Source organism: Saccharopolyspora phatthalungensis (assembly GCF_014203395.1).
GTDB classification, from domain to species: domain Bacteria; phylum Actinomycetota; class Actinomycetes; order Mycobacteriales; family Pseudonocardiaceae; genus Saccharopolyspora; species Saccharopolyspora phatthalungensis.
Genome location: NZ_JACHIW010000001.1, coordinates 115,344 through 173,014, shown reverse-complemented (window position 1 = coordinate 173,014; position 57,671 = coordinate 115,344). Strand labels below are relative to the sequence as shown.

Sequence of the window (57,671 nt, the reverse complement as noted above, 5' to 3'; positions counted from 1 at the left end):
CGTGGGCACGCGGTTTCAAGGGAAATCGATGTCCCGGTTCCTTTGAAATCGCCCTGATCACCACCCGTCACCCTGCCGGTGGATGACCGGTGGCTCAGCCTCTGAGCCATGGCGAGAAGTCGCCCAAAACCACCCGACAGCGCAAGGTTTTCCGGGCCGGGTGATACCACACCGGCGTCGTGTTGCACAATGGTCCAGCAGCGCTTGTCCGACCGCTGCGTTCTTCAGCCGATACCACCATTCTCGGGGTGAGGATTGTGCCCAGTCACGCCACGTCCGGCAATGACGTCGCGCTTCATCAACCGGTCGAGGGCGGTCGCGCTTGTCCGGTTCCGAGCGATCTGATCGCCGTGCGCGGCCCGTGGGGCAACCGGCGCCCGAGGCGGCAGCTCGGCTCCACCGGCATCGTCTCCGCCGATGTCATCGTACGGGCCTGACCTGGGGCTCTCGCGTATCGCGCTTTCCCCGCACCCCCAACGTTTCGTCGATGCGGTCGTTGTGGCTCACGCCGGGTCGGGGAGGAGTGCGGGATCGGCCGGTTCTGTTTCCGGTTGCCGCGCCGCGGCTTGTTCGCCGCGGAAGGTGAAGTGCGCCTTGTCGTCGGCGCCTTCGCCGTCCCAGCCCTCGACGTCCACGATCACGATCTGACCCGGCTGGACCTCGCCGAACAGGATCTTCTCGGAGAGCTTGTCCTCGATCTCGCGCTGGATGGTCCGGCGCAGCGGCCGGGCGCCCAGCACCGGGTCGAACCCGCGCTTGGCCAGCAGCTTCTTGGCCGTGTCGGTCAGCTCCAGGGCCATGTCCTTGCCCTTGAGCGCCTTTTCCACCCGGCCCCCGAGCAGGTCGACCATCTGGATGATCTCGGCCTCGGTGAGCTGGTGGAACACGATCACATCGTCGATGCGGTTGAGGAACTCCGGCCGGAAATGCTTCTTCATCTCCTCGTTGACCTTGTTCTTCATCCGCTCGTAGTTGGACTCGGCGCCCTGACCACTGGAGAAGCCCAGCCCGACGGCCTTGGAGATGTCCTGGGTGCCCAGGTTGGAGGTGAAGATCAGCACCGTGTTCTTGAAGTCCACCGTGCGGCCCTGCCCGTCGGTGAGCCGGCCGTCCTCCAGCACCTGCAGCAGGGTGTTGTAGATCTCCTGGTGCGCCTTTTCGATCTCGTCGAAGAGCACCACCGAGAACGGCTTGCGGCGGACCTTCTCGGTGAGCTGACCGCCCTCCTCGTAGCCGACGTAGCCGGGCGGGGCGCCGAAGAGCCGCGAGGCGGTGTAGCGGTCGTGGAACTCGCCCATGTCGATCTGCACGAGCGCGTCGTCGTCGCCGAAGAGGAACTCCGCCAGCGCCTTGGACAGCTCGGTCTTCCCGACACCCGAGGGGCCGGCGAAGATGAACGAGCCGGACGGGCGCTTGGGGTCCTTGAGCCCGGCACGGGTGCGGCGGATGGCCTGCGAGACGGCCTTGACCGCGTCGTCCTGGCCGATGATCCGCTTGTGCAGCTCGTCTTCCATGCGCAGCAGCCGGGTGGTCTCCTCCTCGGTGAGCTTGAACACCGGAATGCCGGTCCAGTTCGCCAGCACCTCGGCGATCTGCTCGTCATCGACCTCGGCGACCACGTCGAGGTCGGGTTCGGTGGTGCGGCGGATGCGGATGCGGGCGCCGGCCTCGTCGATGAGGTCGATCGCCTTGTCCGGCAGGGAGCGGTCGTTGATGTAGCGGTCGGCCAGGCTCGCCGCGGCGACCAGCGCGGCGTCGGTGATGGACACCCGGTGGTGCGCCTCGTAGCGACTGCGCAGGCCCTTGAGGATCTCCACGGCCCGCGCCACCGACGGTTCCTCGACCTGGACCGGCTGGAAGCGGCGCTCCAGGGCCGGATCCTTCGCCAGGTGCTTCCGGTACTCCTCGTCGGTCGTGGCTCCGATGGTCTGCAGCTCGCCGCGGGCCAGCATCGGCTTGAGGATGCTCGCCGCGTCGATCGCACCCTCGGCGGCACCCGCGCCGACCAGGGTGTGGATCTCGTCGATGAACAGGATGATGTCGCCGCGGGTCTTGATCTCCTTGAGCACCTTCTTCAGGCGCTCCTCGAAATCACCGCGATACCGGGAACCGGCGACCAGCGATCCCAGGTCCAGGGTGTAGAGCTGCTTGTCCTTGAGCGTCTCGGGCACCTCGCCCTTGACCACCTTCTGGGCAAGCCCCTCCACGACCGCCGTCTTGCCGACGCCGGCCTCACCGATGAGCACCGGGTTGTTCTTGGTGCGCCGCGAGAGGACCTGCATGATCCGCTCGATTTCCTTCTCCCGGCCGATCACCGGGTCGAGCTTGCCCTCCCGGGCGCTCTGCGTCAGGCTGCGGCCGAACTGGTCCAGCATTGCCGATAGCGGCGCGGCTTGGTATTGCACGTCGGATACGGCGGGCTCCTGCTCGGTGCCCACGCCGGACAACGATTGGAGCACCCGCCGGCGCACGCGCTCCGGATCGGCACCGAGCCTGGCCAGCACCGGATTCGCATCACCCGCGCGGAGCAGGGCCAGGAGCAGGTGTTCGGAACCGACGAAATCGTGGCGGAGTCGCCGGGCTTCCTGGAGCGCGAGCTGGAGGACCTTCTTGGCCCGCTGGGTAAGCGCACGTTCGTTCGCGGGCTCCCGGTAGACGCGCTTGACGAGGGCCTTGACCCCACGACGGGCGTCTTTGAGGTTGATGCGGAACGAAATCAAGATCGCGGCGGCCAGACCGGAGCCCTCCCGGATCAGGCCCAGCAGGAGATGTTCGCTGTCCACGGCGAGATGATCGAGTTCGAGGGCCTCGTCCTGGGCCAGCGCGATCGCCCGTTGTGCGTGTTCGGTGAAGTGCTCGAACATGACCGGCCTCCTCCCGGAAGCCCGGCCGCGATCGGGTCGGCCGCGGACGGCGATTCCGTTGGCCTCTCGACGAATTCGGCCGCCGGGCCGTGCACTCAGAGTATCCTCCCCGGGGGCCGTTGCACTTCCGGCGATCGGTGGGTTTCAGCTCAGCGCCGCGCCTGTCGAACGACGCTCCGGCGTGTCCGGGCGGAGCGTCGTCTACCAGTCCACGACCACCGCCCGAGACGCAACGACCACGTCGTCGTTCCCCACGGCCCGCGCCGCCAGCTCAACGGCCCGATCCTGACCTGCCGTCTCCGCACGTTACGCACCGGATTGGCCTCCCCTTAGTCGGTTCCAGCACCAGAGTGCTCATTCGGAAGGCACCGCAAACGACGTCGAGCATGAACGGCAACGATTTTCAGGATTCTTGAACGAAACGCGGCGATTTCGCGCGAAATCGCCGCCAGGCCAAGCAAAACATGGGCGGCGGCGTTCCGGTTTCGCGCGTGGCTTGGGGCACCAGCTCCCGCGTGCACGCAGCGGCATCGCGCGTGGCTTGGAAATACCCGTTCTGCTTGGCTGTCATGCTTGCGCCTTTACTGCTGTTTGTGGCCGTTGCTGCCGTGTTCCGGGACGGCGTGTGACTCCGCGTGCAGGGCCCGGATGAAGGTGTTCACCGTCGCGACCAACGGCACCGCCAGCACCGCGCCGCCGACCCCGGCGAGAGTGAAACCGGCGGTCACGCTGAGCACGACCGCCAGCGGGTGCAGTCGCACGGCGCGTCCGAGCAGCATCGGCTGCAGCACGTGCCCTTCCAGTTGCATCACGCAAATGACGATGAGCATCAGGATCAGCGCGGTGACCACGCCGTTGGCGGCCAACGCGACCAGCACCGCCAGGCCGCCGGTGACGACCGCGCCGACGTAGGGCACGAAAGCGCCGAGGAAGATCAGCACCGCGAGCACGAAGGGCAGCGGCACGCCCAGCACGGTTGCCCCGATGCCGATCCCGGCGGCATCGAGAAACGCCACCGCCGCGGTCGCGCGAACATAGGCGACCAGCGTGCTGAACCCGTGCTGACCCGCGGCGTGCACCCGGAATCGAACCGACGCCGGCATCGTGACCCGCACGATGAAGGACCAGATCTTGGCACCGTCGCGGAGAAAGAAGAACAACGTGAACAGGCCGAGCAGCACGCCGCCGAGGAACCGCAGCAGGGTTCCGGTGGTCGCCAGCGCGGTTGTCGGCAGACCGCCCCGGTCGATCCGAAGTGTTTCCGACAGTTGCTGGAAGACCTGGTTGAGCTGCTGCTGGCTGAGGCTCAGCGGGCCCCGGATCAGCCAGTTGTGGATTTGTTCGAAGCTGGCCACCAATTGCTCGCTCAGCCCGACCAGCCCCGCCACCAGCGTATTGATCACCACGGCCAGCACGGCACCGAGCGCGGCCAGCCCGCCGACGAGTACCAGGACGGTCGCGAGGGTGCGGTGCAGTCCCTTGCGGACCAGCCAATTCACCGCAGGCGACATCAGCGCCGCCAACAGCGCCGCCACCGCCACCGACATCACTTCGCCGTAGAGCAGGTTGAAGCCCTGCCACAACACCCAGAGCACGGCGACCAGCACCAGGAGCCGCCACCCCACGGCGGCGGCGATGCCCAAGCCGCGGGGAACCGACCCCGCGGCTCCCCGGCCGGAGACGCCGGAATCGTCCACGCTCGGTGGTTGGCCCGCAGCGCTGATCATCAAACGTACCGGGCGTCCGGGTTTGCAGCCGCGAACAAGGATCAGGTGTAGGGGAGCACGAAGCGGGGTACGTCATGCTGGCTCTACTCTGGGCGACGGATGTGTCGGGGCACTGCCGCTGGCGAACGCGGGCGACCGAACGTTAGCTCGATGCGACCATTGTGGATAAACGGCCCGCCGGAGCGGTCGGGCTGGTGGCGGTGTGTGCTCACCCGCGACCCCCGCCACAATGCACGCGAGGAAGCGCGGCCCGCCTAGTCGTGACAGGTCCTGTTTTTCAAGCCTGCGAAGGAGTGTTCCGCGCTCGCCAATCCGCGAGTCGACGGTGGAGGTCGTGCAGCGCGGTGTGGGAGCTGCGATATGCCTCGTAGAGCGGCGTCAGGCGGTCCGCATCGAGAGAGGGGGTGAAGACGCGGTTCACCGCGACGGCCGTCGCCGCTGCGGTCTCGACATCGGGATAGACGCCGGCCCCGACAGCGCCCAGCAGTGCCGCGCCAAGCGCGGCACTGTCGTGCACGCGCAACCGCTCCATGGGCCGCTGCAACACGTCCGCGTGGATCTGCGTCCACAAGTCGCTTCGCGCCCCACCACCGGAAAAGGCCAGGGAGGGCAGCGAGAACCCGCACGCCCGCTCCACCGCGCCCAGCACGTGCCGGCCGGACATGGCCACGCCTTGCAGGACCGCGAGGGACATGTCGGCGGTCGAGGTTGCCGAGCTGAGCCCGAAGAAGCTGCCCCGCACGTCGGAGTCCCACAGCGGGGCCCGCTCGCCCATCAGGTGCGGTGTGAAGACCACTCCAGGCGACCCGGTCGCGGCCGAGGCGAGTGCTTCCTCGATGGTCATCCCCGACACCTGCCCCCACCAGCGCAGCGCGTCGCCCGCGGCCTGCGTCGGCCCCGCGTGCACGAAGAGCCCGTTGCGCGGCGGGAACGTGACTACTTCCCCGACCGGAATCGACTCGCGCGACGCTCCGGCGACCACGAGCGACGTTCCGCACGACACCATGCCGCGACCGGTCTCGGTCGTTCGAGTGCCGAAAACCGCGCCGAACGCGTCCATCGTGCCGACCGCGACCGCGGCGGAGCCGAGGGCGGGATGCGTGGCAGGCCCCGCCGGTGTCTCGGGATCGAGGATTTCCGGCAGTTTCCCGGGGAGCCCGTCGACCAGGTTCACGGCTTCCGGGAGGTAGCCGGCCGATCCGGCGACGCGCACCCCGGAGAGCCGATCCGTGGCCAGCCGGCCGGTGAGCTTCGCGACCACGAAGTCCTTCGGGCTCAGCACCCACCGCGTGCGGGCCCACTTCGCCGGTTCGGAGCGGGCGAACCACTCCGCGCGCGCCCCGACGAACGAGGCGTCGAGCACGATCGGCCCGCCCCAGATCCGGGTCTTGTGCTGCGGGGTGAACCGCGCGTCGAGTTCTCGGGCGATCTCGGCGCAGCGCTGGTCCTGCCAGATGATCGCCGGGGCCAGCGGTCGCAGTCGCTCGTCGACGAAGACGTGGGTGTTCACCTGGCTGACCACCCCGACGGACTTCACCGCGCTCGCCGGTAGTCCGGTGAGGACGCTGCGGATGCCGGTTTCGCAACCACGCCACCAGTCCAGCGGGTCCTGCTCGGCCCAACCGGGCCGCGGCCGGTCGATCGGGTGCCCCGTCGTGTGCGCGGCGACCGGATTGCCGTCCAGGGTGAAGGCGGCGACCTTGACGGCCGTCGTCCCGACGTCGATGCCCAGCATCAGCACTGGAGCGCTCATGAACAACACGTACCAGGAGTTGCCGTGCTTGCGGACACCGGCACTCGGGTCTCGCCGCTCTCGAACGATTGGACGATGACCATCGCGGAACCGGGAGCGAGTGGGACAAGTGGCTCATCCAGTTGTCCACCTGGGTATTGACTTTGTCCCATTTATCCCCGAAAGTGGCCTAGCCAATCAGCCACTGTGCCGCGCACCACATTCCGAGGTGCCGGCGGACCCGCACAGGCAAGGAGGCAATGGTGCCGCCCGAGTTGATATCGATCTTGGTGCTGGCCGCCGCGTTCGTCATCGCCACGACGCTGTCGGTCAACATGGGGGTCCTGGCGTTCGCCGCGGCATTCTTCGTCGCCACCCTGGTCGGCGGACTGTCCGAGGACGACATCTTCGCCGGCTTCCCCGGCGACCTGTTCGTCGTACTGGTCGGCGTCACCTACCTGTTCGCCATAGCTCGCGCCAACGGCACCACCGACTGGCTGGTCCGGCAGGCCGTCCGGCTGGTCGGCGGGCGGATCGCGCTCATTCCGTGGGTCATGTTCGGCATCGGCGCGGTGCTCACCGCCATCGGCGCCGTCAGCCCGGCCGCCGTCGCCATCGTCGCGCCGATCGCGCTGAACCTCGCCGCGCAGTACCGGATCAACCCGCTGCTCATGGGCGCGATGGTCGTGCACGGGACGCAGGCCGGGGGCTTCTCCCCGATCAGCATCTACGGGAGCATCGTCAACGGAGTGGTGGCCAGGAGCGGTCTGCCGGGCAGCCCGATTGCGCTGTTTCTGGGCAGTCTCGTGGTCAACGCGGTGATCGCGGGGATCGTGTTCGTGGTGCTCGGCGGTCTGCGCCTCAAGCGCGCGGTCCAGGCGAACCAGCCCGTCGCGGTGGGCGCCGGCTCCGGCGGAGCAACCGAGGACCCCGAGCCGGTCGAAAACCTCCGGCTGAACCGGGATCGGATGCTCACCCTGGTCGGCCTGGTGGTCCTCGTGGTCACCACGCTGGGCTTGGGCCTCGACGTCGGGCTCGTCGCGATGACCATCGCGGTGGTGTTGAGCGTGATCTCGCCCAAGGTGTGCAAGCAGGCGCCCGGCGAAGTCGCTTGGCCCACCGTGCTGCTGATCTGCGGGGTGCTCACCTATGTCGCGGTGCTGGAGAAGATGGGCACGATCGATTACGTCGGGCACTCCGTGGCGGGCATCGGCGTCCCGCTGCTCGCCGCGCTCCTGCTGTGCTACATCGGCGCGGTCGTGTCGGCCTTCGCATCCTCGGTGGGCCTCATGGGCGCTCTCATCCCGCTCGCCGTGCCCTTCCTGCTGGAGGGCAGCATCGGCGCGGTCGGCATGATCACCGCCCTTGCCGTCGCCGCCACGGTGGTCGATGTCAGCCCGTTCTCCACCAACGGCGCCATCGTGCTCGCCAACGCGAAAGGCGTCGACCGCGACCAGTTCTTCCGCCAACTCCTCCGCTACGGCGCAGCTATCGTCGCCGCCGTCCCGGCCGCGTTGTGGGTGGTCTTCGTTCTGCCTGGCTTGGGTTGATGACAGTCGCGGGGGAGCTCGGCCGACGCGCAGCCCCCAGAGCCCGACGCGCAGCCCCCAGAGTTGAGTCCCGCGGCTTCGCGACCACATCGATCGGCGTGCCCAAGGGGTCACGGATTCTCCCTGTGGTGCTTGGCTTCTGGGCATTGCTCGGGCGTGACCGCTTCGAGCCACAGGTGCAGGCGGTCGGTCTGCCGGGGAATGTCCTGGTAGACGCTGTTTCCGTGGCACAAGTCGTCCAGATTGCTGATGAGGGCCTGCTCGATGTGCTGCTCGTCGCCGATATGACCGACGCGTCCATCAGAGCCGATCAAGCGGATAGCGCGGCGGTGGATGTGTCTGCGGATCATGGTGGCTATCCAATTGGCCGCGTCCTCGGGTGCGAATAGCACAATGTCGGGTTTTCCCGCTAGCCGTTGTGCTCGGGTGGAGTAGTCGCCGGCGCTGCTCTCGTAGATTTCGACGTAGGCGTGCCAATGCACGTTTCGACTTCGCCAATGGTCGGGGTCCGGCATGCGTGAAACTCCTTGCTCTACAAAGTGATCCTCTCGTTATTTGCAGGCCGTGCGAGTGGTCGGCACCGGCTGCTGCTCCGATTTCCACGGCGGCGAGGTCGGGCTGCGCGGAGGTTGGTTGCGGGTAGCCATTGCAAGTGGGTTTCGCCAACGGTGCCGGAACCGATCATCCACCCACCTGGTTCCGGGGCACGTGTTGGGGTCGGTCGCCACCGGAACATGTCATTTTGCCGGTTGTTATTTCGCCTTTCGTGCCGATTTGTCGGGATGAGCGAGGTGGGCGTGGTGGCTGGTAGGACGATTTCCAGGGAAATCGACGTCAGAGGGTGGCGTCTAGGTCGCCGAGGCGTTGGGTCAGCCTGAGGTTTTCGCTGTAGTCAACCGGGCAGGCGATGACCGAGACGCCCGGATCGTCCAGCGCGGTACGCAGCGTGGGCAGCAGGTCTGCGGCGCGGGAGATCCGGTATCCCTTTGGCGCCGAAGCTTTCCGCGTAGCCGACGATGTCCGGGTTGGTGAAGGCGGTGGCGGCGTGCTCGCCGACTTCGAGGTCCATTTTCCACTCGATGAGCCCGTAGCCGTTGTCCTCCCAGATCAGCACGGTGAGCGGAATTCCTTCGCGGACGGCGGTTTCGATCTCCTGGGAGTGCATGAGAAACGAGCCGTCGCCGACCGCGGCCAGGACCTTGACGTCCGGTTTGGCCAGCGCCACCGCGAGCGCGCCGGGCAGCGCGAAGCCCATTGTGGACAGACCGTTGGAAATCAGGGGTTCGTCGCTCACCATTGCTCCCCCTCCGGCGCTCGGCTCCACCGTAGTTGCCCTAGGTGCCTGTGGCTGGTCGGCAGGTTACGATTCAGGGGATTCGCAGTGGGTTGGAATGTTCCCAATTATTAGGCAAAGCTGGGGAACCGAGCGTGATCACCCCCTGGCGGTTGACGGCGACAGTCCCGCACACGACGAGGTCAACGACGCGAAGTGCGCCATGCTCGGATTGTCCTGTCCTGGCCCGCTGCTCGCTCAGGTGGACTCGGGCGATCCGGTGAGCCGGAGCTTGCGTTGGGTGCGCTGGTAGAAGGTGGTGCGGCCGAGCCGCACGACCCGGGCGGCGGCCGGTTCGACCGTCATGTCGACGACCGTCCCCGCCGATCGGTGCGCGACGAGTTGGCCGTCGACCTCCACGCCCAGCTCGCTGCTCGCGGGCAGGATCCGTAGCGCGAGCTTCTCCCCGTGGGACAGGAAGAGGGCTCGGTTGAACGCCGAGTGCGGCGCCACCGGGGTGACCAGGAGCCCCTCCACCTTCGGCGAGACGATCGGCCCGCCCGCGGAGAAGCTGTAGGCGGTGGAACCGGTGGGGGTAGCGACGACGACGGCATCCGCGGTGTAGCTGACGAAGGGGTGCCCTTCGACCTGTACTTCGACCCTGGCCATGCCCTGTCCGGGCACCCGCAACAGCGCGATGTCGTTGAACGCGATCACCGAGCGGTCCGCGGTGGTGATGCGCAGCCCGGAACGCGTCTCGACGGTGAAACGATCGTCGTCGATGGCGCACAGCGACTCATCCAGATCGGGGATGTCGATCTCGGCAAGGAAGCCCAACCGCCCGAGGTTCACGCCGAGCACCGGGGTCTGGTGCGGGTAGGCGAGCCGGAGCGCTCGCAGCATCGTGCCGTCGCCGCCGAGGCTGACCAGCAGGTTGGCTCGCCGGGCCAGCTGCGTGGGCTGAAGGGCCGTGATCGGCCGGTCGTATGCGGCGATTTCCGCTGGCGTGCCGAGCACCTCGATGCCTCTTCGGCGCGCCCAGCCCAGGATCGTCTCGATCACGTCGGGATGGTGTCGCGCCGGGTGCAGCACCAGGCCGACAGCCTTGATCAATCCCATGGCCGGCCGCCTTTCGTTGCGGAGGTCGCGCAGCGGACCGCACGTGGCCCCGATGACGCCGAGGCTGTCGCCCACTGTAGAGATTGATCGCGCCGCCTTCAGGCCCGGAGCGCTGCTCGCGGCGTAGCCCTCGACCGGATCAGCTTTTGACTGTTCAGTCCTGCGCGTTGAACAGATGTTCCAGCACGTGGTGCGTGGTGACCGCGTCCAGTGGCGCTGGTGGCCCGTCGGCATTGCGGACATGTGCCAGCAGCCGCTCGTCGGGTGCCAGCCCGTGCTCATCCAGGAAGTAGCTGACGATGTCCGGCCAGATCCAGCTTCCGTCGGAACGGAAGGCCGTGGGCACCACGGCCCCTCGCGCGGGATCGACGACATCCTCCATTGTCGCGTCGGTGTGCAGGACGACTGTGGCGGCTCGAAGATAGTCCAGCACCCGTTCCCGCTCCGCCGCATCGAGCAGGCGCGGGTGGTCCTCGGTGAAAAACGGCTCTCCAGCGTCATCGACCCCGTCGAAGGCGCGTGCCAGCCGCACCTGGGCAGGTTCGGTCGCCGTCCACACCAGCGGCCCGTACGAACGCGCCGCCCGTTGATACATCGGCACCTCGGCACCGGGTGCGACGACTTCGACCCGCGGCACATCGGAATCCACTGTGGTAAGCGCCCGTTGCAGCCGGCCGGTAAGCCCAGCGGGATCGGCGGTGTCGGCCTCCACCACGTAGACCGGCAACGGCGGCCCCTGACCGCGAATCGGGATGCGCCACGCGCGCCACAACCCGCGAGCGCCGGTGGTATCGGACAGCACCGCGATCAACGCATCCACTGCGGCACTGTGCTCGAAAGGACGGGCTTCGACGGAAGGGCGGGGCTCGACGGTCGGGCTGGGTGCCTCGCCGGTGAACCGCCACGCCAGCACCGACTGCTCGTCGCGGATCCGAATACGGCCGAACGTCTCGGCGGCGGAGTGGTCCACGAGCCGGCTCAGCAAATCCGCCTGCCGGATGCCCAGTGTCACTGCCTGCCGCGCCAGTTCCTGGCACACCGCCTCGGCAACCTGGGTTATCGCACCGTCGGCGAGCTCTTGCCGGGCCAGCGCGACGAACTCATCGGGCACCCGGCCGGCCAGGCTGAGCAGCACCTCGTGCATCTGGACCGAGTACTCATCAGCGGACACCCTGCTCTCCTTCCCTCGCGACCAGTCCCAGTTCGGGGATCGCCTCACCCATCACGACCTGGGCACTGGCCGACTCTGGTGTCCCGCGTCGGGCCAGTGTATGTCGGCGGCTTCGGTCAACGCCTCGCCCAGGTCTGCCTTGCCGGTGGGTCGCCCGTGGGTGGACCCATGCCGGAACTCGATCCATCCCCCGGTGCCGGGCTGGAAGGTGACGACACCATTGCCATCGACGAAGCTGCGGCCGGTCATCAAACGCCCGTCCCCGGTCCGGTGCAGATCCCCGCTCGGCACCAGCACCCGGCTGCGGCCAGATTCGAGCACCTTGCCCGGAAGCTCCGGAGGAACGCCGCCATGGATCGCCAGCACTGTCCATTTGTCCCCGGAGAGCCCGACGCGGCGTTCAACGAGCATCCGGGCGAACCCGTCGAGCCCGAGAGTGCGGCCGTCCCAGAGCTGGATCGCCTGGTGATCCGGAGTCGCACTGGCCAGGATCAGGTTCGCGTTTTCGTAGAGCTGGTAGGAGTAGGCGGCCGCGACCGCGCTGGCCTTCGAGGTCCCGGGGGTGGGCAGCAGCATCGAGTCGTCGGGCAGGCCGACCGTTTGCGCGCTGTATTCGGGATCGTTGTCGCCCGTGTCCTGCCACGGCCGGGTCGCGGCGAAAAGCTGCACCAGCTGCGTCTGCGCGGCCGGGCCCAGCGGCAACAGCGTTAGGAAATCCAGCAGCTGCTCCAGTCTGGCGTCCTCGCCCAGTCCAGGATCCGCACGGCCCAGCAGATCCGGCTCGATCATTCGCTGCTCCAGCGCCCGGTAAATCGTGGGATCGGTGACAGCCAGCTCCATAGCCGCGCTCAACTCGGCACGCGCCTGCCACATCGCGGGTTTCAGGCTCCCCGCCCACAACCGGAACTCCGTGCGGCCGTGCCCATCCCGCTCGTCAAGATGGAACCTCACCGTGTCGCGCTTGTTCGAGTTCAGGAAAGCCACCGGGTCGTATGGATGCTGCGTTTTCTCGCCCTGACCCAAGGTGCCGAGGGCCACCGGAAGCGGCATAGGTCCTACCCCCTTGAGGTTACGGTGGGCCCCGCTGCCCTCGACGTTGCCCAACCGGTACAGCAGCGCCTCGAATGCCTTGACCAACTGCGCCAGACGCACGTAGTGCTCGGGCGTCAACGGCCAGTCGAGACTGACATTCACGCGCCCTGCGGACTCCCGTGCATCACCGCCAAACCCGCGTGCCGCCTCCAACACCCGGGCCACATCGGTCCAGGCACCGGCACGCAGGACCGGCGATACCACCGCCACCTGGTTATCGGCCGCCGTCCCGACCAAGGCCCACTTCCCGCCGGTTACCGCGGCGTTGGCCTCATCCGGGGTGAGCAGGCTCGATACCGCGTCTAGCCAGTCCACCAGCCCCTGGTCGCGCAGCCGCGTGCCCAGACTTTCCAGCCGTCCGTCGAAGAATTCCCTGTCAGGAAGCCTGAATTCGACCTCCAATCCGAAACGCACGTCGGCCCGGGAACTCACACCCCCCGGCACGCCTCCGGGGAAGAACATGACGGGATCACGTCCCAGGGCCATCGACTCCCGCGCCCGGTCATAGGCTTGCCGCACCATGCGGCGCCGAATGCTCCGCACCGACTGCTCCACCTGCCGCGACTGCGGCAAGCCGCTGCGGACGTTCTCCAACTGGGCCGGAGTCCAGTTCTGCCGCGCCGCCACCTGCCGCCTCGTGCGGTCGACCACCTGACGCACTTCCGGACGGAAATCCGGCGGCAACGTCGCCAGATGCCGCTGCATCCGCCCGGTTAGCTCGGCGAACTCAGCGACCATGTCCAATGCGGAACCGACGGCGTCCGATGCGGAACCAACGGCGTCCGATGCGGAACCAACGGCGTCCGATGCGGAACCAACGGCGTCCGATGCGGAACCGGCGGCAGTGGACGGGCCGGAGGCGACTTCGCGCGGTAGTCCGGAACCGGTGGGCAGCGGCCCCTCCGACGGCCCGGATGCCTGTTGCACACCCGGCCCCGGCAAATCCCCGGCGCCGCCGGAAACCAGCTCCGCCGTGCCGGCACGCGAGGCCCCTTGTCCCGAGGATTCCGCGGACTCGTCCGAGGACTGCGCCGAATCGTCCGAGGACGGCACCCTGCGCACGGCGGGCAGGGACACAACGCTGGCAGCCATCGCGGCGGCTTGCGCCCACGCGCCCGTCTCCAACTCGTCGCCGGAGAGCCGGAAGGCGATCCGTTGGGCCATTCGGTCCCATAGGTCCTGCATAGCCATTGCCGAGTGGGTGTCGCCCTGCCTGGGACGTGGCCACAAACTTTCGAGGATCGTCCTGGCTCGCGCCTGCAGGTCGGCCACCCAGTCGGCGGAAAGTGCGCTCAATGCGCGTTCGGCTTCCCGGAACTCCTCGCTCCACCGCCGGTGCAGGGTCGCGATGTCGGTTTCCGTGACCTCAGCGGGCTGGGCTGGGCGGGTGGCACCGGACAGGGCTGCCTCGCGTTGCCGGTCGACCGCCGCTACCGCGGACGCGGCTTCTCCGGCGCTGTCGTAACTCGGCGGTGAATCGCGCTGGTAGCGCGGCAGGATCTCCCGGGACGCGTCCGGGTCGCGGGCCTGGTCAGCCTGCCGCCAGTGCAGCTCGGGTGTCACGCTGCGCAGCCGGTCCAGCACCATATCGGTATCGTCGGCCTCGTGGTAGAAGCCGTCGTAGACGTACACGGGCCGCGGTGGCCCACCGACTCGGCGCAGACCTTCGACTAGTGCTCTGGCGTACCAATCCGGAAGTGACGAAGTACCCACCGAGTCAGGCACGATCACCACCGTTCGCGACTCGTGCTTAGCATCGGAGCGCAGGAACTGTGCGGAACGCTGGATGAGTACGCCCACTCCAAGAGGATCCGGTGACGCATGCTGCAAGCCTCCTTCGGTTCTGCGCACCACTATTTGTTCGTCGCGCACTTGCACAAGAACGAACAGCGGGTCCGGATCCAATTCCTCTATCGCGCGCCGCAGCATCGGCCCATACCCGGCGTAATCCAATGAGCCCCATTCTCGCCAGCGCTGCATGGTGCCGTTTCCCGCGGGGAAAGCCACGGCGTTGAAGGCCGATCGTTGGCTGACGCCGACACGCAAGGCGTGGGACTCGAAATCCACCTGCCGTGCGGGAGGCCCCGTTTGGCCTTGCGTCAGCAGTCGCAGGCCGGGCCCCACGGCACCACTGCCTGCCCGAATGGCGACCGCGAGCCTGTTTGCCCGGACGTTATGTTCCGCGATGTAGACGGGTCGGTCAGCATTCGGGGCGCCCAGCAGTTCGGAGGTAAAGCCGGCGAGGTCCCGCGTGCTGGCGTTGGGGGCGTCTGGCCCTCCTACCGGGAGGATCACGATCGGTCGCCGCCAGTCGCCGCGGGTCGTCTCCAGGTAGTCCGGATTTCGCCGCAGCTCGGCGGCCAACGTGGTATTGACTTCGTCTTCGTCTGGGTTGATGGACTGAAAGTACTTCCTACCTACGAGCAGGACGATCGGCTGGTGGGGGCTGCGGTACCCCAATTCGGTCAGCAGCCGGGAAAGCCCGTAGGAACGAAGTTGTGCACGGACCCTGGCGTCGCTCTCGTGCAAAGAAGAGATAAGCGTCGGCCGCTGCGCCTGGAGGGCACTGGCGGGGTGGGTGAGCGATGCCGACTGCGCCGATGGTGCCTCGATCAGGGCGTGCGACCGCCCGTTGGTGAACTCACCCATCGAAAGAAAGACGGGGCGTCGAATCCCGTCGCTGCGCAAGCCCGCGGCCAGCGATCGCGCGTCCTGCTCGGTCAATCCGGACGGCCAATTTTCCAGCACGACCACGACCGGGCGGGCCGGGTCGTCGCTGACGGACTGCTGGAACTCCGCGTTTCTGGTCACGATCGTGCCGAAGTCCGAAGGCCCGATCGCCATACTCCTCCCGGCCTGCGGATCGAGCACCAGGAAGCGTCCGCGCTGCGGCGATGCCACCACGACAAATGGCCGGCTGTGGCCGACCTCCGAGGCGATCCAGCCGGTGTCCAGGTCACGCAGCGGCCGCTGTCCTCCGTTGGGCGAATACGTCACCACTGGACCGAAGTCGTCGTCTGCGGGTCGGACCGGCCCGGCGACCGGGGACCAGTTCGGCAGCGGCACCAACCGCGGGGGCGACAGCATGCTAATGGGGAGAACAAGCCTGTCGTGCCCGTTGTTCCGCAGCCGGAAGTCTTGGTCGGTGACGAAGATCGTGCGATCTGGGTCGGTGCTGCGCACGCCGCGGGCGAACGCATGCGCGGCGTGTTCGCTGAGTCCGGTCTCGGCGCCCACGGTCGCCAACAGGACCGGGGCGTCTGGTAGCGCATTGATCTCGGTTCGGTACGGCGCGCTGTGCGCTAGCTGGCGACCGAATTCGAAGGCTGACAGGGTGCCCGATGGTGTGACGAATTCTTCGCCCGACAACCGCGAGAGTACAACCGTCGGTTTCAGTGACCCCAGCACGGATGCGGGGTCTTCCATCCAGAAACCGCGCGACGACCACCGGCGCCACCAGTCCACATCCGCCGAGGTCCCACCGGCCGCCAGCAAATGCCCCCGCGGATTGGCGGGAGAAGTGAGGCTGCGCACCGGCAGTTCGGTCTCGCGTGGACGTCCGCCGGCCAGAGCGACATCCTGAATCCTAAGACGGAGGCGGCCGGCGTCATTGCGTACCACAGCGGTAGCAACATAAACCGGCCCGTCGTGGCCGTATCGGTGTACTCCTCGCGCGAGGTTCTGGCGCGCCTGCTCGCCCATCGCAACCCCGAAATCCCGCTGCATGGCAAGCACGACGACGGTCTTGCCGGGATTCGAGGCCGCTAACTCGCCCAATTCTCCGGCCACGATGCGACCGAATTCGCCCTCGCTTACCTGCCTGGTATCCCGGGTTTCGGGGTCGGTGTAGGCGAAAGATGCAGGCTCCCGGCTCGCTAGCACGAGGATCGGTGATTCGTCACGTACCTGTGCCGACAGCCAGTCCAGGCTAGGCACCGATTCCGCCCAGCGTCTCCAGGCGGCTTCCTCATCACTGTTGTGCGGATACGCGATCGCGTCGATCGCGCGGGGGCCCGCCGGTATCGTAAGCCGCACTCGCGGCGACCACGGAACCACGGCAGTGCGGATGAGCCGGTTTCTCCCAGCGTCCCATTTCATCACGTGAACCGGCCCACGATGTCCTGCCTCGCGGAAACCCTCGGCCAGCTCCTGCCGGGCCCGTTCCGGCAGCGCGCCTCGCCCCCTGTCGTATGTGTCGACGACGAGTGCGCGGCGGTCGTCTGGGTGCGTGATCCCGTGGGAGCGGGCATCCTCGATCGCCCGGCGAGCGAACTCACGTGGGCTCACTTGCTGCGTTCGCCATGTGTTCCGATCGGCGACGACGAATCCGCCCAGATCTGTGATCCGTGCCAGCACGAAGATCGACGAGCTGCCAACGGTTCTAGCCGAATCCGGGCCGTACCTCCGCTGGAGCGTATCCCTGTCCGTGGCGTCAATGGGGTAGGCGATGGTGTTCTCTCGCGTGGAACCCTGCCGCAGCGCCAGTACGCTGGGCTGCACGCCCGAGGGCAGCACCAGCCCGGCGTGCTGCCGGGTGGTTGCCGGTGTCCCGATGCCGACCAGTCCGAGCCCGGCGGGATCGTGTGAGATGTAGCCCTCGGCAAGCAGGACCTGCCGGCTGCTGTCCCCGCCGGCGTTGAGTCCGTCGGCGAATCCCTGGGCGAGTCTGTCGCTGCTGAGGTGTGGGCCGAGTGCGGCGTTGCCGCCCGTGACCACCAGGACGACCGGGCCCTGCGGGTTGGTTGTGGCGATCCGCTGGTATTGCGCGGTTCCGGCCACGCGCTGACCCAGCTCCCGTGGGGTGTCCAGGCGCGCGGTCGAACCGCGGACCTCGTCGCTGATCAGGAACGACTTTTCGGCACCGGCCGTGCGTCTTCGGGCCTCGACCACGACGATGACCGGTTCGCGGTCTGCGGGGATTCTCATTTCCCGCCGGAGCTGGTCGAGGTCCACTCGGCCGCCGTGGAATTGTCGCCACCACCGTGATGAGGCCGTGCTGGCGGGGTAGGCGACGGTGTTGTCGGTGTGGGCGCCCATCCGCAGTGTCACGGCCTGGGTGGCTCCATGCCGCCATTGCGCGCGTAGTTCGGGCACGGTCGCCCGTCGCTGCTGGCCTTCCTGTTCCACTTGCCGCAGGACATCGGCCAGGTAGCGCAGTTCGTGCGGGCGAGGGTTCGTGGTGAACTCGGTCAGTTCCTGCATGACGTTGTGCAAGTCCGTGGCGGTGACCGTGGGTCCGGGCATCCGGCCGGTGTCCCGGATCCAGTCGGCTATCAGGCGAATGTCCCGCACGTCGGCGACGGTGGGTTGTCCGCCCAGTTCCTCGGTCAGCTCAAGAACGTGAACAAGCCTGCCCCGCAGCCGTTCCCCACCACGGCTTCCCGGCCGCCGATCCACGCCATCGCGGTAGCGCAGATCCACCGCATCGGCCAGCCTGCGCACGTCGTCATCGGACAACCTCCGCCCGGCGGACGACCCGCTATCCTCACGCGCGGCCCACCACCCGCTCAGCAGCTCACGGAGCGGCTGCCTGCTCTCCTCAAGCCGCCCCCCGGCCCATTCGCTGTCCTGTAAAAACCTCGCCCGCAACGCCTCTGCGGTGTAGGGCACGCCCTCCGCGCGGGCCCGCCGTGCCTCCGTTCGCGCCTCCTGCTCCTGGGCCAGTTGCTCCCTCATCTCGGCGAGCCGCGCAATACCCCATGTGGCGGGCCGTCCGAACCTCGCCGCCAACGCCTCCGCGGTGTAGGGCTCGCCCGCCTCATGGGCCCGCCGCGCCTCCGCCCGCGCCCGCTCCGCCTCCGCCCGCGCCAGCTCCGCCTCCGCCGTCGGGTCACCGAGCTCACCGACACGAGCGCCGAACTCGGCGGACTCGGCACCCTCGTTTTCCGACCACCTGATCACCGGCTCGGGACGGGCTTGTTCGGGGTAGCGCGGTGGGGTTGAGCCGGTCAGCGCGGCCCGCAGTTCCGGGCCACGATGCGAGAGCAGTTCCTGTCCGTCGGGGCCCAGTAGCGACCACTGGCCGGTTCCCTGGCCGTTGGTGAACACCGGCTGCATCCGCCCGTCGGCGGTGACCGTTGTCTCGGTGGCGTGGACCGCGCCATCGCTGGTCTGCCATACGGCGCCGGCGTTCGTTGTCCACACGTAGGAGCGCATGCTTGCGGCGAATCGTTGTGCGAAGGAAGTCTCGCCTGGTCGCGGTTGTTGTCCGGCGCCACATCCGAACAGCACTACCGGCAGTCCGGCGACGAATCGTCTGTCGCGCCATACGCGCGCGGCGGATTCTTCCGGTCCGGCTTGTCCGTCTGGCCATTGCGCATTCCCGGCCGGGGTGATGTGGATGCCCACGACCTGTACGCCGGGCAGGCCCGAGGCCAGCGCCTCGGCCTGGGCCGCCACGGCATCGTCGTCAGGTCCGAAGACCATCAACGGTGCCGGGCTGGCCAACCGGGTTAGCTCCGCTGGTGTTTCCACCGGCAGCGGTTCGCTCCCGTCGGCCCGGAAGAGTATCCATTGTGGACCTTCTGTGGTGTCGGTCCGCGCCAGCACATCGTCACCCGAGCGCCGTACCTCGGCGATCAATTCACCGGGCACGACCGCGTGATCGCTGCCCAGCACCACCAGCAACCGATCCCGGTCCGGCGTGTGTTGCGCGTATCCCGGTGATCTGGTCCATGCCGGGTAGGTGACCGGCTCGTCCGATCCCCGGACGGCCAGTACGACCGGCAGGGATGGAACGGTGGCGGCCATTGCTGCGGCGTCTGCCCACGCGCCGGTTTCCGACCGGCCGTCGTGGTACAAGCGGAACGCGACCCGTTGGGTCATCCGGTCCCACAAGCCCTGCATGGCCATCGCCGAGAGGGTGTCGCCCTGTCTGGGGCGTGGCCACACGTTTCCGAGGATTGTCCTAGCCCGTGCCTGTAGGTCGGCCACCCAGTTGGCCGGGAGCGTGCTCAGCGTGCGTTCGGCTTCGTGGAACTGCTCGTTCCAACGCAGGTGTACGGCGGCGATCTCGGCCTCGGTGGCCTCGGCGGGCTGGGTTGCGCGGGCGGCGCTGGACAGGGCTGCTTGGCGTTGTCTGTCGACCGCCGTGACTGCGGAGGCGACTTCTCCGGCGCTGTCGTAGCTCGGTGGCAAATCCCGCCGATAGCGCGGGACGATTTCCAGCGGATCGTCTGGGTCACGGACATCTCCAGGCCGCTGCCAGCTCAGTTCGGGTGTCACGTTCCGCAGGCGGTTCAGCACCGCGTCGGTGTCGAAAGCCTCGTGGTGGTAGCCGTCGTAGACGTAGACGGGTCGGGGTGGGCCACCGGTTCGGCGTAGTCCTTCGGCGAGTGCTCTGGCGTACCAGTCGGGAATTCGTGGACCGAAGGAGTCCGCCACGATCACCACGGTGCGGTCGATGTGGCCGCTGGCGTGCTGGAACTGCGAAGACCGCTGCATGCGAAGGCCCAGCGCAACAGGATCCGGTGAGTCAAGTGCGCCGGTTGCATTGCGGACTACTATTTGTCCGTCCCGTACGGGTACGAAGACGAACAGCGGGTCCGGGTCGAATTCGCTCATCGCGCGCCGAAGAGCGGGCCCGTACCAGGTGCGCTCCAGCGAGCCCCATCCGGTCCATTGTGGTGGGAGGTCTTGTCCTGGCGGGAAAGCCACGGCGTTGACGGCCGATTCCTGGTCGACGCCGACGCGCAGGGCGTGAGACACCATGTCGTCCCGGGGCGGGGGAGGCCGCATTCGGTCGGGTGTCAGCAGTCGCAGGCCGGGCTCCACGAGACGCTCGTCTTCCGGGCTGGCGAGCCGGTCTGCCCGGATGTTGTTTTCCGCGATGTAGACGGGCCGGTCGGCATCGGGGTTACCCAGTAGTTCCGTTGTGAAGTCGGTGAAGTCCCGGGTCCTCGCGTCGGGGTCGTTCGGTCCTCCGACTGGGACGATCACGACCGGTCGGCGCCAGTCGCCGCGAATCGCCTCAAGATAGTCCGGGTTTTCGGCCAGCACAGCGCCCATTCGTGCCGGGGGCACGTTCCCTGTCCCGCCCGGGGCGATGAAAAAGTCGCCCTGTCTGCTGGTGAGGACGACAATCGGTTGCTGGGTGCCGGGATACCCCAGCTGCGACAACAGCCGGGTAACCCCGACGGAGCGGAGGCGGGTGAGGCGTGTGTCATACCTGGCTAGCGAGGAGATGAGCAGGGGCCGCTGCGCATCGGCAGCGCTGGCCGGGTGGGTGCTCAGCGCGGATTGTGTTGATGGCGCCTCGATCAGTGCGTAGGGCCGTGGTCCCGTCTGGTGGTGGTGGATCGGGCCCAGCGAGAGAAAAACGGGCCGCTGGATGCCGTCGCCGCGCAGCCCTTCGGCCAGTACGCGCGCGTCTAGTTCGGTCAGGCCGGAGGGCCATTGGTTGAACACCACGACGACCGGGCGGGCCGGATCGTCGGTGAGGGCCTGCTGGAATTCCGTACTCCTGGCCACGCTTGTGCCGAAGTCCGATGGGCCGAGGACCCTTGTCTGATCCGTCGAGGGTTCCAGCACGTGGAAACGTCCGCGCACCGATCGGGCCATCACGACCAGTGGCCTGCGGTGGCCGGTTTCCGAGGCAAACCAGTCTCTGTCCACAGTAGGCGTTGGCTCCGGTCCTGTGGGCGAGGGATACACCAGCACCGCTGCGGTGTCGTCGGCGGGCCGACTCGGCTCGGCTACTGGGGACCAGTTCGGTGGTGGCACGAACCGCAGGAGGTCGGCTTCGAGGGGGAGTATGGCCAGGTCGTTTTCGCGTCGCAACCGGAAGTCCCGGTCGGTGACCAGGACCGTGCGATCCGGGTCGTTGCCGCGCACGCCTCGGGCGAATTCATGCGCGGCGTCCTCGCTGAGCCCGGTCTCGGCTCCCACCGTGGCCAGCAGCACCGGAGCGTCTGGACGCTGAGTGATCGAGGTCTGGTAGGGCACGCTGCCGGCTACCTGGCGGCCGAATTCGAACGCGGACAGGGTGCCCGACGGTGTGACGAACTCGCCGCCCCGCAACCGCGCGAGCACCACCGTCGTCGAATCCAGCCCGAGCCGTTCCGAGTCGCCGACCTGGACGCCATTCGCCGACCACCGGTTCCACCAGTCCGCATCCGCCTCGGTGCCACCAGCTGCCAGCACAGGACGTCCCGGATCGGAGGAATTCAGTTCCCGCACCGGTAGTTCAGGGTTTCGCGGATGTCCCCCGGCCAGGGCGATATTCTGAATCTCAAACCGGAAGTCGTCACCGTCATTGCTTTCTTCAACCTCAGCAACATAAATCGGCCCGTCGTGGCCATTGCGGCTTATTCCACTCGCGAGCGCACGGCGCTCCTCCTCGGTCAAGCCATTCCCGAGAGACAGCGGCTGCACAGCGAACACGACGACCGCCCTACTGGGATTCGAGGCCGTTTCCTCCGCCAATGCTTCAGCTACGGCCGCACCGAAGTCTTCAGGGTCCGTGCTCAGTGGGGCCCAGGTTTCGGGGTCGGCGAGGCGGAAACGTCCGCGCTGGTTCGCCAGCACGAGGATCGGTGATTCATCGCGCAGCTCGGCCAGCAGCCCGGCCAGGTCAGGCCCCGACTCCGCCCACCGCCGCCATACCGCCTCTTCATTGCGGTTGCGCGGGAAGGTCACCGCGTGGATCACATTGGGCCCCACCGGAATCGCCAGCCGCAAGCGGGACGGCCATGTGATCACCCTGTCGGGGGACTGAGTCGAGCGCGGATGGTCCGGTCGCGCGTGGCCGTCTGCTTCCGAGGACAGCACCAGCCCAGGCGCGCCCTGACGGGAACCGCGCCGAGACCCCGCGGCGATCAGCCCGAGCCCGGCGGGAGCGTGCGAGATATAGCCCTCCGCAAGAAGAACCTGCCGGACACTTTCCCCGCTCGTGGTCAGTCCCTCGGCGAATCGTTGAGCGAGGATGTCGTGACTCAGGTGGAGTCCGGCGGTGCCGCCCAGAACGATCAGCACGACCGGACTGTCTGGGTTGTTTCCGGCGACCCGCTGGTACTGCTCGGTGTCGGCCACCCGCTGACCCAGCTCGCCCGGCGTCTCCAGCTGCACGCTCGTACCGCGAACCTCATCACCGATCAGGAACGATCTGTCCCCGGTTCTGGTCAGCCGCCTGGCCTCCACCACGACCATGACCGGCTCCCGGTCACCGGCGATGCCTAGCTCACCCCGCACCTGACCCGGATCCACCCCGTCACCGCGGAAACTTCGCCACCATCGCGCCGAGATCTCATCAACCGGATACACCACGGTGTTCTCGACCGAACCCCCCATCGCCACGGTCACTATCCGGGTGGCCTGCCGCCGCCACTGCGCCCGCACCTCCTCCACCGTCGCCGGCCGCTGCTCACCCGCTTGTTCCAACCGCTGTTGCACCCGCCGCACCACATCGGCCAAGAACTGCACGTCCTGCCGACGAGCGTCCGTGGTGCCACCCGTCAGCTCCTGCACCACACGATGCACATCCGCGGCAAACACGGCCGGCCCCCGCATCGCACCGGTATCGCGGATCCAGTCGGCTACCAGCCGGACATCCCGCACATCCTCGACGACAGGCCGCCCGCCCACCCTCTCGGTCAGCATGAGCGCATGAACAAGCCTGCCCCGCAACCGATCCGCACTACGCGACCCCGGCTCACCTACGCCATCCCGGTAACGCAGGTCCACCGCATCAGCCAGCCTGCGCACATCCTCATCGGACAACACCCGCCCGGCAGCCGCCGCAGGATCGGCACTCGCGGCCCACCATCCCCGCAACATCTCACCCACCGGCCGCATCCCACCGGCGGCAGACTGTCCCACACGGGCATCGGCGCCCACCGACGCTCGCGTTACCCGCCGCGGCCCGGCCTCACCCGCTTCACGATCCGGCCGCAGCTGAGCCTGTTGCCGCGAGCCGGGTCCGGTCGCAGCACCCTCATTCCTGACCTCGGCAAGCAGCCTCACGGCCCAAGCTCTGCTGCGTCCGAACCTCTGCCCCAAAGTCGCAGCCGTGTATGGTCGGCCATCTAGCGCAGCCTGGCGCACCGCCTCCCGCGCCTGCTCCCGTTCCCCTGTCTCCGGCAAACGTCGCCGAGCTGGCCGCAGCTGAGCCTGTTGCCGCGGACCGGGTCCGGTCGCAGCATCCTCATCCCTGAGCCCGGCAAGCACCCTCAGACCCCACGCGCGGGACCGTCCGAACCGCCGTCCCAACTCCATAGAGGTGTAGGGCTCGCCCGCGTCCCGGGCCCGCCGCGCCTCCGCTCGCGCTTCCCCCGACATTCTCTCCGTTTCCGCTCGCGCCGCCTCCCGCGCCCGCTCCGTTTCCGCTCGCGCCTCGTCCCGCGCCCGCTGCGTCTGCCGTCCTCGCGGGTCGGGGTGGGGCGCGGCGTTTTCGTTTCTGATCTCGGCAAGCCGCACCCTGGCCCACCTTGTGCTCCGTCCGAACCTCTGCCCCAAAGCAGCAGCGGTGTAGGGCACGCCCGCGTCGAGGGCTCGCCGCGCCTCCGCTCGTGCCGCCTCCCGCTCCGCCTCCTGCTGCGGCTGCGGACCGGACCGCGGTGCAGCGGCCTCGGCACTGAACTCGGCAAGCCGCGCCTGACCCCATTCTCGGGATCGTCCGAACCGTTGCCCCAACGCTTCTGGGGTGTAGGGCTCGCCGGCCTCATCGGCCCGCAGCGCCTCCGCTTGCGCCTCCTCCGCCGTCGCCACGTCAGTGGGAATGAAACGGTGTCTCTCGGTGTCCCATGCCGTGACGCGAATCGGCCCGCGATGTCCTGCGTCCCGGAAGGCGTCGGCCAGCTGTTGCCGAGCCCCTTCCGGCATCGCGTGCTCACGTTCCCGGTCGTATGTGCGGACAATGTATGCGTGCTGGGTGTTCGGGCGAGTGATTCCGTGGGAGCGTGCGTCCTGGACTGCCCGGTGGGCGAACCCGCGCGGGCTGAGGTGCTGTGTTTCCCCCGTGTTCAGGTCAGTGACGATGAATTCGCCCTGCGCTGTGGCCTGTGCCAGCACGAAAATCGGCGCATCACCCCCCTGTGCCGGATCCGGGCCGATGTCCTGTGCCGAATAGTCCGAGCTGGTCGGTTGTTGTTGGAACGCATCCCTGTTCGCGTTATCGATGGGGTAGGCGATCGTGTTCTCGCGCGCGGAATCCCGCCGCAGCGTCAATACGCTGACGGGTATGCCTGAGGGCAGTACCAGCCCGGCGTTCTGACGGTTACCGGGTTGTAGTCCTGTGGGGACCACTCTGAATCCGGGGGGATTGAATGAGATGTTGCCCTCGGCGACTAGGACCTGCCGGTTGCCGCCTCCGCCCGCACTGAGTCCCTCGGCGAATCCGTGGGTGAGTTCGTGGAGGCTGAATTGTCCGCCGAAGGCGGTGCTGCCGGCCGTGACCACCAGGACGACCGGGCCGTCCTGGTTGTTTGCAGCGATCCGCTGGTATTGCGCGGTGCCGGCCACGCGCTCACCCAGCTCCCGTGGGGTGTCCAGATAGGAGGTTGTCCCGCGAACCTCATCACCGATCACGAAAACCCCTGCGGCCGTGCGTCTTCGGGCCTCCACCACGACGATGACCGGTTCGCGGTCTGCGGGGATTCCCATTTCCCGCCGAAGTTGACCGAGGTCCACCCCGCCGCCGTGGAATCGTCGCCACCACGGCAATGAGGCCGTGCCGACCGCGTAGACCACGGCGTTGTCGGTGCGGGCGCCCATCCGCAGCGTCACGGCCTGCGTGGCTCCATGCCGCCATTGCGCGCGCAGCTCGGGCACGGTCGCCCGTAGCTGCTGGTCTTCCTGTCCCGCACGCCGCAGGACATCGGCCAGGTAGCGCAGTTCGTGCGTGCTGGTGTTGGTGGCTTCGGTCAGTTCCTGCACCGCGTTGTCGACGTCGGCGGCGGTCACGGTGGGCCCCGGCATCCGGCCGGTGTCCCGGATCCAGTCGGCTATCAGGCGGATATCCCGCACGTCGGCTGTGGTGGGTTGTCCGCCCAGTTCCCGGGTCAGCTCAAGAACGTGGACAAGCCTGCCCCGCAACCGCTCTCCACTGCGCGTGCCCTGTCCACCCATGCCCTCGCGGTACCGCAATTCCGCCGCATCGGCCAACCTGTGCACATCCTCATCGGACAACTGCCGCCCAGCAGACGGCACACCATCCTCATGCGCGGCCCACCACTCACTCAGCAGCTCATCGAGTGGCTGCCTGCTCTCGGCAACCTCGTCGTCTGACCATTTGATCACGGGTTCGGGGCGGGTTTGGTCGGTGTAGCGCGGTGGGGTCGCGCCGGTCAGTGCGGCGCGTAGTTCCGGGCCGCGACGTGAGAGGACCTCGTGCCCGTCGGGGTCGAGCAGGGACCAGTGGCCGGTTCCCTGGCCGTCGGGGAACATCGGCAGCATCCGGCCATCGCCGGTGATGACGGTCTCGGTGGCGTGTACCGCGCCGTCGGTGGTCTGGAATACCTCGGTGTCGGTGACCCAGGCCCGCTCGCCCAGGGCGCGGGTGAACCGTTCGGCGAAGGACGGTGTGTCCGGGCGGGGGCGTTGGTAGGCGGCGCATCCCAGCAGGGCGATGTCCGGTCCCGGCACGAAACGCCGGTCTTGCTGGACGTGTGCGGCGAAGCCTTCGGGTTCGAGCAGGCTGCCGTCTGCCAGCACCGCGCGCCCGTCGCCGGTCACGTGGACGCCGACGATCTGGGTGTCAAGCAGGTGGGGCGCCAACCGTGCGGCGCGTTCGATGAGCTCGCCGGAATCGCGGGGGCCCTGGAACAGCAGTGGTTCGGGCCTGGGGCGGCGGGTCAGCTCGGCGGGCGGATCGACCGGGCGGGGCCGGTTTCCGTCGGCCCGGTAGAGCAGCCATCTCGGCCCGGTACCGAGGTCGGCTCGTGCCAGTACATCGGCCCCGGTGGCGTGTGCTCTGGCGCGGGCGTCTCCGGAGACCACCATGTCGTTGTGTCCGAGCACCAGCAGTGGCCGGGCGTGCTGTGGGGCGGTGGCGGCATGGTGGGGCGAGCGGGTCCAGGCGGTGTAGTGGGCGTGTTCTCCCGTTCCCTGCACCGAAAGGCTCACCGGCGCAGCGGGTAGCGCACCCTCGCCAGCCGGGCGCGGCCCCTGCTGTGTCCCGTGCCCGGCTCCCGTCGCATCACGCCGCTGGTCCCTCGCCGCCGAAGTCGCCGCGACAGCAGCCTCGGTACTGATCTCGGCAAGCGATTGGCGACCCCACGCGGTGTCCTGTCCGAACGTTCTCGCCGAGCTGGAGGCGGTGTGGGGCTCGGCGTCGTTGGCGCGGCGCGCTTGCGCTGCCGGGCTGGTCGGGACGGTGGTGGCGGAGTCGGTCGCGGCACCGAGTTCTTGGTGTCCTGGGCCGGTCTGCTGCGGTGCCAGGACCGGTCCCGGCGCGCCGACCGGGCGGGGGCGTGCCCCGTCCGAGTCGAACCGCATCCACCGGGGGCCACGCCGGCCGCGTCCCGGTACCAGCGCGACGATGTCACGTCCCAGGCTGCGCGCCACGTCCGCGGCCTGATTCGGCGAGAGCACCACACCAGAGCCCGCATCGTCTCCCAAGGCCAGCACCACCGGGCCGGTACCGGCATCGTCGACCCGGGCTCGTAGGAACTCGGTGATCCCGCCACTGGAGACCGCCTGCGCAGGCACCGGCACGCGCACCGCATCGGCGGGCAACCCCACCGGCCCCGCACCCGGCACCCGGCCACCCGGGGACACCGTGCCCGGGGACGTCGTGGCTGGGGATTGTGGTGAGACCCGCGAGTCCGGTGTGCCACCGCGGGCGGCGTCGGTATTTCCCGCGACCGGACCCGTTCCCACGGCCGCACCGGTGACGGTGCCATCGCCCCGCGCGGGCACCTGGCCGGGCAACGCCACCCCGACCTCGGTGGCCACTCCCGCCCCGGCCGCGGAAGGCGTCGTTTCCGGCGCCACACCGCCGGATAACACATCGGGAGTATCAGGGGCACCCGTCAAGGGCATGTTCACCGGGGAGCTGGACTCGATCGCCCGCGGATCGTCCACCGTAGTGCCCGGTCTGTCCACACTAGACAGACTGGTGTCGGGGCGGCTTTCCAGACCGGTGGGGTGGTCGTCGAGTGGTGGTGAAGCGGCAGGGAGCGGCGCTACACCTTCAGAGGCCACCGGGCCACCCGGGCCAGGCGCACTCGACCCCGCAAGCGGGGCCGTGTGTTCCACCGGAACGCCCGGGCTCACCGTAAACGTGCCGGTATTCGCGTGGGCGGCACCGGCGGGGGCGTGCACCGGGGGCGCGCCGACGCGGGATCCTGCCGTGGTCACCCTGCCGTCAGAAACTGGCGGACCGTCCCGATCGACTCTCGTGATGTCCACAAAGGACTGTTCGGGAATGGTGTGGTCGCTACCCGGCGGCGCCTCCGCGCGGGTTCCCCCGGTCGTCGTCCCGGCATCGGAGACCGGTGGGCCGTCCTGGTTCGCCGAGGCCGGAACCGACTCCGGCTCCGGCGGCGGGGATAGCTCCGGATGTTCCATCGGATCGCTGGGACTCTCCACAGCAGAGGATTCTGGGCTGGTGTGGAGGGCGTTGGCGGCCGGGCTGTAGGGCGGTGGGGGCGTAGCGGCACGGGAAATCCCGGTTGGCTCGCCGGTATCCGGTGCCTCGCTGTGGACGTGATCCTGCCTCGGAGGGGAGCTGTAGAGCGGCGGCGGGGTGCCCAGTCTGCCGGGGCCGGGCAACGTACCCGGAGCTCCTGTCTCGCCCGGATATCGCGGCACCGGCGGGAGCACTTCGGGTGTCTCGGACGCACTGTTCTTGGAGTCCGCACCCACCACCGCACCGGTGTCCACGTGGCCCGGTCTGCCAGACGACGGGGCTGCGCCAGTGGGCGGGTCAATCCCGCTATCTCGTACCGAGGTCTGATGAGCGGCGCTGTCTGGCCCCGTGCCCGGGGACGAAGACAGGCCCGTCGCATCCTCCTCGGCCACGACGCCGTTTCCGGCTCCCGTCGTACCGGAGGAATCGCCTGGCGGCGTTTTCCCGGGGGCGGAACCGGTGGGCAGGACAGTCGAGGTGACCGGAATACCCGTCCCCACGAAAGCCTTTTCCGAGTCAGCGACGGCCGCCGTACCGGTAACTGGCACTTCGGAATCCACATCGGACATATGCGTCGGGAAGCCAGGTTTCTCGGCGATAGTCTCCGCAAAATCAGACTTCTCGTCCGCCTGCACCCCGGACTCGGCCTGCAACTCGCGGGCCGTGTCGGTATCGGTGTCGGTGGAGTTCTTTTCCCCGGTGTCGCGGGCCCGGCCCGCCGGGATCAGCTCGCCCCGCACCGCCAAGCCCGCCAGATTCCCGATACCCGAACCGATCGCCTCCGACACCCCGGCGGTGAACGAGAACGGATTCCACTGCGCCCCCTGACCACTGATCGCGCCATACCCCGCCTCGCCCAGCATCTCGGTCAAGCCCTCTTCCAAAGACTCGCCCAAGCCGTGACCGAACCGGGCCACCCACATCGCCCGCACCGACATACCCGTGTAATCCTCCAGGTTCTTCGACACCACATCGGCGAATCTCGCCATCGAAGCCACCGGGTACTGCTCCGCATGCTCCTCGGCCACCTGCCGCGCCGCCGCCGCCAACACCTCAGCATCGATCTTGTCACCCAACCCCCGCACCAACACCTTGCTGATCGCATTACCCACCACATTGCCCAACGCCGACAGCGGCACCGCCAGCAACCCGCTGAAGGAGCCGACCCCCACCGCCATCTCCGACATCGCCGCATCCCACTTCTTCCGCGTCCCCAACGCGAACTGCAACCCTTGGGCCCCGGCATCCATCACCACCTGCAACCCGATACCCACCACCTGGCTCATCGCCAGCCGCATGAACAACTGACCCCACCACCGGGTCAGCAGCAACCGCATCACCGCGAACCGCGCCGCCAGCCACGCCATACTCGCCCCACCAGTAGGACCGGCCATCGCCACCGCCCAGGCGATCTCGGCCACCAGCAGCAGCAAACCCCCCACCGTGACGAACTTCAGATACTGCACCTGCAACGCCAGATTCCGCACGAACTCCGCCAACTGCCGCACACCCACTGCACCGGCCTCCAAAACCGGTCCGAAAGCCGCTAACCGCTGCGCGAACCGGTCCGCCGCCTTGCCCGAAAACCCACCCCGCACCCGCTCCACCACATTCCCCACCACCGGTGCCAAACTCTCCACCGTCGCCGCGTCCGACTCCAACCGCCCCGCTACCGCGAACAACGCATCCTCATCCGCATCCGTCATGTCCTCACCGGTCAATACCTGAAAAAGCCGCCTCACCTCCTCCGGCACCATCAAGGACACGCGAAAACACCCATTCAGCTACGCCGCACGCGGACTAGTCCAACACAACTATTACGCCAGTAGTATGAACTAGCCACCCACCCCGGTAAACCAAATCCCCCGCGCGCGCAACAGCCTTGCACGTCCAATCACCAAGAAAGAGCCAAAAGAACATTCCTGGACTAGTTCTTTAGTGCTACAAGCTCCCGCGGCGGGTGGCATGATGGTATCCGAACGCAGCGCAGGTTGGTAAACGGACTCTGGTGTTGTGGACTCAATAATCCGCTGAGAGAAGCCTGTTCGATCGCAGGGTCGATGATAACAGGGCGTTTGACGTTTTTCTTCAGCAAGGTAGGTGAAGTCGAGGATCGGCAGTCGGCGGCCATACTGATCCAGGCGGCGTAGTCGCGAACCTACCGGGTCCGCCAAGACGTGAAGTGCGCGCGTCGTTGCTACGGCCAGTAACCGGCCCGAGAAGGCGGCGTGTGCCAGCGATCTGACGCATTTGTTCGAGCCAGGGCAGCGGGAACGTTTCCGCGTCATTCCGGCCTCGACCCGGGCCCGGGGCACTGCCCGTGCGACACGGGAACTGATAGCGGCCGGGACGTGGGGGTCGGCGGTGCCAACATCGATTTGTGGGCCGTTGCACACCGGCTTAGCGTCGGAGTCGCTATGTCGCCCAGCGCTCAAGGATGTGACCACGATGGTGCGGTCACCGGATTTCGCTGTGGTCGACCGGCTTTTCGAGAGTCGCGTCGATCCGATCAACAACCTGTTGGTGGACGCGGAGAAAGTGGCGAGGGCCTGCTACGCGATGGCGCGGCGGTTCCATCGGGGCGGCAAGCTGGTCGTCTTCGGCAACGGCGGCCCGAGCACCGATGCGCAGCACGTGGCGGTGGAGTTCGTCCATCCGGTGATCGTGGGGAAGCGGGCGCTGCCGGCGATCTCGTTGACCTCGGATGTGGCCACAGTGACGGGAGTGGCCACCGGGGAGGGCGTCGATGAGGTGTTCGCTCACCAGGTTCGTTACCTGGCCGATCCGGAGGACATCGCGTTGGGAATCTCCACCCACGGCAACGACGAGAACGTTCTGCTCGGGCTGGAGGAAAGCAGCCGGCGCGGGCTGCTCACGATCGGGCTCGTCGGCGGCGATGGCGGCGTGCTGGCGGCCTCCGATGTGGACCACGTGCTCGTCGCGCGGGCCGACGATCCGCGCGTGATCAAGGAAGTGCACGTGACGATGTACCACATCCTTTGGGAGTTGGTGCATGTGTTCTTCGACCAGCCGGGGACGTTGGAACCGGATGTGGTCGCATGAGCAGCGCCCAGTCGGCGCCGGATCCCGCCGCGTTGCCCACGAGCGGATGCCGCGGTGACGCTTGCGTGACGTGTTCCGACGAAGCTGTTGCGGTGCAGGTTATGGAACTGCGGGACGACGGGCTCGCGGTGGTGTCGACCGCCGCGGGTCACGAGGAGGTCAGCGTCGCGCTGGTTCCAGCCGAGGTCGGCGACACCGTCCTCGTGCACGCGGGTGAGGCCATCGCGATCGTGAAGGAGGACGCCGTGGATGCTACTCAGGGTGATGCCGGGGCGAGCTCCGCGCTTTACCCGTTCCTGTCCGGAGCGCCGGTGGACGTCGATGCCGTGCTCAATGACGTGCGCATATCCACTGAGGACAAATCGCGGGAGATCCTCGCACTGCGCGACGAAGTCCGGCAGCGCAACCGCGTGAAATTGATCGCCTGTGCCACGGAAATGGCCGAACGGTTCGCCGCCGGGGGCAGGCTGCTGGCCTTCGGCAACGGCGGCAGTTCGACCGACGCGCAGGACATGGCCAGCCTGTTCCTGCATCCGGGGCGCGGTTCCCGCCCCCTGCCCGCCATCGGGTTGACCAGCGACATCGCCGTGGTCACCGCGTTGTCCAACGATGTCGGTTTCGACGTGGTGTTCGCACGGCAGATCGCCGCGTTCGGCACGCCGCGCGATATCGCGGTCGGCTTGTCCACCAGCGGGAACTCGGCGAACTTGCTGCGCGCGTTCGACGCAGCCGGCCGCCAGGGCCTGTTGACCGTGGGTATCGCGGGCTACGAGGGCGGGAAGATGGCCGAGTCGGACTCCATTGACCACCTGTTCGTGGTGCCGTCTCCGTCGGTCCACCGGATCCAGGAAGCACAGACGACGATTTACCACGCGCTGTGGGAGTTGACGCTGCACGCGTTGGAGGACGAGCCGGGTTGACGCCCTGTTTTTCGGTTATGCGAGGGGGGACCGAGATGACTTCGGCGAAGGCACGAGACGACGGCGGACCCGCATCTGGGGGAGAGGCGACCGGGCCGCTGCACATCCTCTGGATCAACGCCGGGTTGAGCTGCGACGGGGACTCGGTGGCGTTGACGGCGGCGTCCCAGCCGAGCATCGAGGAGATCGTGCTGGGAGCGTTGCCCGGGCTGCCCGAGGTGCAGGTGCATTGGCCGCTGATCGATTTCGAGTGCGGTCCCGAGCAGGGCGCGGACACCTTCATCGAATGGTTCTACCGGGCCGATCGCGGCGAGCTTGAACCGTTCGTGCTGGTCATCGAGGGCTCGATCCCCAATGAGGCGATCAAGGACGAAGGTTACTGGTGCGGTTTCGGCAACAACCCGGAGACCGGGCAGCCGATGACGACCAGCGAGTGGCTGGATCGGCTGGCTCCCAAGGCGTTGGCGGTGCTGGCCGCGGGAACGTGCGCCACCTACGGCGGCATCCACGCCATGGCCGGCAACCCGACCGGAGCAATGGGCGTGCCGGATTACCTCGGCTGGGACTGGAAATCCAAGGCGGGCCTGCCGATCGTGTGCGTGCCGGGTTGCCCGATCCAGCCGGACAACCTCTCCGAGACGCTGCTGTACCTGCTCTACCAGGTCGCCGGGCAGGCGCCGATGATTCCGCTCGACGACAAGCTACGGCCGACGTGGCTGTTCAGCGCCACGGTGCACGAGGGCTGCGATCGCGGTGGCTATTACGAGCAGGGGCAGTTCACCCGGCGGTACGGCGATCCGGAATGCCTGGTCAAGATCGGTTGCTGGGGGCCGGTCGTGCAGTGCAACGTCCCCAAGCGCGGGTGGATGTCCGGGCTCGGCGGCTGCCCGAACGTCGGCGGGATCTGCATCGCCTGCACGATGCCGGGTTTCCCGGACAAGTTCATGCCGTTCATGGACGAGCCGCCCGGGGCGCGCGTGTCGAGCACCGCCAGCGGCGTTTACGGGGTGGCGATCCGTCGCCTGCGCGACATCACGCGCAACACAGCCGACAAGGAGCCGTCCTGGCGGGTCACGGGCCGTGAGCTGCACACCGGCTTTAGTCCGACCTGGTGACGCACGAAAGGCCGTGACATGACTCAGACCGCGAAGGACGACCTGTTGGAGATGTCCTGGGATCCGATCACCAGGATCGTCGGCAGCCTCGGGATGTACACCAAGATCGACTGGTCGGCCAAGCGGGTCGTCGAGGCGTACAGCACCTCGTCGATCTTCCGTGGCTACAGCATCTTCATGAAGGGCAAGGATCCGCGGGACGCGCACTTCATCACCAGCCGCATCTGCGGCATCTGCGGGGACAACCACGCGACTTGCTCGGTGTACAACCAGAACATGGCCTACGGGGTGCGGCCGCCGCACCTCGGGGAGTGGATCATCAACCTCGGCGAGGCCGCCGAGTACATGTTCGACCACAACATCTTCCAGGAGAACCTGGTCGGGGTCGACTACTGCGAGAAAATGGTGCGCGAGACCAACCCGGGTGTGCTGGAACTGGCCGAGCGGACCGAGGCCCCGCACGCCGGGGACCACGGCTACCGGACCATCGCCGACATCATGCGCTCGCTCAACCCGCTGGAGGGCGAGTTCTACCGGGAGGCCCTGCAGGTCAGCAGGTTGACGCGGGAGATGTTCTGCCTCATGGAGGGCCGCCACGTGCACCCTTCGACGCTGTATCCGGGCGGCGTCGGCACGGTCGCCACCGTCCAGCTGTTCACCGACTACCTGACCAGGTTGATGCGGTACGTGGAGTTCATGAAGCGCTGCGTGCCGATGCACGACGACCTGTTCGACTTCTTCTACGAGGCGCTGCCCGGCTACGAGGAAGTCGGCCGCCGCCGGGTCATGCTGGGGTGCTGGGGGAGCCTGAACAACCCGGAGTTCTGCGACTTCCGGTACGAGAACATGAGCGACTGGGGACGCAAGATGTTCGTCACCCCGGGCATCGTGATCGACGGCGACCTGGTGACCAACGACCTGGTCGACATCAACCTGGGCATCCGGATCCTGCTCGGCAGTTCCTACTACGAGGACTGGGAGGACCGGGAGATGTTCGTCGACCGGGACCCGCTGGGCAACCCGGTCGACCGCCGCCACCCGTGGAACCAGCACACCATCCCGAAGCCGCAAAAGCGCGATTTCGACGAGAAGTACTCGTGGGTGATGTCGCCGCGCTGGTTCAACGGCAGCGAGCATCTGGCGCTGGACACCGGGGGCGGCCCGATCGCGCGGTTGTGGAGCACCGCGCTGGCCGGCCTCGTCGACATCGGCGGTTACGTGCGCTCCACCGGCAGCAGCGTGGTGATCAACCTGCCGAAGAGCGCCACCAAGCCGGAGACGACCTTCGAGTGGAAGATTCCTAAGTGGAGCAACGCGATCGAGCGCAACCGCGCCCGAACGTACTTCCAGGCGTATTGCGCGGCCGCGGCACTGCATTTCGTCGACAAGGCGCTGGCCGAGGTCCGGGCGGGCCGGTCCAAGACGTGGGAGCCGTTCGAGGTCCCCGCCGACGGCGTCGGCTGCGGCTTCACCGAGGCCGTGCGCGGTGTCCTTTCGCACCACATGGTGATCCGGGACGGCAAGATCGCCAACTACCACCCGTATCCGCCGACACCCTGGAACGCCAGCGTTCGCGACAGCTTCGGAACCCCGGGCCCGTACGAGGACGCCGTGCAGAACACGCCGATCTTCGAGGAGAACTCGCCGGAGAACTTCAAGGGGATCGACATCATGCGTACGGTCCGCAGCTTCGACCCGTGCCTGCCCTGCGGGGTGCACATGTACCTGGGCAACGGCCACGTGCTGGAGAAGTTGCACACTCCCCACGCATTCGACGGCAGCGTGTGAGCCCGCGATGGTGGGCCAAGACGAGGCGAGTGCGGTGGCCGCCCGGATCGATCAGCTCCTGGCGGAGTTCGACCGGGACGGCGATGCCGTCGCCGCCGAGCGCGCCGAGGAACTTGTGCGCGCCATTGTCCCGCTCTACGGCGAAGGGCTCGGGCGGATCGTGCAGATCCTCCGCGAGACCGACGGCGGCGCGCTGCATGCGGAGCTGGCCGCTGATCCCCTGGTGGGCGGTCTCCTGGCGCTACACGACCTGCATCCGTCCACTGTGGAAGAACGGGTGGCGGCGGCGCTGGAGGAGGTGCGGCCCTACCTGGGTTCGCACTCCGGAGATGTCGAGTTGCTCGGTATCGACGAGCGATCCGTGGTCCGCCTGCGGCTGACCGGTAGTTGCGAGAGCTGCCCGTCGTCGACGGTGACGGTCAAGCTGGCCATCGAGAACGCGATCCGCGAGGCGGTCCCGGAGGTCACCGACATCGAGGTGGAGGGCATCGTCGAGCCCGAACGGGAAACCGGTCCGGGTGGCCGGCCGCTGCTGCCCGTGGTGCCCAGTGGCCCCGGGACGGCGTGGGTCGACGTCGCGGCGGCCGGCGACCTGGCACCCGGCGAGGTGACCGTGGTGACGGTCGACCACCTTTCCCTGGTCATGTGCCGGACCGACGGTGACCTCTACGCCTACCTGAACAACTGCCCGTCCTGCTCGAACCCCTTCACCGGTGCGCTCCTGGACGGTGTCCTCCTGGAGTGCCCGCGCTGCCGGGAGCGTTACGACGTTCGCCGCGCGGGCCGCGCCGAGCAGCGGGCCGCGCAGAGCCTTTCCCCGCTGCCGCTGCTGACCGACGCGGGCTCGGTGCGCGTCGCGCTTCCGGCGGAGGTCGCTTCGTGAGCACGGGACTGCGCCGCTTCACCACACCTCGCCCGGAGTCGGCGTCGCCGGCCGGCGCGGAGCGAGGCTGCGAGCTGTGCACGGAACCGCTGGGAACCGAACACCGGCATGTCGTCAACATCGAGTCGCGCCGGATCCTGTGCACGTGCCGCGCCTGCTACCTGCTGTTCACCCATCCCGGCGCGGGTGGCGGCAAGCATCGCGCGGTGCCCGAGCGATACCGGCACCTCCCGGATTTCGGCACGGGCGCGCGGATCTGGGACGCAACCGAGATTCCGGTCGGCATGGCATTCCTGTTCCACAGTTCGGTCGCCGGGCCGGTGGCCTTCTACCCGAGCCCTGCGGGCGCGACCGAATCGCTGCTGCCGGTACAGGAGTGGGAGCGGGCACTGCGGGACAACCCCGCGCTAACGGAATTGCAGGCGGACGTGGAGGCGCTGCTGATCAAGCAGTCCGAGGACGGCTTCGAAGGCTTCCTCGTGCCGATCGACGCCTGCTACCGGCTGGTCGGGATCGTGCGGACGCACTGGAAGGGCTTCGACGGCGGCACCGAGGCGCGGGACCGGATCGAGGAGTTCTTCGAGTCGCTGCGGCGGCGCGGCGAGCGGATCGAGGCCCGGGATGTCTGAGCTCTCCTTCGAATGCCTCGACATCCGGCCCGAACTCTACGGTGCCGGGCCGGTTTTGCGGTTCCGGCTTCGAATCGCGGAGCACCGCGCCGAGCGGATCCATTCGATCGCGCTGCGCTGCCAGATCCGCATCGAGCCGCAGCGACGCGAATACGACGAGCACGAGACGGAACTGCTGGGAAACCTGTTCGGCGGGCGCGACCGGTGGCGGCACACGCTGCGTGCGATGCACTTCGCGACCGCGTCGGTTCTCGTCCCCGGGTTCACCGGCAGCACCGAGGTGGAGCTGGCCGTGCCCTGCACCTACGACATGGAAGTGGCATCCGGGAAGTACTTTCACAGCCTGCGCGACGGCGTCGTGCCGTTCGCACTGCTCTTCAGCGGAACCGTTTTCGGCAAAGGGGACAACGGGTTCTGGGTCCAGCAGGTGCCGTGGCACCAAGAGGCGAGTCATGCGATGCCCGCCAAGACCTGGCGGGAGCTGATGGACGCGTACTTCCCACACGCCACCTGGATCCGGCTGCACCGGGAAACCGTGGACGCCCTGCTGCGCTTCAAGGCCGCGCACGCGGTGCCCACCTGGGATGCGGCCGTGGAAACGCTGCTCGCCAAGGCAGGGGAGGCATCGTGACGTCGACGTTCGAGCAGGCCCGAGCAGTGGCCGATGCAGTCCTGTACGAGGGGTACCTGCTGTACCCGTACCGGGCATCGGCGGCGAAGAACCAGGCGAGGTGGCAGTTCGGCGTCCTGGTGCCGCCGTCGTTCGCAGCGCCGGAACGCGGGGAGCACGGCGAAACGCAGACCGAATGCGTGCTGGATGCGCCTGCCACGGCCACCTTGCACGTCCGCTTGCGCTTCCTGCACGTGCAGCAGCGGCTGGTGCAGGACCCGAACCGCCACGTGGTGTCGCACCTCGTCGTCAACGGCGAAGACGTGCCCGCCTGGGACGAAACCGTCGAATACGAGCGTGATGTGGTCGTGCCGCTCGCCCGGTTACTGTCCGGCGACCACGTGGCGGCCGTGGTGGTCGATGGCGCCGAAGACGTCGAGGAACTCCGTGACGCCGACGGCCGGATGCGCGGCCGGATCGTGCGCGTTCGCCAGCCCCTCACCGGCGTGTTACGGATCAGTGCGAGCCCGATCTCCGGGCCATACGGCGGATTCCGGATCCGTGTCCTGGTTGCGAACACCACGGCCCGGGCGGAACTGGACTCCTCCCGGGAATGCGCGTTGCGCCATTCGCTGGTGGCCACGCATCTGCTGCTCGGCGTCACCGAGGGCGCCTTCCTGTCGCTCGTGGACCCGCCGGAGTGGGCCAGACCCGTGGTCGAGGAATGCGAGAACGTGCGCACCTGGCCGGTGTTGCTCGGCGCATCGGATCGCAGCGACGCGATGCTGTCCTCGCCGATCATCCTCTACGACAATCCCGCTATCGCGCCGGAAAGCCCGCAGCCGCTGTTCGACGGCACCGAGATCGACGAGATCCTGACGCTGCGGACGATGGCGCTGACCGAGGCGGAAAAACGCGCCGCGAGGAGCACCGACCCACACGCGCGAGCCCTCCTGGACGGGATCGACGGCCTGCCCGCCGAGTGGCTGGAACGGCTGCACGGCACGATGCGGTCGGTCCGGTCCACCGTCCGCGAACCGCGAGTGCCCTGGTGGGACCCCGCCGCGGACGAGTCGGTGTCGCCGGATACCGACAGCGTCCAGGTCGCCGGGACGCGCGTCGCCAAGGGAAGCAGGGTTCGGCTCAAGCCGGGCAGGCGGCGCACCGACGCCCAGGACATGTTCCTGCACGGCCGGACGGCCACGGTGCAGGGCGTGTTCGTCGACGTCGACGACGAGCAGTACCTCGCCGTGACGCTCGACGAGGACCCGGCCGCCGAGCTGCAGAGCGAGCACGGGCGCTTCCGCTACTTCTTCCTTGATGAGATCGAGCCCGGTGAGGGGGGACCATGCGAGCACGAGTGCTGATCGCCGGCATCGGCAACGTTTTCCTCGGCGACGACGGGTTCGGGGTCGAGGTCGCCCGGCGGCTGGCCGACGTCGAACTGCCGCCGTGGGCCCAGGTCGCCGACTACGGAATCAGCGGCGTGCACCTGGCATTCGACCTGCTGGGCGGCTACGACACGACGATCCTGGTCGACGCGACGCCGCGCGGCGAGGAACCGGGCACGATCTCGGTGCTCGAACTCCGCGACGGCGACCGCATCGGCACCACCGGGGCGGCGTTCGACGGCCACGGCATGCAGCCGGATGCGGTGCTCGCGCTGCTGGACACGCTCGGCGGTGATGCCGGTCGCGTGCTGATCGTGGGGTGCGAGCCGGCCGATCTCGGGCACCGGATCGGGCTGAGCGACCCCGTGCGCCGCGCGGTGGATCCGGCCGTGCGCAAGGTGATCGACCTGCTGGACGCCGAAAAGCGTCGTTTCGAACAACAGCCGCTACGGCAGGAGGTGTGAGATGGCCGAGTTGCGTCGGCTGCTGCTGTGGGCGGCGGTCATCGGGCTCGTGGTCGTCGTGGTCCGGACGGTCGCCCCGGACGTCAAGCGCTACATCGAGATCAGCAGGATGTGAGGCTCATGTGCTTGGGAATACCGGGTGAGGTCATCGAGATCCTCACCGACCGTCCCGACCTGGCGAAGGTCGACGTCAGCGGAGTCCGCCGCAACATCAACATCGGGCTGCTCGGCGACGACCGGCCGGCGCCGGGCGAATGGGTGCTGATCCACGTCGGATTCGCGCTGTCCAAGATCGATGAGGCCGAGGCGAGGTCGGCGCTGGAGTTCCTGGAGAGCATCGGCCAGGCCTACTCCGACGAGATCGCAGCACTCACCGAATCGCGTATCGAGTAGGAGGAGCACCGTATGCGTTTCGTCGACGAGTACCGCGACGCGGACAAGGCGCGGGCGCTGGCAGCCAAGATCGCCGGGCTGTGCGAGCCCGGCCGCCAGTACAAGTTCATGGAGGTCTGCGGCGGCCACACGCACACGATCTACAAGCACGGGCTGGAGGATTACCTGCCCGACAATGTGACCCTGGTGCACGGACCGGGCTGCCCGGTGTGCGTCATCCCGATGGGGCGCATCGACGACTCGATCCACATCGCCCGCCAACCCGACGTGCTGATGACATCCTTCGGCGACATGATGCGGGTGCCGGGCAGCAACGGTTCGTTCTTCGACTCCAACGCCGAGGGCACCAACATCCGGATGGTGTACTCGCCGCTGGACTCGCTGAAGATCGCCCGGCAGAACCCCGATCAGCACGTGGTCTTCATGGCGATCGGGTTCGAGACCACCGCGCCGTCGACCGCGATGACACTGCTGCGTGCCGAGCAGGAGGGCCTGGAGAACTTCTCGGTGTTCTGCAACCACGTGACGATCATCCCGGCGATCAAGGCGATCCTGGACTCCCCGGACCTGCGGCTGGACGGGTTCCTCGGCCCCGGGCACGTGTCCACGGTGATCGGCTGCCGGCCATACGAGTTCATCGCGCGCGACTACGGAAAGCCGTTGGTGGTAGCGGGTTTCGAACCGCTGGACATCCTGCAGTCGATCTACCTGCTGCTGGTGCAGCTCGCCGAGGGGCGCTCGGAGGTCGAGAACCAGTACACCCGCGTGGTGCCCTGGGACGGTAATCGCACGGCATTGCAGGCGATCGGGGAGACGATGGAGCTGCGGCCGTACTTCGAATGGCGCGGGCTGGGCTTCATTTCGCACTCGGCGCTGCGCCTGCGCGAACGCTACGCGCGATTCGATGCCGAGAAAATCTTCGACCTGCCGGGCATCCGGGTGGCGGACCCGAAGGCATGCCAGTGCGGCGAAGTCCTCAAGGGCGTCCTGAAACCGTGGGAGTGCAAGGTTTTCGGCACCGCGTGCACGCCGGAGACACCGATCGGCACCTGCATGGTGTCGCCGGAGGGCGCCTGCGCCGCGTACTACAACTTCGGGCGCTTCAGCCGCGAACGCGTGAAGGAGGCGAGTAGGCCGTGAGCACCGAGCACACCCAGTCGCACACCGCGGGCTGGGTCGAGGATGCGATGGCAGAGCACCGCGAGCACGGCGACTCCCGGCCCGGCAGCGAGCACGCCGACCGCGAACAGCAGGTGCTGGAGCGGATCGAGAAGGCGCGGCGCCGCAAGCCGAAAGTCAAGGAGGAACGGATCACCCTCGCGCACGGCTCCGGCGGCAAGGCCACCCAGACCTTGATCGAGGCGGTCTTCCTGACGGGCTTCCGCAATCCGGAACTGGCGAAGCTGGAGGACGGCGCCGAGCTGGGGGTGGCCGGCGGCCGGCTGGCCTTCACCACCGATTCCTACGTGGTGTCCCCGCTGTTCTTCCCCGGCGGGGACATCGGCGACCTCGCCATCAACGGGACGGTCAACGACCTCGCGGTCTCCGGCGCCACGCCGCTGTTCCTCTCCGCGGGTTTCATCATCGAGGAAGGCTTCCCGGTGGCGGACCTGACTCGGATCGTCGGGTCAATGGCGGCGGCGGCCGAAGCCGCCGGTGTGCAGGTGGTCACCGGGGACACCAAGGTCGTGCAGAAGGGCAAGGCCGACGGCTGCTACATCAACACGGCCGGCGTCGGCCTGCTGGAAACCGAGCACCGGCTGGGCATCGACACGGCGCGCCCGGGAGACGCCGTGCTGGTGTCCGGTCCCATCGGCGATCACGGCGTCACGGTGATGCTGGCCCGCGGCGAACTCGACATCGACGCCGACCTGGTCTCCGACACCGCCCCCGTGCACGGCTTGGTCGCCGAGCTGCTCAAGGCCGCGTCGGGCGTCCGCGCGCTGCGCGACGCCACGCGCGGGGGCGTGGCGACGATACTCAACGAGGTCGCCAAGGCATCCGATGTGTCGGTCGTCGTCGACGAGGAGAAGGTCCCGGTTCGCACGGAGGTGCGCGGAGCGTCGGAGCTGCTGGGCATCGACCCGCTCTACGTGGCCAGCGAAGGACGCATCGTGGTCGTCGTCGACGGCCGGCAGGCCGATGCGGCGCTGGAGGCGCTGCGCGCGCACCCGCTGGGTGCGGACGCGGCGATCATCGGGCGCGTCGCAGCGGATCCGCCGGGCTTGGTGCTGCTGAACACCACGTTCGGCGGCACCCGCATCGTCGACCTGCTGGTCGGCGATCCGCTCCCGAGGATCTGCTGAGGGCGCGGCGGTGCACGAGCTGGGCATCACCCAGAGCATCGTTGACGCGGTCCTCGATGCGATCGAGGAACCGCGGATCACCCGGCTCCAGCTGGAGATCGGCAAGCTCTCCGGGGTCGTTCCCGACTCGGTGCGGTTCTGTTTCGACCTGGTCGCCTCCGGCACCGCGCTGGACGGTGCGCGCCTGGACATCGTCGAACCGCCGGGCCGGGGCGCGTGCCGCAGTTGCGGACACACATGCGAATTCGACGACCCGATCGTGCTTTGCCCCTGCGGCAGCGCGGACGTGCAAGTGCGGTCCGGTCGAGAACTCAAGATCACGGCAGTGGATGTGGGTTAACCATGTGCGGAACGTGCGGATGTTCGGATGCCGACGGCGTGCGGCTGAATCCCGAGCCGGCGGCCGGTTCGGTTCCGGTGCGGACGATCGCGCTCGAACGGCAGGTCCTGGCCAAGAACGACGTGCTGGCGGCGAAGAACAGGATCTGGTTGCGGGAGAAGGGAATCCTCGCGATCAACCTGATGAGCTCGCCGGGCGCCGGCAAGACCACGTTGCTGGAGAACACGCTGCGCGAGCTCGGATCCACCATCCCGATCGGGGTCATCGAGGGCGATCAGGAGACGCTGCTGGACTCCAACCGGTTGCGAGCGGCCGGATGCCGGGCGGTGCAGATCAACACCGGCGCCGGCTGCCACCTCGACGCCGGCGCGGTGGGTGAAGCGCTGACGTCGCTGGATCCCCCCGACGGCTCGGTGGTGTTCGTGGAGAACGTGGGCAATCTGGTCTGCCCGGCGCTGTTCGACCTGGGTGAGCACCGCCGGGTGGTGATCGCCTCCATCACCGAGGGCGAGGACAAGCCGCTGAAGTACCCGCACATGTTCCAAGCGGCCCATCTGGTGCTACTGAACAAGATCGACCTCCTGCCGTATCTGGACTACGACGTCGCGGGGTTCAGCGGCAACGCCCGGATCGCGAACCCGTCGGTCGATGTCGTCCCGGTGTCGGCGACTCGGGACACTGGTCTTGAGGGCTGGCACGAGTGGCTTCGGGCGAACCTGACGCAGGTGCTCACCGCCTAGCGCCTCGGTCGCGTGCCCCGGCGATGGCCGCTTGTCCCAGGCTCACGCCTCCGTCGTTGGGCGGCACCCTGGAGTGCACCAGGACGCGGAATCCGCTCGACTCCAGCCGTGCGACAACGCGGTGCAACAGAAGCATGTTCTGGAACACGCCGCCGGACAACGCGACTTCGGCCAGCCCGGTGCGCTCTCGCAGCCGCACGCAGACGTCGTGGATCATCGCGGCGATTCCAGTGTGGAACCGGGCCGCGATCACCGGCCCCGGGGTGCCCGACCGCAGGTCGTCCACGACCGCCGCCACCAGGTCGGCACCCTGGGCCCGCAGGACATTTCCCGTCGAAACCGACGCCGGGTAGCCGCCGCGTTCGTCGCGATCGGCGAGCTGTTCGAGTTCGATGGCCGCTTGCCCTTCGTAGTTGATCGCGTCCCGAACGCCCAGGATCGCGGCAACGGCGTCGAACAACCGGCCCGCGCTGGAGGTCAGCGGCGAGTGGGCGCGCTGTCGGGCCACAGCGGCGACCTCGGGCCAGGTTTCGTTGCGGCGCAACAAGTCGAGGCCGGTCGGCAGGTCGTCGCCGTAGCGGCCGGACAGGTATGCCACCGCCGTCCGCCAGGGTTGCTTGATCGCCGTGGTTCCGCCGGGAAGTGGGACCGGCTCCAGGTGGGCCAGCCGCTGGAAGTCCACCAGGTCGGCTCGGAGGAACTCGCCGCCCCAGATGGTTCCGTCCGTGCCGTAGCCGAGCCCGTCGAACGCCACGCCGAGCACCGGCCCGTCCGCGCCGTTGTCGGCCAGGCACGAGGCGATGTGGGCGTGGTGGTGCTGGACGCCGACGAGGTCGACGTCGTCGAGGTCCACCGCGTACTTGGTGGACAGGTACTCGGGATGCAGATCGTGCGCGACCACGGCGGGCTCGACGTCGAAGAGCCGGGTGAAGTGCTCGATGCCGGTGGTGAATGAGCGCAGCGTCTCGTAGTTCTCCAGATCGCCGATGTGGTGCGATACGAAGACGTGCCGGTTTTTGGCGACGCTGAAGGTGTTCTTCAACTCGGCGCCGCAGGCCAGCACCGGTCGCGGGAACTCCCTTGGCAGCGCCACCGGCTCGGGCGCATATCCCCGGGACCGCCGGACCAGCATGCCCCGGCCCCGGAACGAGCGGACCACCGAATCGTCGGTGCGCATGTGGATGGGCCGGTCGTGGGTCAGGAACCCGTCCGCTATACCGGCCAGCCGGTGGAGCGCCTCGTCGTCGCGGTAGGCGATCGGCTCGTCCGAGACGTTTCCGCTGGTGAGCACGAGCGGGCCCGGAGCGTCGCGAAGCAGCAGGTGGTGCAGCGGGGTGTAGGGGAGCATCAGGCCGAGCTGCCGGTTGCCCGGTGCCACCGCCGGTGCGATGCGCGAGCCCGGCAGCATGTCGAGCAGCACGATGGGGCGGCGTCGGGAGGCCAGCAGCGCGGCCTCGACCTCGTTCACCGCGCACAACTCACGCGCCTGCGCCAGATCCCGCACCATCACCGCGAAGGGCTTGTCTTCGCGATGCTTGCGCTTGCGCAGCGCCGAGGACGCGTCCTGGTCGGTCGCGTCGACTGCGAGGTGGTAACCGCCGAGGCCCTTCACCGAGAGGATTTCACCGCGACCGAGAGCGGCGGCCGCTTCGGCGATGGGGTCCCCCGGCAGCGTCGCACCGGCGGCGTCGACCAACCGGAGCCGCGGCCCGCATTCCGGGCAGCACACCGGCTGGGCGTGGAAGCGCCGGTCGCCCGGATCGTGGTACTCCGCCGCGCACCGTGCGCACATGTCGAACGCCGACATGGTCGTCAGCGGGCGGTCGTAGGGGATGTCACGAACGACGGTGAAGCGCGGTCCGCAGTTCGTGCAGTTGGTGAAGGCGTAGCCGAACCGGCGGTCGGCGGGGTCGAACATCTCGCGCAAACAGTCCGCGCAGGTCGCGCTGTCGGCGGACACCAGCGTCGCACGGGAACCCGCCGAGGTGCTGCCGACGATGCGGAACTCGTCGTCGCTGACCGGTTCAATGGACTCGACCGCGATCTTCTCGATGACTGCAAGTGGTGGCGCTTCGTAACGAAGCGAACACAGAAAGTGTTCGGCCGCGTCCGCTGCCCCTTCGATTTCGATGAAGACACCGTGCACGTCGTTGCGCACGTGCCCGGCAAGCCCCAGCCGCGTCGCGAGAGAATGGACAAAAGGTCTAAATCCGACCCCCTGCACCACGCCCTCGACCCGCACCTCATACCGGATCGACCCCATCGGCCCAGTCTCACGCCGAACGCTCGTCGACGCAGGGGGACGAACGCGGGACGAAAGTCCCTGTCCGGTTCGTTTGTTTGTTCGCATAATCTCCGGAAGCGTCGATTACTGGTGGGGAGAACGCGAAGGAGTCCGAGGTGGCGGAGATGGTGATCAGCTACGGGCACGAGGGGGTCGCGGTCGAACTGAAAATCATGCGCAGGGGTGAGGGATGGACACTCGTCTATTCCCGGCCGGGCGAACCGGACGTGCACGTCGGGTTCGACACCGAGGCCGAAATCCGCGAAGAATTGACGTGGCTGCTGGCCGGCTCGATGCGGCCCACCATCGACCTGGGCACGGCGATTTCAAGGGAAATCAACCCGCCGATTTCCAGGTGAATCCTTGCTCAGCGAGTGTTCTGATTTGCGCTATGACAGCAGAAGCTGTGGGTCTCCGATTTTGCCTACAATTGGGAAATCACAGCACCCGACGAACGCCGTCGGCAACGGCAACCCGACCGCCATCCCAACCTGGGCACGACAGCCACAGAAAGCGGGATAATGTCCTGGCATCGATCGGGCACGTTCGGCGCGCTTGTGCGGTCTCGCGGTTCTCTGGCGTCCCGATCCACTTGCGGGTGGTGTAGAAGTCAGCCGCTACACGCGCGGGCGACGTCGCACCCGTTCCCCCTCCCGGCGACTTCGTGAAGCACGGCGAGGTCGCCTGGCTGATGGATCTTTGCGCTAGATGCGCAAGGCCACCGAAGATCACCCGGCTGGTGCTACTCCCATGCGCCAGGCCAGGCCGCGCAGCTCACGACTTCCGGCGTCGCGGCGTGCCCGGCGCAGCAGATCACCCACCGCCTCACGGACGAAAACGTCGTTGCGGACCCGCTGCGTGGCGAGCTTTTCGGCGTGCAGCAGCGCGGACAAACCCCGATCACGGGTCGCCGGTTCAGTGAGCATCGCCCGGCCTAGGTCGATGTAGAACTCGGCCTGCCGCGACGGGCTGGGAATCAATTCGGGGTGCACGCTCCGCGCCGCTTCCGCGACCTTCGGACCTTCTCCCAGCTCGGTCAGCAAGGAGGTGCGCCAGATACCGACGTTGGTCCGCCCGAACCACAAACGTGCGAAGCCGCCGACCTCGACTTCCATGCGATTGGCGATGGTTTGAGCCTCGTCGAGGTGTGTGGTGGCGGTGTCCCGGTCGCCCTGAGCGGCGGCGGCCAGCGCTGCGGACAGGTGCAGCATCCCGTACGTCTGGGTCACGTTCGGATCATCCAGCGCGCGCGACAAGTCCTCGGCGGCGGCAACGCTGCGGGCGTACTGCCGGGTGCGGCTGAGCTCACCGGCCGCCTCGCTGCGCAGCCAGATCGTGTAGCCGGTCCACTCCGGCGAGTCCAGTTCCTGTGCGCACTGCTGGGCCATCCTCACCGCCAGCAGCGGCAATCCCCTGCCTCCGAGGCGTTTGGTGGTGGTGCACGCGGAGCTGTAGCAGTGCACCAGCCCAAGCAGAGCATCGCGTCGATGCTGCGGATCGCGGACGTAGGTGGCGTGCAGCTCGCCCAGCAACACCGGGGCCAACTGGCCCTGGGCCGCGTAATCAGCGTGCACGTGCTGCAAATCGCACAGCCGCTCCACGTCGGCCGCCAACTCGGGCCACGGGCGGATAGCCACGCCTGGATCGATTCCCAGCTCGTATTCCTCCAGCGCGGTTTCGATTGCTGCCAACGCAGCGTGCGCATCAGCCCCCACTGGGTCGGTCGGGGCCCACGGCTTGCCCGTCAGCTCGGTGGGACTCACGCGCAACGTGTTCGCCAGGGCCTCCAGCGTGGAACGCTTGGTGATCGGCTGGTCCCCGCGCTCCAGCCTGCCCAGATACCCGAAACTCAATCCCGCCAGCTCGGCCGTGGCCTTCAGCGTCATTTGACGCCACGACCGAATCTCCCGCAGCCGACGGCCGATCTCGTGCCCTTCGTCCACGGCGTCCACCTCCGAGCGCGCGGCAATTTCCAACGCAAGCCACCGTACCGGCACGCGATCAACCGAAGGAACCACGTAGTCGACGGTGTCACCCGTCAGGAGGCAACTAGTCGCCGCGTGTGGAGAGCGCCGCAAGTGTGCCGTTCGTATCAGCGTCGGATACCGGCATCAACACATATTCGCTGACCGTGTGTGCCGAACCCCCAACGGTGCGAGGGATGGATGTGGCAATGCGAGGCAGTCCGTCAGGCACTGCGAATCATTCTCGGAGCAGCTGACGATGCCGTGCCCGGTTTCTATCCACCGTGACGTCAGAGCGCTACCGTCGGGAGAGGTGAGTCAGAGGTGGGTTCGGACGTGAAGCGCCAAGCATTTCTCGGCGGGGTCGCCGCATGGGTTTACGATTGTCCAAAGAGGACCTTTTAGATGGCTGGTGGGCTGGCGAAGGTCGACAAGGCCTGGTGCCACACGCATCGAGACGTAAGTCCAGTGCGTCATCCTGGCGACTTGGTGCAGCACGGCGGGCTCCCTGGCTGCGGTGACGGTGTCGTTCGGGGTTACGCCTCGGGAACCCACTCCAGGCCCGTTGGCTTGCTGCGTGTCGAAGCGAATTCTCGGAGCACGCCTAGCACCTCGGCGCTCGGCAACTCGGAGGACATGGGGCAGTGGTCACCAGTGGGCCCGGTGAAGTAGTCGACATCGTCTTGGTTCCGGCCGTTCGCGGGCTTGAGTAGTTCGGTCGGGGTGAACCACTGGAGCGCGCCGACTTCGCCCCGGATGCCGAGCACAAGCCCCTCGGACGCTTCGGCGCCGAACTGGACGAACCATGCGATCCCGGCGTTCGGGTTCCGGCGGCGCTGATCGGTCATCCGGATCTGGTCGATCGCATCATCGATGTCGATGAGGGTCAGATCGAGTACTTCGCGGCCGTAGATGCCGGGTTCCTCGTGTGTGAGCGTCATGCAGTCCTCTCAAATATTCTAGGATCTTGCCAAGAGAGTCGGGGGCGCACCCCGGAACGCCGGAGTCATCTTCTGCGTCTCCGAATCCGCCGCTGTCGTCCCAATTCCGTCGCTGACCTCGGCTGAGGCACCGCCGGTTCGATCACGATCCGCATGCCGAATTCCTTCCGCGCGGCCATATCTCAGCTCCCACCACCGCATCGAGGCGACCCAGACGCACCGGTAGGCCGTCGGCGGCGCGGGCCAGCGTCGCGCGCAACGCAGCCTCGTCAATCACGCCGAGCTCAGCGAGCCGCCCACCGGTGAACAGCGCACGCAGTGCCCAGCCAGCCAGGACGACCAGTTCTCTGCGGATGCTTCGCCTGCGCGGCATCGTCGCCACGGCGGTCGGGGAGTGACCGGCAGCCCACGACGCAGAAGTCGCCGCCCTGCCGCGACCACATCATCTTCTGCTGGGCTGGATGAGTGGGAGAGCCTGGGTATGGCGATTTCAATGAGCGTTTTCCATCCTGTTTGGGCTGGTGATGGGGGGTGGACAGAGGGGGTGGGATGTGAGTGGGCTGGTGAAGGGCCATGATCGTTTGCGGTGGCCATGTGTCAGCGGGTGATTTCCAGGTTGGTCAGCACCAGCAGGGCACGCAGCAGGCGGGTGGCGTGGCGGGTGTGCATGCGTAGCCGGGTGAGAATGCGCCAGTTTTTCAGGTCGGCGAAGCCATGTTCACCGGCGGCGCGTTCGCGGGCGAGGAGTTGGTTGGCCTGTTTCTCGGCGTCGGTGAGGGGCCGGGCGCGGGCGGCACGGCGGCCGATGATGATCACGGGCTGGGTGGGGTCGTCTTCCAGTCCGGTGAACCCCAGGTCGCACATCGCGCCCAGGCCGGCGTCGCGGAGTTTGGTGGTGAGTTTGGCGTGGCGGGCGGTGGTGACCTCCGAGGCCCGGCCCGGGGTCGCGGCCGAGAGCCACAGCAGATTGCCCGCGTCGTCGGTGAGAGCGAGAAACAGCAGCCCGTGGCGTTTGTGTTTGCCGCTGTAGTAGCGCCGGTTGTCGTGACCGCTGCGCCGGTGGGTCGGGATCAGGGTGCCATCCAGCAGGACCACCTCGCCCCCGGTGCGGGCGGTGGTGGCCAGCACCCGGTCCAGGCGCGGGGCGCGGGCGGCCAGCAGGTCGATGACCTCCAGGACCCACCGGCGAATCGTGGAGGCCGAGACGCCGTTGCCCCCGGCCAAATCCAGCAGCCGCTGGTCGTGACGCAGCACCGCCAGCGCGATGATCGCCTGCTTACCCGGGAGTGCCTTGCGCCAGCGGGAACCGATCTTCTTGCGGCGAGCGGAAATCAGGTCACTGACCACCTGAAGCGTGCGGGTGGAGACCGGAAGCTGGACCTGGTAGATAATGGGCGCTGCGCCCTCGGCGAGGTTTTTTTGTGTAGTCACGAACCAATCGAATCCGCCGAGGGCCATCTTTTTCGTCTTCCCCGGCAGTGATCATGATCACCCTGCCGTGGGCCGTGGGGCCAGTGTCAGATGATCAATCCCGATGATCATGACTCCGACCAGCCCACTCACACCTCACCACCCACGTCAACGCCCCCTGACCTGCGAAGATCAGGATGGAAAAAGGTCAATGGAAATCGACCTGCCGGTTTCCATTGAAATCGCCGGGCACCGACGAACGCGCCCGCCTGGACACCACCCCCACTGTGCAAGCTATCTACCACAACGCGCTGCTACGCCTGATGGCGTAGGCGATCTGGCAGTCCCGCAGCAGAACCCGTGTCACATAACCACTCTCCGAGTTCAAATGCTGCCGCTGGGGTAGAGACACATGTGTGCCTCGGTTTTCGCTGCGCACTCCGGGGGATTCTGGTCAGGTTCTGCGGGGTGGGTCGACGAGCTCGATGCCGATGGCGACGACGCCGAGGGCTTCGCGTTCGGGCGGGTAGATCTGGCGGATGTTGGCGAGTTGTTCGTCGCGGGTGGCCAAAGGGTTGACCGAGGCGATGGACTCGTGGTCGAACATCTCGTCAAAGGTGGCGTAGCGGGCCACTCGCGTGACGCGGGTGAGCACCTGGTCGCCCTGGCAGCGGAACCGGATCAACGAACCTTCCTTGATTTTTTTTGCGGCTGGAGTCGTCGACCCGGATCTCGGTCGTCTTTTGTCCGCTGGCTATTAGGTCGAAGTAGCGTTTGTAGATGCCCATCTCGTGGGTGCGGACGACGGGTTCGGTGGGGCGTGCGGTAATGAGTCGGCCTAGTTCCTTGACAGTGAACGAGCGGAAGAAATGCTTGGGGTCGGTGAGCAGTCGGCTGCCCAGCCAGACCACGGTGTCGACGTAGAGATCGACGCTGCCGGGCCAGGCGGTGGTGTCGAGCATCCAGGGCTCGATGTCGGCGGGCAGGTTTCCTCGGTATTCATCCCCGGTTCAGAGTGCGGCACTGATTGGTGACGACAAGGGTATCCCTGGTTCCTTCTTGTGTTTGTCCTTCCGGTATCGGGTTTTTAGATGGCGCGACGCAGCGCGTCGTACCCCGGCCGCCCCGCCCGGTCCCAGTTTTCCACCGCAGCCACGAGCGCAAGCCGCACATCTACATCGCCAGCGTGCACGAGGAGCCCTGTTGTCGTGATCACGGCAACGCCTCCGGTGCTGGCTATGCCGAGCCCTAGTCCCCAGGGGCCAGCAGCAGCGCAGGCCCGCTCGGGCCAGCGCGTCACCACGTGTGCCATCGCAGCCTGCCAATGCTTCCGGTTGGGGAAGCTCATCTCCAATTTTCCGAGTGCGCGCAATTGTGCCAGGAGTCGTTGCGCGGCAGGGTGCTGTTCATGCAGTGGCGCTGCGCTGATCCAACTCGGGCTCCCATTGGCGTCCCATTGCACCGCATCGAGGTGGCGGGTCGGCACCCGAGGATCATTAGTGGCAGCCGAATGGGTTTCGATGAAGCTGCCCGGGTGCAGCGATTCCCGGCGGATCTGTCCGATGTGGACTTCGGCGCGTAGGACGGCGTGGGCGTGTGCGACCGGGGCGAGGTGTACCGGGGTGACCAGCACCGCGTCATCCGCGGCCTGATCCAGCCATGCCTGTGGCACCTCCGGTGGAGTGGTCCAGGCGATGATCCGGTCGTATGGCGCCCGGGCGGGCCAGCCCATCAGTCCGTTAGCGGCATGGGCCTCGGCCCACCGATAGCCATCGGCGGTCAGGCGACGATTCGCGCGGTCGACGAGATCCGCGTTGATATCGATCGAGGTGACTTTGCCGGTCGGGCCGGTGTGGGAGGCCAGCAGCGCGGTGGAATAGCCGCTTCCGGTGCCGATTTCAAGGATTCGGTGGCCGGGCTGGAGACCCAGCAGATCGACCATGGTCTCGATGGTGTGCTGCGCGCTGCTCTGCAGTATCTGCTCGCCGGTGTCGGTGGTTGTCCAGTCCTGGTAGTCGGGGGTCGCGGTTGTCATGTTTTTCTCCTCGGTGCGATCCGGCGGGCTGCGATGTGCTCCTCGCGTTCGCCGACGGGGCCGGTGGGGGTTGAAATCCAGGCGTGCATGGTGAGCGGCGGTCGGGCGCGCACGCCGTAGCACCAGGTGATCGCCCGACGCCACCCGGCGGCTAGCAGGACGGCGGCCAGAGAGCGCTCTAGGCAGGCGACGCGCATCGGTAACCAGGCCGCGCCTTCATCTATCGCGCGCAGCATCGCCTCCGCTTCCCGCGCGGTCGCGAGGCGCCGACCGGTGCCGGAGACAAGGTGTTGCACCAGCCACACGGTTCGGTCGAATCGTAGACACCGTACGGCGAGCCAGGCGATCGTGGCCGCGGCAGCACCGGCACAGCGTGCTGACCACGACACGTGCGGGCCAGCAGGTGGGGTGGCCATCGGCATGCTCACGAGCGAATCCCCTCCTCGATGATGCGAACAAGCCCGGCGGCGGCCAGAGTTCTGACGAGCCGCTCCAGGTCTGCGCCTATCTTCTCTTGGTCTATGCCGTAGATCTCGGCAACTTCTACTGCGGCCTGGACCGGGTCGCCGTGATCGGCTAAGGCCCGCCACAGTGCTGCGGCACTGGGCGAGCAGCGGTAGCAGCGGCCGGTGCGTTCGGTGATGAGCACCAGGCCCTCGCCATGCTCAACCGAGCTCACCGCCGGTTCGATCACGATCCGCATGCCGAATTCCTTCCGCGCAGCCATATCTCAGCTCCCACCACCGCATCGAGGCGGCCCAGACGCACCGGAAGGCCCTCGGCGGCGCGGGCCAGCGTCGCGCGCACCGCAGCCTCGTCAATCACGCCGAGCTCAGCGAGCCGTCCACCGGTGAACAGCGCACGCAGCCGCAAGGCGTGGCGTCGCAGACCCGCATACGCGCTCGCCGTGTAGTCGCCCTTCGTGCTGCGGTGCAGCGCCACGTCGGGCACCACACCGTCCATGGCGCGCACCAGCAGGGGTTTGAGCTGGTACGGGGTAGTACGGGCAGCCGCCGATGCCCTCCAGCAGGCCCGCACGACCGCATCGTCGAGCCACGGGGACTCCAGTTGTACGCCGTACTCGGCATGCACCTGCGCATACAGCCGCTGCATGCGGCCCGACGCGATCAGTACCAGCCACGCTGCGTCATCTTCCACCGCGGCGTTGTTCAGCGGTGTGATGGGATGCTCGTAGGCATTGGCGTGGGCGCGCAGCAACTGCGCGGCCGTGTCTCGGGCCCACGGACTCAGCCATTCCACGGTCGAGGAGCCGAACCACGACACCCGAGCGGGCAACCCCGCCGCTGGCGAACCACTGTGAACAATCCGATGGGCTTCGTGCCGAAGCGCGTCGGCGTAGCTGGTTCGGCGCAGCCTCCAGGCCGCGCGTACCAGTGCTGCGGGCGAGTGCTGCCGCAGGCGAGCCCAGCCGCGAGCGTGCCGCCACGCCGTCAGACCGGTCAGGCCGCTGAGATAAGACAACGGCGCAGTCAACGCCGCGTCACCGCCCTCACCGGTTAGATGCGGGCCGCCGCCGAACTCGTCGATCTGCTGCGCCCACCAGCGCTCCCGGCCGATGTTCGCGGCAATGCCCGGCTCGTCCAGGCCGCTGGCATCCAGGTCGGCGAACGGTGCAGCCTGCTCGGGGACGGCGAGCTCGTGCAGCCGCACCGACGGAAGGAGTGCGGCGACCGCGCGCGCGGCGACCACGTCCTCCACCCCCGGCACGAGCATCGTCAACGCCTCCACCGAATCGGAGTCAGTCGCAGCCAGCGCAGTGATCGTTGCCGAATCCAGACCACCGCTGAGGTCCGCCGTCAGCCGCCGCGCAGACGCCGCCCGAGTTCCGACCGCGTTGATCAGCGCCTCTCGGAGCTCGTGCCCGGCGACAACCAGGTCGTCCTGTGGTGGCTGCAGGTGTGTTATCTGTCGCCAACTGCAGGTGCCCGAACGGCGTTCAAGGTGCAGCGCCCACCCTGGACGCGCGACCTCGACACCGGCCCACGGGCTGCCTGACCACCACACATCCACTGCCTGTGGTGCCCCCAGCCGCAACGCCCACCATTGCGGGTCAAACCCAGCGCCCACGCGCCCGGCCACCGCACTGACCTGGTCGCCGACCACTAGCCGCGGATGACGAGCCACCGCCACCAGGCGCTGCCCAGCCAGATCCCCAGCGACGAGGACGTCGTGCTCACGGACTGCGATCACCGTGGCACTACCACCCAGCCAGCCCAACGCCGTGTCCTCCCCGGCTGCTAGCCGCTTCGCCACCGCCTTGATGTCCATCACGGCATGGCCGTCCACCAGTAGCCGGCAGCCCGGCACCCGCGCACGTGACACGGGCTGGGTATGCCAGACCCGCAGCCATCCTGCGGCCCAGCACACCCAGCCCGTTCCTGGCGGGGCCGTGTCCTGCCCACCGTCCAGCAGCCACACGGCGTCTCCGTTCACCAGTAGTACTGGCCTTTGTCGGCGGTGTCGTGCTCTCCGTTGCCAAGCATCAGGTCGACGACACCGCCAAGCTCTTCCAGCTGCGGCGGCTCGTACACCACAGTCTCGGTGTCAGTGTCCACATTCGACTCCTTTCTCTCGACTTGTCTCTACCGCCGGAAAGTCCTATGCGTGTGATGTCCTTCCACGCCGCCCAGTACCGCATCGGCGCCCCGCCACCGCGCTTCATTTGGATCGCCGAAGCCAGGTGCGACCATCGGATACATCGCAGCGCCCTTTCCGGATACGTTTCCTTACGGTTGGGTGCTCAAATACCCTGGCCTGCGGCGGTGCCCGTTGACGGCAGGAGATCGTGACGCGACTGTGCCGTTTTTCGACGACGAGTTCTGTGGGCAGCTGCTCGTCAGCAGTGTTCTTGGGCCAAACTGCAAACTCGGGGCCTACGCCTTGGCACTGCTCGCGGTTCCAGACCCGCAAGCAGCACACGTCCGCGGAGCGGCTTACAAGGCGGCCCCCGTCGCGGTCAACGCCCAACGAGTGGGCCAGGACCCGCCAAATCTTGCTGATCATTTCCTCGCCCAACGACCCAGCCTGCGGGGTAGCGATAGTAGCTCTCACCTTCACGTCACGGAGTGTATTGACATCAGTACCCTTTGTATAAGGGCATCGATTCCTCCCTCTGGCTGATTTCTTCACTGGTCAGGCAGAGTGCTCAAATGCACCTGGGGACGTACGTCGCGTGTCCGGCGGCTGCAGTACTGCCATGACTTCCTGACTGCGGTGACGGTGTCGGCGTTCGGGTCGCTGGTCGGGACCCTAATCCCGACCTGTTGACTTGCTGAGTGTCGAAGCGAACTGTCGGAGCGCGTTTTGTATCTCGACGGTCGCAACTCGGAGGACACGGGGTAGGTCACCAATGGGGCGGTCGGCGAGTGACCGGCAGCCCACGACGCAGAAGTCGCCGTACTGCCACGACCGCATCATCTACTGCTGGGCTGGATGTGTGGGAGACCCGAGGCTTACTCGGGGTCGACCATTTCTGGCACCTGAGCCGCGCCCGTGTCTTGCTGCTTGCCCCCGCCGATCGCGTGCTGCTCATTCACGCACTCGACCCCACCGAGCCCCCCACCAGTGGTGGGAACTGGCTGGCAGCGCCCCGGATGAGGGTGCGGACCTCCGCGAGTGCCCCTCGTGAATGGGCCAGTTGGGCCACATGCCCTGACGCTCATCGACTATTGGTCGACGGTCGCATGTGGACGTTGCCCCGTCGAGGTGGTGGCGGCCGCTCAGCGGAATGGTTGATCGGGCGCACCGCTGAGACGGTGCGCCCGATCGAGGAAGTCGCCGACTCCGCAGTCACTCAGCAGGAGCCGTGCGGCGAGGGGCGGGCTGGCCCGCGAGGAAACACTTCCGTTGCTCTCGGAGAATGTTGTGATCCCGTCGGCTCAGGCCACGACCTCGAACTGGCCCATCATGGAGTGCGACGAGTGGTCGATGAAGTGGCAGTGGAACGGGTACCGGCCGATGTAGGAGTTGAACGTCACCAGGATCCGGACGAAGTCGCCGGGGTGCAGGCGGACGGTGTCCTTCGGGTATGCATCGTAGGCTGGCTCCGGATTTCCGTTGCGGTCCAGGACCCGGAACTGCACCAGGTGCAGGTGCATCGCGTGCGGGATCTGCAGGGCGGTGTCGCCGTTGACGATCTCCCAGATCTCGGTGGTGCCGTGCTTGATCGTTGCGTCTACCCGGTTCGGGTCGAACGGCTTGCCGTTGATGAGGAACTCAAGGGTGTTCGGATCGGCCTGCATGAGGAACCGGCGCGTGTTCGTGGCGTGACCCAGTGGCACCTCGTCGACCAGCCGGTCCGGGAGGGTGTTGCTGTGTGGGCCATCGAATTGCGCGGCGTTGTGTCCCACCTGGAACTGCATGATCGAGCGCTTGGACTCGACGTTCGTGAACGAGAACGTGTCTTCCAGCACGACGTTGGTGCCCGGCGCGACCGAGCGGAAGTCCACTAACACCTCGGCGCGCTCCGACGGCCACAGATCGATCTCCTGGCGCACCGCGGGAATGCTCAGGAATCCGCCGTCCGAGGCGATCTGCAGGAACTGCATTCCGTTGCTCAACCGGAACGTGAAGGGCTGTATGTTGGCTGCGTTGATCAGCCGCAGGCGATACACTCGCCGCTGGACCTTGAGGTATGGCTGTGGTAGGCCGTTGACCAGAATCGTCGGTCTGTTCTGGAAGTCATCGGGGACGAAGACGAACTGGCCGTCCTTGTCGAATTTCGCGTCCCGGATGAGCAGCGGCACGTCGAACTTGCCCTGTGGCAGCGGCAGGGCCTGGTCAATCGGGTCGGACAGCAGGTACGCGCCGGCCAGCCCGCGGTAGACGTGCTCGGCCTCCATGTGGTGGGCGTGGTCGTGGTACCAGAGCGTGGCGGCGGGCTGGTTGTTCGGGTAGTGGTACACCCTCGACTGGCCGGGTTCGATCAAGTCGAGCGGGTACCCGTCGCTGGAGGCGGGCACATTCGCGCCGTGCAGGTGCACGGTCGCGGGCGTGGACATGCCGTTGGTTTGCGTGACGACCGTGTTGCGGCCGCGCCGGGCTCGGATGGTCGGCCCCGGGAAGCTCCCGTTGTAGGTGAGGGTTTTGGTGCGGACGCCAGGTAAGATTTTCTGTTCGGTTTCCCGGATCTGGATGTTGTAGTAGTCCGTGTCCGGTGTGGAGCGCGTGGGCGCCAGCACGGGCGGAATCCGCAGCGGGACCGAGAAGGGCGCGGGCACCGGCGGATCGTCAGAGAGCGCGGCCGCCAGTCGCCCGCCGGGTAATGCCATTGCCACAGCGGCGACAGAACCGAGTTTGATCGCGTCTCTGCGGTTCAACAAGTGGATCACCTTCCGGGGTTAGGGACCCGCAGGCGCAGGTCGACAAGGATCGTGACGATGAGGCTTAGCGCGAAGGAGTACTGCAGCACCGTGACCGCCGCGGCCAGCGTGTTGCTGAACGAGATCGCGTTGCCCACGGAAAGAGCCGCGACCGGCACGGTGGCCAACCCGGCCAGCAGCGCGGAGATCGCCGCGAAGGCCAGCGGGGTACCGATCCGGCCGGCCCGCGTCTGCCGGTGTGCGATCGCGCCGGAGATCAGCAATCCGCCGAACGTCAGGTGCGCGGCAAGCAGGGTGATCCCGAAATAGTTCGCGGCCCCCTCCCGGAGGATGGGCGGAGGCGGGCTGGCACCACCCGATCCGTCGTGGTGCCCGGCACCGATCGGTTGCAGCAGCAGGGATCCCACCCCGGCATCCAAATCGGCCGCGCGGCCCCGGATTGCCCAGGCCATAACCGCCCCGAGGGCGACGGCGAGCAGGACGAGCGGCAGTATCCGCCACGGCTGGGACGACTGCGGTGCCGACCAGGTCATCACGATCGCCACCAGAAGTTCCACACGACAGGGAGCATGTCTTTCATGGCAGTCACCTGAGCTCTTCACATAGCCACGGAGAAACCCGGCGGGTTATCCGTAGGAACACGAGACGTTTCTCCTCGCGCGTTGGAACAAATAGCAATAGCGCCTGCGATACTCGCCGAAAGGCGAGCCCGCTAAGCCCCTGGCGGTCAGGCCTTCCCGAACCGGAAGATGGCAGTGAATTGTGTGAGCTTCGGCGTGTGATCACTCGGAGTGAAGGTGAGAAGGAGCTCGTCGGTTTCTTCGTCCTGCAGAGAATTATCGCCGAAGATTCTTTTGTCCCATGCCGTAACCCGCCATGCCGATGCGATGGCGCGTCGGCGATCGGTGGCAGGACCGATTTACCGCACCGGCGTTGGTGGCGATACCGACATGGCCGGCC

General features: G+C 67.4%; 40 protein-coding genes and 1 pseudogene. 19 read left to right on the top strand and 22 right to left on the bottom strand.

Annotated features, from left to right (window positions below):
- The first annotated feature begins 248 nt into the window (after positions 1-248).
- A complete protein-coding gene (locus tag BJ970_RS00605) occupies positions 249-437 on the top strand; it encodes a hypothetical protein (RefSeq protein WP_184722152.1) in 189 nt (62 codons plus the stop codon).
- A 66-nt stretch (positions 438-503) separates the two neighbouring features.
- Here BJ970_RS00605 and BJ970_RS00600 read toward each other — a convergent pair whose 3' ends face one another.
- From BJ970_RS00600 to BJ970_RS00590, 3 genes are all read right to left on the bottom strand, one after another.
- On the bottom strand, positions 504-2,864 hold the full coding sequence (locus tag BJ970_RS00600) for an ATP-dependent Clp protease ATP-binding subunit (RefSeq protein ID WP_184722149.1): 2,361 nt from the start codon (positions 2,862-2,864) through the stop codon (positions 504-506).
- Between the two features lie 581 nt (positions 2,865-3,445).
- Positions 3,446-4,591: an AI-2E family transporter gene (locus BJ970_RS00595; RefSeq protein WP_184722146.1), complete on the bottom strand. Its 1,146-nt coding sequence runs from the start codon at positions 4,589-4,591 to the stop codon at positions 3,446-3,448.
- A 277-nt stretch (positions 4,592-4,868) separates the two neighbouring features.
- A complete protein-coding gene (locus tag BJ970_RS00590) occupies positions 4,869-6,344 on the bottom strand; it encodes a xylulokinase (protein WP_184722143.1) in 1,476 nt (491 codons plus the stop codon).
- A 242-nt stretch (positions 6,345-6,586) separates the two neighbouring features.
- Here BJ970_RS00590 and BJ970_RS00585 point away from each other — a divergent pair, with 242 nt between their 5' ends.
- Positions 6,587-7,873, top strand: a complete 1,287-nt coding sequence (locus tag BJ970_RS00585) for an SLC13 family permease (RefSeq protein ID WP_184722140.1) — start codon at positions 6,587-6,589, stop codon at positions 7,871-7,873.
- Positions 7,874-7,983: 110 nt separating this feature from the next.
- Here the strand turns inward: BJ970_RS00585 and BJ970_RS00580 are convergent, their stop codons facing one another.
- From BJ970_RS00580 to BJ970_RS00560, 5 genes are all read right to left on the bottom strand, one after another.
- Entirely contained in the window at positions 7,984-8,388 is a 405-nt protein-coding gene (locus tag BJ970_RS00580; RefSeq protein ID WP_184722137.1) for a hypothetical protein, read from the bottom strand.
- A gap of 377 nt (positions 8,389-8,765) precedes the next feature.
- Entirely contained in the window at positions 8,766-9,167 is a 402-nt protein-coding gene (locus BJ970_RS00575; protein WP_221466996.1) for a thiamine pyrophosphate-dependent enzyme, read from the bottom strand.
- A 237-nt stretch (positions 9,168-9,404) separates the two neighbouring features.
- Positions 9,405-10,265, bottom strand: coding sequence for an NAD(+)/NADH kinase (locus BJ970_RS00570; RefSeq protein ID WP_221466995.1), 861 nt, complete (start codon positions 10,263-10,265; stop codon positions 9,405-9,407).
- Positions 10,266-10,419: 154 nt separating this feature from the next.
- Positions 10,420-11,436 (bottom strand): hypothetical protein, encoded by a 1,017-nt coding sequence (locus BJ970_RS00565; RefSeq protein WP_184722135.1) that lies wholly within the window; start codon positions 11,434-11,436, stop codon positions 10,420-10,422.
- 51 nt (positions 11,437-11,487) lie between these two features.
- Positions 11,488-29,850: a DUF8616 domain-containing protein gene (locus BJ970_RS00560; protein WP_446689097.1), complete on the bottom strand. Its 18,363-nt coding sequence runs from the start codon at positions 29,848-29,850 to the stop codon at positions 11,488-11,490.
- Positions 29,851-30,541: 691 nt separating this feature from the next.
- Between BJ970_RS00560 and BJ970_RS00555 the strand changes: the two genes are divergently transcribed.
- The 16 genes and pseudogenes from BJ970_RS00555 to hypB all read left to right on the top strand — a co-directional run bounded on the left by BJ970_RS00555 (position 30,542) and on the right by hypB (position 42,735).
- On the top strand, positions 30,542-31,156 hold the full coding sequence (locus BJ970_RS00555; protein ID WP_184722128.1) for a D-sedoheptulose-7-phosphate isomerase: 615 nt from the start codon (positions 30,542-30,544) through the stop codon (positions 31,154-31,156).
- Positions 31,153-31,401, top strand: a pseudogene (locus BJ970_RS38725) (HypC/HybG/HupF family hydrogenase formation chaperone); the annotation flags it as partial. The gene BJ970_RS00555 and the pseudogene BJ970_RS38725, both read left to right, overlap by 4 nt.
- A complete protein-coding gene (locus BJ970_RS00550; protein ID WP_312864424.1) occupies positions 31,402-32,076 on the top strand; it encodes a D-sedoheptulose-7-phosphate isomerase in 675 nt (224 codons plus the stop codon).
- A gap of 35 nt (positions 32,077-32,111) precedes the next feature.
- A complete protein-coding gene (locus BJ970_RS00545; protein ID WP_184722125.1) occupies positions 32,112-33,191 on the top strand; it encodes an NADH-quinone oxidoreductase subunit B family protein in 1,080 nt (359 codons plus the stop codon).
- 18 nt (positions 33,192-33,209) lie between these two features.
- Positions 33,210-34,979, top strand: a complete 1,770-nt coding sequence (locus tag BJ970_RS00540; protein WP_184722122.1) for a nickel-dependent hydrogenase large subunit — start codon at positions 33,210-33,212, stop codon at positions 34,977-34,979.
- Positions 34,980-34,986: 7 nt separating this feature from the next.
- Positions 34,987-35,862, top strand: a complete 876-nt coding sequence (locus BJ970_RS00535) for a NifU family protein (RefSeq protein ID WP_184722119.1) — start codon at positions 34,987-34,989, stop codon at positions 35,860-35,862.
- Entirely contained in the window at positions 35,859-36,491 is a 633-nt protein-coding gene (locus BJ970_RS00530; protein ID WP_184722116.1) for a DUF5947 family protein, read from the top strand. The genes BJ970_RS00535 and BJ970_RS00530 overlap by 4 nt, the downstream gene beginning before the upstream one ends.
- Positions 36,484-37,122, top strand: coding sequence for a DUF6084 family protein (locus tag BJ970_RS00525; protein ID WP_184722112.1), 639 nt, complete (start codon positions 36,484-36,486; stop codon positions 37,120-37,122). The genes BJ970_RS00530 and BJ970_RS00525 overlap by 8 nt, the downstream gene beginning before the upstream one ends.
- Positions 37,119-38,468, top strand: a complete 1,350-nt coding sequence (locus BJ970_RS00520) for a hypothetical protein (protein ID WP_184722109.1) — start codon at positions 37,119-37,121, stop codon at positions 38,466-38,468. Before BJ970_RS00525 ends, BJ970_RS00520 begins: the two co-directional genes overlap by 4 nt.
- Positions 38,450-38,956 (top strand): hydrogenase maturation protease, encoded by a 507-nt coding sequence (locus tag BJ970_RS00515; protein ID WP_184722106.1) that lies wholly within the window; start codon positions 38,450-38,452, stop codon positions 38,954-38,956. The genes BJ970_RS00520 and BJ970_RS00515 overlap by 19 nt, the downstream gene beginning before the upstream one ends.
- Position 38,957: 1 nt before the next feature.
- Positions 38,958-39,071, top strand: a complete 114-nt coding sequence (locus tag BJ970_RS39815) for a DUF6893 family small protein (RefSeq protein ID WP_376774980.1) — start codon at positions 38,958-38,960, stop codon at positions 39,069-39,071.
- Between the two features lie 5 nt (positions 39,072-39,076).
- Positions 39,077-39,349, top strand: coding sequence for a HypC/HybG/HupF family hydrogenase formation chaperone (locus BJ970_RS00510; protein ID WP_184722102.1), 273 nt, complete (start codon positions 39,077-39,079; stop codon positions 39,347-39,349).
- 12 nt (positions 39,350-39,361) lie between these two features.
- The gene (hypD, locus tag BJ970_RS00505; RefSeq protein ID WP_184722100.1) at positions 39,362-40,489 is read left to right on the top strand and encodes a hydrogenase formation protein HypD; all 1,128 of its coding nucleotides are present in this window, start codon (positions 39,362-39,364) and stop codon (positions 40,487-40,489) included.
- A gap of 47 nt (positions 40,490-40,536) precedes the next feature.
- On the top strand, positions 40,537-41,655 hold the full coding sequence (hypE, locus tag BJ970_RS00500) for a hydrogenase expression/formation protein HypE (protein ID WP_184728792.1): 1,119 nt from the start codon (positions 40,537-40,539) through the stop codon (positions 41,653-41,655).
- A gap of 10 nt (positions 41,656-41,665) precedes the next feature.
- Positions 41,666-41,995: a hydrogenase maturation nickel metallochaperone HypA/HybF gene (locus BJ970_RS00495; RefSeq protein ID WP_184722097.1), complete on the top strand. Its 330-nt coding sequence runs from the start codon at positions 41,666-41,668 to the stop codon at positions 41,993-41,995.
- Between the two features lie 38 nt (positions 41,996-42,033).
- A complete protein-coding gene (gene hypB, locus BJ970_RS00490) occupies positions 42,034-42,735 on the top strand; it encodes a hydrogenase nickel incorporation protein HypB (RefSeq protein ID WP_512700272.1) in 702 nt (233 codons plus the stop codon).
- On the opposite strand, the gene hypF is transcribed toward hypB, so the two are convergent.
- Positions 42,725-44,998, bottom strand: coding sequence for a carbamoyltransferase HypF (hypF, locus tag BJ970_RS00485; RefSeq protein ID WP_184722092.1), 2,274 nt, complete (start codon positions 44,996-44,998; stop codon positions 42,725-42,727). The genes hypB and hypF overlap by 11 nt on opposite strands.
- Positions 44,999-45,135: 137 nt before the next feature.
- Between hypF and BJ970_RS00480 the strand changes: the two genes are divergently transcribed.
- Positions 45,136-45,378 (top strand): hypothetical protein, encoded by a 243-nt coding sequence (locus BJ970_RS00480; RefSeq protein ID WP_184722089.1) that lies wholly within the window; start codon positions 45,136-45,138, stop codon positions 45,376-45,378.
- Between the two features lie 369 nt (positions 45,379-45,747).
- Here BJ970_RS00480 and BJ970_RS00475 read toward each other — a convergent pair whose 3' ends face one another.
- From BJ970_RS00475 to BJ970_RS00420, 13 genes are all read right to left on the bottom strand, one after another.
- Positions 45,748-46,962, bottom strand: coding sequence for a helix-turn-helix domain-containing protein (locus tag BJ970_RS00475; protein WP_312864046.1), 1,215 nt, complete (start codon positions 46,960-46,962; stop codon positions 45,748-45,750).
- A gap of 557 nt (positions 46,963-47,519) precedes the next feature.
- Positions 47,520-47,924, bottom strand: coding sequence for an Imm1 family immunity protein (locus BJ970_RS00470; protein ID WP_184722086.1), 405 nt, complete (start codon positions 47,922-47,924; stop codon positions 47,520-47,522).
- Between the two features lie 142 nt (positions 47,925-48,066).
- Positions 48,067-48,297, bottom strand: a complete 231-nt coding sequence (locus BJ970_RS00465; protein WP_184722083.1) for a hypothetical protein — start codon at positions 48,295-48,297, stop codon at positions 48,067-48,069.
- Positions 48,298-48,521: 224 nt separating this feature from the next.
- Entirely contained in the window at positions 48,522-49,355 is an 834-nt protein-coding gene (locus tag BJ970_RS00460) for a transposase family protein (protein ID WP_184722080.1), read from the bottom strand.
- A gap of 433 nt (positions 49,356-49,788) precedes the next feature.
- Positions 49,789-49,941, bottom strand: coding sequence for a hypothetical protein (locus BJ970_RS36900; RefSeq protein WP_221466994.1), 153 nt, complete (start codon positions 49,939-49,941; stop codon positions 49,789-49,791).
- A gap of 4 nt (positions 49,942-49,945) precedes the next feature.
- Positions 49,946-50,296: an ASCH domain-containing protein gene (locus BJ970_RS36895; protein WP_221466993.1), complete on the bottom strand. Its 351-nt coding sequence runs from the start codon at positions 50,294-50,296 to the stop codon at positions 49,946-49,948.
- Between the two features lie 125 nt (positions 50,297-50,421).
- A complete protein-coding gene (locus BJ970_RS00450; protein WP_184722078.1) occupies positions 50,422-51,369 on the bottom strand; it encodes a protein-L-isoaspartate O-methyltransferase family protein in 948 nt (315 codons plus the stop codon).
- Positions 51,366-51,785: a lasso peptide biosynthesis B2 protein gene (locus tag BJ970_RS00445; RefSeq protein WP_184728790.1), complete on the bottom strand. Its 420-nt coding sequence runs from the start codon at positions 51,783-51,785 to the stop codon at positions 51,366-51,368. The genes BJ970_RS00450 and BJ970_RS00445 overlap by 4 nt, the downstream gene beginning before the upstream one ends.
- Positions 51,786-51,793: 8 nt before the next feature.
- On the bottom strand, positions 51,794-52,072 hold the full coding sequence (locus tag BJ970_RS00440) for a PqqD family protein (protein ID WP_184722075.1): 279 nt from the start codon (positions 52,070-52,072) through the stop codon (positions 51,794-51,796).
- Positions 52,060-53,823 carry an asparagine synthase-related protein gene (locus BJ970_RS00435; protein WP_184722072.1) on the bottom strand — a complete coding sequence of 588 codons (1,764 nt, stop codon included), beginning with the start codon at positions 53,821-53,823 and terminating at the stop codon, positions 52,060-52,062. The genes BJ970_RS00440 and BJ970_RS00435 overlap by 13 nt, the downstream gene beginning before the upstream one ends.
- Positions 53,820-53,945: a lasso RiPP family leader peptide-containing protein gene (locus BJ970_RS00430; protein WP_184722069.1), complete on the bottom strand. Its 126-nt coding sequence runs from the start codon at positions 53,943-53,945 to the stop codon at positions 53,820-53,822. Before BJ970_RS00430 ends, BJ970_RS00435 begins: the two co-directional genes overlap by 4 nt.
- A 1,323-nt stretch (positions 53,946-55,268) precedes the next feature.
- Positions 55,269-56,711, bottom strand: coding sequence for a multicopper oxidase family protein (locus tag BJ970_RS00425; RefSeq protein WP_184722066.1), 1,443 nt, complete (start codon positions 56,709-56,711; stop codon positions 55,269-55,271).
- Between the two features lie 5 nt (positions 56,712-56,716).
- The gene (locus BJ970_RS00420) at positions 56,717-57,256 is read right to left on the bottom strand and encodes a hypothetical protein (RefSeq protein ID WP_184722063.1); all 540 of its coding nucleotides are present in this window, start codon (positions 57,254-57,256) and stop codon (positions 56,717-56,719) included.
- Positions 57,257-57,671 lie beyond the last annotated feature (415 nt).

Excerpts from the sequence above, each read along its gene's own strand:
- BJ970_RS00600 (WP_184722149.1), bottom strand. The coding sequence starts at position 2,864 with ATGTTCGAGCACTTCACCGAACACGCACAACGGGCGATCGCGCTGGCC.
- BJ970_RS00595 (WP_184722146.1), bottom strand. The coding sequence starts at position 4,591 with ATGATCAGCGCTGCGGGCCAACCACCGAGCGTGGACGATTCCGGCGTC.
- BJ970_RS00590 (WP_184722143.1), bottom strand. The coding sequence starts at position 6,344 with ATGAGCGCTCCAGTGCTGATGCTGGGCATCGACGTCGGGACGACGGCC.
- BJ970_RS00580 (WP_184722137.1), bottom strand. The coding sequence starts at position 8,388 with ATGCCGGACCCCGACCATTGGCGAAGTCGAAACGTGCATTGGCACGCC.
- BJ970_RS00570 (WP_221466995.1), bottom strand. The coding sequence starts at position 10,265 with ATGGGATTGATCAAGGCTGTCGGCCTGGTGCTGCACCCGGCGCGACAC.
- BJ970_RS00560 (WP_446689097.1), bottom strand. The coding sequence starts at position 29,850 with ATGGTGCCGGAGGAGGTGAGGCGGCTTTTTCAGGTATTGACCGGTGAG.
- BJ970_RS00555 (WP_184722128.1), top strand. The coding sequence starts at position 30,542 with ATGGTGCGGTCACCGGATTTCGCTGTGGTCGACCGGCTTTTCGAGAGT.
- BJ970_RS00545 (WP_184722125.1), top strand. The coding sequence starts at position 32,112 with ATGACTTCGGCGAAGGCACGAGACGACGGCGGACCCGCATCTGGGGGA.
- BJ970_RS00540 (WP_184722122.1), top strand. The coding sequence starts at position 33,210 with ATGACTCAGACCGCGAAGGACGACCTGTTGGAGATGTCCTGGGATCCG.
- BJ970_RS00535 (WP_184722119.1), top strand. The coding sequence starts at position 34,987 with ATGGTGGGCCAAGACGAGGCGAGTGCGGTGGCCGCCCGGATCGATCAG.
- BJ970_RS00525 (WP_184722112.1), top strand. The coding sequence starts at position 36,484 with ATGTCTGAGCTCTCCTTCGAATGCCTCGACATCCGGCCCGAACTCTAC.
- BJ970_RS00515 (WP_184722106.1), top strand. The coding sequence starts at position 38,450 with ATGCGAGCACGAGTGCTGATCGCCGGCATCGGCAACGTTTTCCTCGGC.
- BJ970_RS39815 (WP_376774980.1), top strand. The coding sequence starts at position 38,958 with ATGGCCGAGTTGCGTCGGCTGCTGCTGTGGGCGGCGGTCATCGGGCTC.
- BJ970_RS00510 (WP_184722102.1), top strand. The coding sequence starts at position 39,077 with ATGTGCTTGGGAATACCGGGTGAGGTCATCGAGATCCTCACCGACCGT.
- hypD (WP_184722100.1), top strand. The coding sequence starts at position 39,362 with ATGCGTTTCGTCGACGAGTACCGCGACGCGGACAAGGCGCGGGCGCTG.
- hypE (WP_184728792.1), top strand. The coding sequence starts at position 40,537 with ATGGCAGAGCACCGCGAGCACGGCGACTCCCGGCCCGGCAGCGAGCAC.
- hypF (WP_184722092.1), bottom strand. The coding sequence starts at position 44,998 with ATGGGGTCGATCCGGTATGAGGTGCGGGTCGAGGGCGTGGTGCAGGGG.
- BJ970_RS00470 (WP_184722086.1), bottom strand. The coding sequence starts at position 47,924 with ATGACGCTCACACACGAGGAACCCGGCATCTACGGCCGCGAAGTACTC.
- BJ970_RS00465 (WP_184722083.1), bottom strand. The coding sequence starts at position 48,297 with ATGCCGCGCAGGCGAAGCATCCGCAGAGAACTGGTCGTCCTGGCTGGC.
- BJ970_RS36900 (WP_221466994.1), bottom strand. The coding sequence starts at position 49,941 with ATGTTCGACCACGAGTCCATCGCCTCGGTCAACCCTTTGGCCACCCGC.
- BJ970_RS36895 (WP_221466993.1), bottom strand. The coding sequence starts at position 50,296 with ATGCTCGACACCACCGCCTGGCCCGGCAGCGTCGATCTCTACGTCGAC.
- BJ970_RS00450 (WP_184722078.1), bottom strand. The coding sequence starts at position 51,369 with ATGACAACCGCGACCCCCGACTACCAGGACTGGACAACCACCGACACC.
- BJ970_RS00445 (WP_184728790.1), bottom strand. The coding sequence starts at position 51,785 with ATGGCCACCCCACCTGCTGGCCCGCACGTGTCGTGGTCAGCACGCTGT.
- BJ970_RS00440 (WP_184722075.1), bottom strand. The coding sequence starts at position 52,072 with ATGCGGATCGTGATCGAACCGGCGGTGAGCTCGGTTGAGCATGGCGAG.